This window comes from Phenylobacterium sp. (assembly GCF_035539035.1).
Taxonomy (GTDB): Bacteria; Pseudomonadota; Alphaproteobacteria; order Caulobacterales; family Caulobacteraceae; genus Phenylobacterium.
Genome location: NZ_DATLJI010000014.1, coordinates 386,447 through 441,172, shown reverse-complemented (window position 1 = coordinate 441,172; position 54,726 = coordinate 386,447). Strand labels below are relative to the sequence as shown.

At 71.0% G+C, this 54,726-nt stretch carries 56 protein-coding genes (2 of these 56 only partly in view); 29 read left to right on the top strand and 27 right to left on the bottom strand.

Annotated features, from left to right (window positions below; genetic code table 11):
- Window positions 1–73, top strand: the final stretch of a protein-coding gene (locus VM685_RS11735; RefSeq protein WP_325460331.1) for a hypothetical protein. 125 nt of this gene lie to the left of the window's left edge; 73 of the gene's 198 nt are visible here — the last part of the coding sequence; the start codon falls outside the window, past its left edge; its stop codon occupies window positions 71–73.
- 6 nt (window positions 74–79) lie between these two features.
- Here VM685_RS11735 and VM685_RS11730 read toward each other — a convergent pair whose 3' ends face one another.
- The 3 genes from VM685_RS11730 to VM685_RS11720 form a co-directional block, all read right to left on the bottom strand.
- Entirely contained in the window at window positions 80–1,462 is a 1,383-nt protein-coding gene (locus tag VM685_RS11730; RefSeq protein WP_325460330.1) for a flavin-containing monooxygenase, read from the bottom strand.
- 67 nt (window positions 1,463–1,529) lie between these two features.
- Window positions 1,530–3,407, bottom strand: coding sequence for an alkyl/aryl-sulfatase (locus VM685_RS11725; protein WP_325460329.1), 1,878 nt, complete (start codon window positions 3,405–3,407; stop codon window positions 1,530–1,532).
- 147 nt (window positions 3,408–3,554) lie between these two features.
- Window positions 3,555–4,946, bottom strand: a complete 1,392-nt coding sequence (locus VM685_RS11720) for a carotenoid oxygenase family protein (RefSeq protein WP_325460328.1) — start codon at window positions 4,944–4,946, stop codon at window positions 3,555–3,557.
- 152 nt (window positions 4,947–5,098) lie between these two features.
- Between VM685_RS11720 and VM685_RS11715 the strand changes: the two genes are divergently transcribed.
- The 4 genes from VM685_RS11715 (at window position 5,099) to VM685_RS11700 (ending at window position 11,380) form a co-directional block, all read left to right on the top strand.
- Window positions 5,099–5,698, top strand: coding sequence for a TetR/AcrR family transcriptional regulator (locus VM685_RS11715; RefSeq protein ID WP_325460327.1), 600 nt, complete (start codon window positions 5,099–5,101; stop codon window positions 5,696–5,698).
- Between the two features lie 64 nt (window positions 5,699–5,762).
- Entirely contained in the window at window positions 5,763–6,911 is a 1,149-nt protein-coding gene (locus VM685_RS11710; protein WP_325460326.1) for an epoxide hydrolase, read from the top strand.
- A 16-nt stretch (window positions 6,912–6,927) separates the two neighbouring features.
- Window positions 6,928–7,938, top strand: coding sequence for a beta-eliminating lyase-related protein (locus VM685_RS11705; RefSeq protein ID WP_325460325.1), 1,011 nt, complete (start codon window positions 6,928–6,930; stop codon window positions 7,936–7,938).
- A gap of 415 nt (window positions 7,939–8,353) precedes the next feature.
- A complete protein-coding gene (locus VM685_RS11700) occupies window positions 8,354–11,380 on the top strand; it encodes a TonB-dependent receptor domain-containing protein (RefSeq protein WP_325460324.1) in 3,027 nt (1,008 codons plus the stop codon).
- Window positions 11,381–11,490: 110 nt separating this feature from the next.
- On the opposite strand, the gene VM685_RS11695 is transcribed toward VM685_RS11700, so the two are convergent.
- Together VM685_RS11695 and VM685_RS11690 are read right to left on the bottom strand one after the other, a co-directional pair.
- On the bottom strand, window positions 11,491–12,489 hold the full coding sequence (locus VM685_RS11695) for an NAD(P)H-dependent flavin oxidoreductase (protein ID WP_414693359.1): 999 nt from the start codon (window positions 12,487–12,489) through the stop codon (window positions 11,491–11,493).
- A gap of 68 nt (window positions 12,490–12,557) precedes the next feature.
- Entirely contained in the window at window positions 12,558–13,520 is a 963-nt protein-coding gene (locus VM685_RS11690) for an acetyl-CoA carboxylase carboxyltransferase subunit alpha (RefSeq protein ID WP_325460322.1), read from the bottom strand.
- A 143-nt stretch (window positions 13,521–13,663) separates the two neighbouring features.
- Between VM685_RS11690 and VM685_RS11685 the strand changes: the two genes are divergently transcribed.
- Window positions 13,664–14,329: a DUF6766 family protein gene (locus VM685_RS11685; protein WP_325460321.1), complete on the top strand. Its 666-nt coding sequence runs from the start codon at window positions 13,664–13,666 to the stop codon at window positions 14,327–14,329.
- Window positions 14,330–14,522: 193 nt separating this feature from the next.
- The gene (locus VM685_RS11680; RefSeq protein ID WP_325460320.1) at window positions 14,523–15,293 is read left to right on the top strand and encodes a glycine zipper domain-containing protein; all 771 of its coding nucleotides are present in this window, start codon (window positions 14,523–14,525) and stop codon (window positions 15,291–15,293) included.
- A gap of 59 nt (window positions 15,294–15,352) precedes the next feature.
- Here the strand turns inward: VM685_RS11680 and VM685_RS11675 are convergent, their stop codons facing one another.
- Together VM685_RS11675 and VM685_RS11670 are read right to left on the bottom strand one after the other, a co-directional pair.
- The gene (locus VM685_RS11675) at window positions 15,353–16,267 is read right to left on the bottom strand and encodes a site-specific tyrosine recombinase XerD (protein ID WP_325460319.1); all 915 of its coding nucleotides are present in this window, start codon (window positions 16,265–16,267) and stop codon (window positions 15,353–15,355) included.
- Window positions 16,264–17,463 carry a hypothetical protein gene (locus VM685_RS11670; RefSeq protein ID WP_325460318.1) on the bottom strand — a complete coding sequence of 400 codons (1,200 nt, stop codon included), beginning with the start codon at window positions 17,461–17,463 and terminating at the stop codon, window positions 16,264–16,266. Before VM685_RS11670 ends, VM685_RS11675 begins: the two co-directional genes overlap by 4 nt.
- A gap of 67 nt (window positions 17,464–17,530) precedes the next feature.
- Between VM685_RS11670 and VM685_RS11665 the strand changes: the two genes are divergently transcribed.
- The 4 genes from VM685_RS11665 to VM685_RS11650 all read left to right on the top strand — a co-directional run bounded on the left by VM685_RS11665 (window position 17,531) and on the right by VM685_RS11650 (window position 21,092).
- Window positions 17,531–18,079 carry a shikimate kinase gene (locus VM685_RS11665; protein WP_325460385.1) on the top strand — a complete coding sequence of 183 codons (549 nt, stop codon included), beginning with the start codon at window positions 17,531–17,533 and terminating at the stop codon, window positions 18,077–18,079.
- Window positions 18,076–19,188, top strand: a complete 1,113-nt coding sequence (gene aroB / locus VM685_RS11660) for a 3-dehydroquinate synthase (protein WP_325460317.1) — start codon at window positions 18,076–18,078, stop codon at window positions 19,186–19,188. Before VM685_RS11665 ends, aroB begins: the two co-directional genes overlap by 4 nt.
- Window positions 19,189–19,208: 20 nt before the next feature.
- On the top strand, window positions 19,209–20,480 hold the full coding sequence (locus tag VM685_RS11655; RefSeq protein ID WP_325460384.1) for an HlyC/CorC family transporter: 1,272 nt from the start codon (window positions 19,209–19,211) through the stop codon (window positions 20,478–20,480).
- 234 nt (window positions 20,481–20,714) lie between these two features.
- The gene (locus VM685_RS11650; protein WP_325460316.1) at window positions 20,715–21,092 is read left to right on the top strand and encodes a response regulator; all 378 of its coding nucleotides are present in this window, start codon (window positions 20,715–20,717) and stop codon (window positions 21,090–21,092) included.
- A gap of 217 nt (window positions 21,093–21,309) precedes the next feature.
- On the opposite strand, the gene VM685_RS11645 is transcribed toward VM685_RS11650, so the two are convergent.
- From VM685_RS11645 to VM685_RS11630, 4 genes are all read right to left on the bottom strand, one after another.
- Window positions 21,310–23,574: a xanthine dehydrogenase family protein molybdopterin-binding subunit gene (locus VM685_RS11645; protein WP_325460315.1), complete on the bottom strand. Its 2,265-nt coding sequence runs from the start codon at window positions 23,572–23,574 to the stop codon at window positions 21,310–21,312.
- The gene (locus VM685_RS11640; protein WP_325460314.1) at window positions 23,571–24,521 is read right to left on the bottom strand and encodes a xanthine dehydrogenase family protein subunit M; all 951 of its coding nucleotides are present in this window, start codon (window positions 24,519–24,521) and stop codon (window positions 23,571–23,573) included. The genes VM685_RS11645 and VM685_RS11640 overlap by 4 nt, the downstream gene beginning before the upstream one ends.
- Window positions 24,518–25,024 carry a 2Fe-2S iron-sulfur cluster-binding protein gene (locus VM685_RS11635; protein WP_325460313.1) on the bottom strand — a complete coding sequence of 169 codons (507 nt, stop codon included), beginning with the start codon at window positions 25,022–25,024 and terminating at the stop codon, window positions 24,518–24,520. The genes VM685_RS11640 and VM685_RS11635 overlap by 4 nt, the downstream gene beginning before the upstream one ends.
- Window positions 25,025–25,105: 81 nt before the next feature.
- On the bottom strand, window positions 25,106–25,378 hold the full coding sequence (locus VM685_RS11630) for a BolA family protein (protein ID WP_325460312.1): 273 nt from the start codon (window positions 25,376–25,378) through the stop codon (window positions 25,106–25,108).
- 52 nt (window positions 25,379–25,430) lie between these two features.
- Between VM685_RS11630 and VM685_RS11625 the strand changes: the two genes are divergently transcribed.
- Window positions 25,431–26,084 (top strand): J domain-containing protein, encoded by a 654-nt coding sequence (locus tag VM685_RS11625; RefSeq protein ID WP_325460311.1) that lies wholly within the window; start codon window positions 25,431–25,433, stop codon window positions 26,082–26,084.
- Between the two features lie 4 nt (window positions 26,085–26,088).
- Here VM685_RS11625 and VM685_RS11620 read toward each other — a convergent pair whose 3' ends face one another.
- Both VM685_RS11620 and VM685_RS11615 read right to left on the bottom strand, forming a co-directional pair.
- Window positions 26,089–26,862 (bottom strand): sulfite exporter TauE/SafE family protein, encoded by a 774-nt coding sequence (locus tag VM685_RS11620; RefSeq protein ID WP_325460310.1) that lies wholly within the window; start codon window positions 26,860–26,862, stop codon window positions 26,089–26,091.
- Between the two features lie 3 nt (window positions 26,863–26,865).
- Window positions 26,866–27,192, bottom strand: coding sequence for a metalloregulator ArsR/SmtB family transcription factor (locus VM685_RS11615; protein ID WP_325460309.1), 327 nt, complete (start codon window positions 27,190–27,192; stop codon window positions 26,866–26,868).
- A gap of 73 nt (window positions 27,193–27,265) precedes the next feature.
- Here VM685_RS11615 and VM685_RS11610 point away from each other — a divergent pair, with 73 nt between their 5' ends.
- On the top strand, window positions 27,266–28,126 hold the full coding sequence (locus tag VM685_RS11610; protein ID WP_325460308.1) for an MBL fold metallo-hydrolase: 861 nt from the start codon (window positions 27,266–27,268) through the stop codon (window positions 28,124–28,126).
- A 3-nt stretch (window positions 28,127–28,129) separates the two neighbouring features.
- Here the strand turns inward: VM685_RS11610 and VM685_RS11605 are convergent, their stop codons facing one another.
- The 6 genes from VM685_RS11605 to VM685_RS11580 all read right to left on the bottom strand — a co-directional run bounded on the left by VM685_RS11605 (window position 28,130) and on the right by VM685_RS11580 (window position 33,702).
- Entirely contained in the window at window positions 28,130–29,524 is a 1,395-nt protein-coding gene (locus VM685_RS11605) for an alpha/beta hydrolase family protein (protein ID WP_325460307.1), read from the bottom strand.
- Between the two features lie 17 nt (window positions 29,525–29,541).
- The gene (locus VM685_RS11600) at window positions 29,542–30,474 is read right to left on the bottom strand and encodes a slipin family protein (protein ID WP_325460306.1); all 933 of its coding nucleotides are present in this window, start codon (window positions 30,472–30,474) and stop codon (window positions 29,542–29,544) included.
- Window positions 30,471–30,878, bottom strand: coding sequence for a GntR family transcriptional regulator (locus VM685_RS11595; protein WP_325460305.1), 408 nt, complete (start codon window positions 30,876–30,878; stop codon window positions 30,471–30,473). Before VM685_RS11595 ends, VM685_RS11600 begins: the two co-directional genes overlap by 4 nt.
- A gap of 63 nt (window positions 30,879–30,941) precedes the next feature.
- On the bottom strand, window positions 30,942–31,307 hold the full coding sequence (locus VM685_RS11590) for a DUF4180 domain-containing protein (protein WP_325460304.1): 366 nt from the start codon (window positions 31,305–31,307) through the stop codon (window positions 30,942–30,944).
- A 64-nt stretch (window positions 31,308–31,371) separates the two neighbouring features.
- Entirely contained in the window at window positions 31,372–32,856 is a 1,485-nt protein-coding gene (locus VM685_RS11585) for a globin-coupled sensor protein (protein ID WP_325460303.1), read from the bottom strand.
- Between the two features lie 78 nt (window positions 32,857–32,934).
- Window positions 32,935–33,702 carry a sulfite exporter TauE/SafE family protein gene (locus VM685_RS11580; RefSeq protein WP_325460302.1) on the bottom strand — a complete coding sequence of 256 codons (768 nt, stop codon included), beginning with the start codon at window positions 33,700–33,702 and terminating at the stop codon, window positions 32,935–32,937.
- A 127-nt stretch (window positions 33,703–33,829) separates the two neighbouring features.
- Here VM685_RS11580 and VM685_RS11575 point away from each other — a divergent pair, with 127 nt between their 5' ends.
- Window positions 33,830–35,137 (top strand): amidohydrolase family protein, encoded by a 1,308-nt coding sequence (locus VM685_RS11575; protein WP_325460301.1) that lies wholly within the window; start codon window positions 33,830–33,832, stop codon window positions 35,135–35,137.
- Between the two features lie 76 nt (window positions 35,138–35,213).
- Here the strand turns inward: VM685_RS11575 and VM685_RS11570 are convergent, their stop codons facing one another.
- The 3 genes from VM685_RS11570 to VM685_RS11560 all read right to left on the bottom strand — a co-directional run bounded on the left by VM685_RS11570 (window position 35,214) and on the right by VM685_RS11560 (window position 37,490).
- Window positions 35,214–35,903 carry an alternative oxidase gene (locus VM685_RS11570; RefSeq protein WP_325460300.1) on the bottom strand — a complete coding sequence of 230 codons (690 nt, stop codon included), beginning with the start codon at window positions 35,901–35,903 and terminating at the stop codon, window positions 35,214–35,216.
- A 330-nt stretch (window positions 35,904–36,233) separates the two neighbouring features.
- Window positions 36,234–36,557: a hypothetical protein gene (locus VM685_RS11565; RefSeq protein WP_325460299.1), complete on the bottom strand. Its 324-nt coding sequence runs from the start codon at window positions 36,555–36,557 to the stop codon at window positions 36,234–36,236.
- Between the two features lie 60 nt (window positions 36,558–36,617).
- Window positions 36,618–37,490: a TauD/TfdA family dioxygenase gene (locus VM685_RS11560; RefSeq protein ID WP_325460298.1), complete on the bottom strand. Its 873-nt coding sequence runs from the start codon at window positions 37,488–37,490 to the stop codon at window positions 36,618–36,620.
- Between the two features lie 86 nt (window positions 37,491–37,576).
- Here VM685_RS11560 and cobS point away from each other — a divergent pair, with 86 nt between their 5' ends.
- Complete coding sequence (cobS, locus tag VM685_RS11555) at window positions 37,577–38,578, top strand: cobaltochelatase subunit CobS (protein ID WP_325460297.1); 1,002 nt, start codon at window positions 37,577–37,579, stop codon at window positions 38,576–38,578.
- A gap of 218 nt (window positions 38,579–38,796) precedes the next feature.
- The gene (locus VM685_RS11550; protein ID WP_325460296.1) at window positions 38,797–39,981 is read left to right on the top strand and encodes a DUF3089 domain-containing protein; all 1,185 of its coding nucleotides are present in this window, start codon (window positions 38,797–38,799) and stop codon (window positions 39,979–39,981) included.
- Between the two features lie 73 nt (window positions 39,982–40,054).
- On the opposite strand, the gene VM685_RS11545 is transcribed toward VM685_RS11550, so the two are convergent.
- Window positions 40,055–40,231: a DUF1328 domain-containing protein gene (locus tag VM685_RS11545; protein WP_325460295.1), complete on the bottom strand. Its 177-nt coding sequence runs from the start codon at window positions 40,229–40,231 to the stop codon at window positions 40,055–40,057.
- A 177-nt stretch (window positions 40,232–40,408) separates the two neighbouring features.
- Between VM685_RS11545 and cobT the strand changes: the two genes are divergently transcribed.
- Both cobT and VM685_RS11535 read left to right on the top strand, forming a co-directional pair.
- A complete protein-coding gene (gene cobT, locus VM685_RS11540; RefSeq protein WP_325460294.1) occupies window positions 40,409–42,355 on the top strand; it encodes a cobaltochelatase subunit CobT in 1,947 nt (648 codons plus the stop codon).
- Window positions 42,352–43,323 carry an esterase-like activity of phytase family protein gene (locus tag VM685_RS11535; protein ID WP_325460293.1) on the top strand — a complete coding sequence of 324 codons (972 nt, stop codon included), beginning with the start codon at window positions 42,352–42,354 and terminating at the stop codon, window positions 43,321–43,323. Before cobT ends, VM685_RS11535 begins: the two co-directional genes overlap by 4 nt.
- 70 nt (window positions 43,324–43,393) lie before the next feature.
- Here VM685_RS11535 and rpmB read toward each other — a convergent pair whose 3' ends face one another.
- Window positions 43,394–43,693, bottom strand: coding sequence for a 50S ribosomal protein L28 (gene rpmB / locus VM685_RS11530; protein WP_325460292.1), 300 nt, complete (start codon window positions 43,691–43,693; stop codon window positions 43,394–43,396).
- A 289-nt stretch (window positions 43,694–43,982) separates the two neighbouring features.
- On the bottom strand, window positions 43,983–44,687 hold the full coding sequence (locus tag VM685_RS11525; RefSeq protein WP_325460291.1) for a M23 family metallopeptidase: 705 nt from the start codon (window positions 44,685–44,687) through the stop codon (window positions 43,983–43,985).
- A gap of 267 nt (window positions 44,688–44,954) precedes the next feature.
- Between VM685_RS11525 and VM685_RS11520 the strand changes: the two genes are divergently transcribed.
- From VM685_RS11520 to fdxA, 10 genes are all read left to right on the top strand, one after another.
- A complete protein-coding gene (locus tag VM685_RS11520; RefSeq protein ID WP_325460290.1) occupies window positions 44,955–45,581 on the top strand; it encodes a helix-turn-helix domain-containing protein in 627 nt (208 codons plus the stop codon).
- Complete coding sequence (locus tag VM685_RS11515; RefSeq protein ID WP_325460289.1) at window positions 45,578–46,543, top strand: HlyD family secretion protein; 966 nt, start codon at window positions 45,578–45,580, stop codon at window positions 46,541–46,543. Before VM685_RS11520 ends, VM685_RS11515 begins: the two co-directional genes overlap by 4 nt.
- On the top strand, window positions 46,540–47,457 hold the full coding sequence (locus tag VM685_RS11510) for an ABC transporter ATP-binding protein (RefSeq protein WP_325460288.1): 918 nt from the start codon (window positions 46,540–46,542) through the stop codon (window positions 47,455–47,457). Before VM685_RS11515 ends, VM685_RS11510 begins: the two co-directional genes overlap by 4 nt.
- The gene (locus VM685_RS11505) at window positions 47,454–48,587 is read left to right on the top strand and encodes an ABC transporter permease (RefSeq protein ID WP_325460287.1); all 1,134 of its coding nucleotides are present in this window, start codon (window positions 47,454–47,456) and stop codon (window positions 48,585–48,587) included. Before VM685_RS11510 ends, VM685_RS11505 begins: the two co-directional genes overlap by 4 nt.
- A 20-nt stretch (window positions 48,588–48,607) precedes the next feature.
- Window positions 48,608–49,333, top strand: a complete 726-nt coding sequence (locus tag VM685_RS11500; protein WP_325460286.1) for a glutathione S-transferase — start codon at window positions 48,608–48,610, stop codon at window positions 49,331–49,333.
- 67 nt (window positions 49,334–49,400) lie between these two features.
- Entirely contained in the window at window positions 49,401–49,805 is a 405-nt protein-coding gene (gene cdd / locus VM685_RS11495) for a cytidine deaminase (RefSeq protein WP_325460285.1), read from the top strand.
- A 172-nt stretch (window positions 49,806–49,977) separates the two neighbouring features.
- Entirely contained in the window at window positions 49,978–52,551 is a 2,574-nt protein-coding gene (locus VM685_RS11490) for a helicase-related protein (protein ID WP_325460284.1), read from the top strand.
- Window positions 52,548–52,841, top strand: coding sequence for an RNA-binding S4 domain-containing protein (locus VM685_RS11485; protein WP_325460283.1), 294 nt, complete (start codon window positions 52,548–52,550; stop codon window positions 52,839–52,841). Before VM685_RS11490 ends, VM685_RS11485 begins: the two co-directional genes overlap by 4 nt.
- Window positions 52,842–52,864: 23 nt before the next feature.
- The gene (locus tag VM685_RS11480) at window positions 52,865–53,284 is read left to right on the top strand and encodes a DUF805 domain-containing protein (RefSeq protein ID WP_325460282.1); all 420 of its coding nucleotides are present in this window, start codon (window positions 52,865–52,867) and stop codon (window positions 53,282–53,284) included.
- A 125-nt stretch (window positions 53,285–53,409) separates the two neighbouring features.
- Window positions 53,410–53,751, top strand: a complete 342-nt coding sequence (gene fdxA / locus VM685_RS11475) for a ferredoxin FdxA (protein WP_325460281.1) — start codon at window positions 53,410–53,412, stop codon at window positions 53,749–53,751.
- 179 nt (window positions 53,752–53,930) lie between these two features.
- On the opposite strand, the gene VM685_RS11470 is transcribed toward fdxA, so the two are convergent.
- Window positions 53,931–54,194, bottom strand: coding sequence for a hypothetical protein (locus tag VM685_RS11470; protein ID WP_325460391.1), 264 nt, complete (start codon window positions 54,192–54,194; stop codon window positions 53,931–53,933).
- Here VM685_RS11470 and VM685_RS11465 point away from each other — a divergent pair.
- Entirely contained in the window at window positions 54,117–54,566 is a 450-nt protein-coding gene (locus VM685_RS11465; RefSeq protein ID WP_325460383.1) for a CarD family transcriptional regulator, read from the top strand. The two genes, VM685_RS11470 and VM685_RS11465, sit on opposite strands and share 78 nt — an antisense overlap.
- A gap of 63 nt (window positions 54,567–54,629) precedes the next feature.
- Here the strand turns inward: VM685_RS11465 and VM685_RS11460 are convergent, their stop codons facing one another.
- Window positions 54,630–54,726: the end of a dicarboxylate/amino acid:cation symporter gene (locus tag VM685_RS11460; protein ID WP_325460382.1), read on the bottom strand. Its footprint extends 1,190 nt past the window's final position; only the last 97 of its 1,287 coding nucleotides appear in the window; its start codon lies off the right edge, out of view; the stop codon is at window positions 54,630–54,632.

The following is a 54,726-nucleotide window of genomic DNA, read 5'->3' as shown; positions in this document are numbered from 1 at the left end:
CCCCGCCGTGGAGCTCTGGCAGGCCACCCGGCTGGTGGACGAGATCACCTGCGAGGACGACGAGGAGGGCTGACGCCCCCTACTCCGCCGCCATCGCCGCGGCGGGCTTGGCCGCGCGGGGGGGCACCGGCAGCGCATAGCCCGCCGCCTTCGCCCGCTTCCCGCCGCGCTCGATCTCCTTCAGGAGGTCGCGGACGTAGATGTTGAAGTCCACCTGGATCGTGTGGCGGGCAGCCTTGTAGTAGGGCCCCAGGTGCAGGGCCTCGTCCTCGCGGATCACCCGCTCCATCTTCTCCGGCGGCGGCGGGCGGTAGCGGCCGACGAGGTAGGCGCCGGCAAGCTTGGCCTGCTGCTCGGCGAAGTTCACCAGGGTCGGCAGCGGCTGGGCCAGGCCCATGAAAAACAGGTTCGGCACGCCCGGCTTCATCATCCGCTTGAACAGCGGGAAGCGGTTCTCCGCGTCCGGATTGAGGGCTGGATCGGGCAGGAACGGGAAGCTGATGTTGTAGCCGGTGGCGTAGACGATGGCGTCCACCGCCTCGACGCTGCCGTCCTCGAAGCGGACCCGGTCGCCCATCAGCTCGGCGATGTTGGGCTTGAACTTCACGTCGCCGCAGCCGGCGCGGGTGAGGAACTCGCCGGAGACCGAGGGATGCGCCTCCAGCGGCTCGTGGTCCGGCTTCGGCAGGCCGTAGTCCTCCATCCGGCCGATGGCCTGCTTGATCTTCTTCCTGGCAAGCGCGAGGCCGAGCTTGCGCGGCATCCACGGCGGCATGACGGCTTTGTCGGCGACCTTGCCGTCCATGTACTTGGGCAGCACCCAGACCCCGCGCCGGGCGGCCACCCAGAGCGTCCTGGCGATCGGCCGCTGGGAGAGCTCCGAGGCGATGTCCATGGCCGAATTGCCCATGCCGACGACCACGACGTTCTTGCCGCGCATGTCCACGGGATCGAAGGGATCGCGGTAGGCGTGCGCGTGGAAATGCGGCCCGTCGAAGTGGCCGGGGTAGTCGGGGATGCGGGCGTCCCAGTGGTGGCCGTTGCAGACGAAGAGCACGTCGTAGAGCCGGGTCTCGCCCGTCGACAGGGTCACCGCCCAGTGCCCGCCGGGGGTGCGCTCGGCGCGGTCCACGCGGGTGTTGAAGGTGATCTTCGGGCGCAGGCCGAAGTGGTCCACGTAGTCGCGGAAGTACTGCAGCAGCTGGGCGTGGTGCGGGAAGTCGGGCCAGTCGGCCGGGACCGGATAGTCCTCGAAGGCGAGGCGCCACTTCGAGGTGTCGATGTGCAGGCTCTCGTAGCAGGCGGAGAGGCCGTTGGGGTTGCGGTAGTACCAGTTGCCGCCGACGTCGTCGGACATCTCGAAGCAGTCGAACGGCACGCCGAGGTCCTGCAGCCGCTTGGCCGTGGTGAAGCCGGAGCAGCCCGCGCCGATGATGCAGGCCTTCGGCAGGGCGTCCGCCATGGTTGGTCCTCCCCAGGAATCCGTTTTTCCGGGGAGGCTGCGCCCGTGACGCGGCGTCAGCGCAATCTCAGCGCCACAGGATCGGGAAATCGGGCCTGGGCGGGGTGAGCCAGCCGAACAGCCGCCGGAGCGCGTCCACGTCCCCCTGGACCGCCGCGGGCGGCGGCGCCGTCCCCTGGGACAGGGCCAGGAAGGCGGCGCGCGGCAGGGTGACCGCCAGCTTCGCGTCCGTGCCGTCCGGATCGGCCTCGTAGGTCAGCACCTGATTGCGGACGCTGACCCGGAACCGCTCCTTCCGCTCGGGGAAGGTCAGGTCGATGAGGATCTCCTGGTCGCCGACCTTCGCCGGATCCAGGCGCACGGCCATCAGGTCGAGCAGCATCGGCGTGGGCGTGGAGCGGATCAGGTCGGCGCCGGCCGCCGCGCCGCGGCTGGGGGTGATCCCCCGGCGCAGCTCCTGGGCGCCGGTCAGGTACATGTTGCGCCAGAGCGAGCTCTCCGCGGCGGCGGCCTGCTTCTCGTAGACGGCCGCCAGGAAGTCCCGCGCCGCCTGGTTCTTCGGATCGGCCATCACCACGCGGTTGGCGAGCGTCCCGGCCCAGCGGTCGTCGCCCGCGGCGAAGGCGCGGCGAGCCTCGGCGAGGACCTTGGCCGCGCCGCCCATCAGGGCGACCGTGCGGGTCGCCTCGTCCTTCGGCTCCAGCGGCGCGAGGTTCACCGGATTGGCGTCGTACCAGCCCATGTAGCGCTGGTAGACGGCGCGCGAATTGAAGCTGACCGTGCCGTAGTAGCCGCGGTTGTACCATTCATCGGCCAGCACGTCGGGCAGCGCCAGGCGGTTGGCGATCTCCGGGCCGGTGAGCCCCTCGTTCATCAGCCGCACCGTCTGGTCGTGGAGGAACTTGTAGGCGTCCCGGTGCCGGCGCAGGAAGTCGCGAATCTCGACCCCGCCGAACCGGGGCCAGGCGTGGCTGGTGATCAGCACCTCGGCGTCCGGTCCGTAGAGCCGGAGGGACTCGCTCAGGTAGTCGGCCCAGGCCTTGGCGTCGCGGACCAGGGCGCCGCGCGGGGTGAGCACATTGTGCAGGGTGGCGTTGGCGTTCTCCGCCAGGTCCAGCAGCTTCAGGTCCGGGAAGTAGAGGTTCATCTCCGCCGGGGCCTCGGTTCCGGGGGTGAGCTGAAACTGGATGCGCACGCCGTCGACGACGAGCTCCTGGCCGGTGCGGACGATCTCCACCGTGGGCGGCACGAGGGTCTGGGTCCCGGCGGCCACGCCCTGGCCGATGCCGGCGCTGACCTGCCCGTCCGGGCCCTTCGGCAGCAGGGAGCCGAACTGGTAGACGGCGCGCCGGCCCATGGCCGCCCCGGCGATGACGTTCTCGCTGACCGCGTGCTCCAGGAACCCGGCCGGGGCGATCACCTGCACGCGGCCGGCGTCCACGTCGGCCTGGGCGACCATGCCGCGCGAGCCGCCGAAGTGGTCGACGTGGCTGTGGGTGTAGATCAGCGCCGCCACCGGGCGTGCGCCCAGCTTCTCGTTGGCGAGATCGAGGGCGGCCTTCGCGGTCTCGGCCGAGGTCAGGGGATCGATGACGATCCAGCCGGTGCGTCCCGCCACGAAGGTGGCGTTGGCGAGGTCGAAGCCGCGCACCTGCCAGACGCCCTCCGCGACCTCGAACAGGCCGTGCTTCGACAGGAGCTGGGCCTGGCGCCAGAGGCTGGGGTTCACGCTGGCCGGCGCGGGGCCTTTCAGGAAGTCATAGGCCGAGAGGTCCCAGGCCAGGCCGCCGTCGGCGCGCAGGATCTTCGGATCGGCCCGCGTGCCGACGAAGCCCTGCTCGGCGAAGGCGAAGTCCTGGCGGTCCCGGAAGTCCGGCGCCGCGTGGGCGGAGACCGCCGACAAGCCCAGCGCCAGCACAGTTCCCCAGGCCGCGATCTTCCGCATCCGCTCGCCCCCCTCCGCTCGTCCCGGCGAACGCCGGGATCCAAGCCGACTCTGTAGGGCAGACGCGGAGATCGCCCAAACCCCTGCGCCTGATCCGGGTACTCAGCTTGGGTCCCGGCGTCCGCCGGGATGAGCGGGATTTTGGGCCTAGAAGCTCACCCAGTTGCCGTGGAAGCCGAAGGGCACGCGGCGGGGCATCTCGGCCGTGGCTATGGGACCCCTGGCGATCTCCTGGGCCTCGAACACCAGAAGGTCGGAGCGGTTCTCGGCCGCGCGCCAGACCACGGCGGTCACCCAGCCGTCGCCCTCGGCCGCGTCCGCGGAGCGGGGCGTGAACACGGGCTCCGAGGTGAGGTCGCCGGCCGGAAGCTCGTAGACCTGCCGGGCCCCCGTGGCGAGGTCGAGGTGGGCGATGGCGCCCAGCTTGACGGTCTGGGCGCCCGTCGGATCGGCGGCGTACCAGCCGTGGCGGTGGCGCAGGGTCTCGACCCGGGGGTCCACGCGCGGGAACTCCCCGTCGAGGTCGTCCAGCGGCTGCTCGCGGATGGCGTCGGAGCCGCCGGCCAGGTCGAAGGTCCAGCGCACCAGGCGGGCGGCGGACTTCTGGCCGGGCGAACCGTCGGCCATCGGGAACAGCGGGGCGACGTCGTAGCGCATGACGTCGGCGTAGAGGACGTCGCCCTCCTCCCAGGCGTTCAGCGGGTGGAAGACGTAGCAGGCCTCGGTGTTGAACCAGCGGATCGAGGAGACGTCGCCGTCGCGGCGCATGACGCCCACGTGGCTGCCCTTCTCCGGCTCCCAGGCGAAGGGCGGGCGGCCGCCCATCGCCCGCTCGAGGCTCGCGGTCAGCGGCAGGATCGGGAACAGGACGTGGTTCTCGGTGACCATGAAGTCGTGGACCATGCAGGCGAAGGGCGCCTGGAAGTCGTCCCGGCGGACCACCTTGCCGCTGGCGTCGGTGACGCCGTAGCTCATGCCGGCCGAGAGCGGCATGTCGCCCACGCCGTAGGCGAACCAGGCCATCTCGCCGGACTTCGGATCGATCTTCGGGTGGGCGGTCACCCGGCCGCGGTAGTCGCGGACGTAGCCCCGGCTCTCCAGGGTGTCGCGGTCCATTTCGAAGGGCTGGTGGCCCTCCTCGAGCGCCATGAGCCGGCCCGCGTGCCAGACGATGTTGGTGTTGGCGACCCCGCCCTCGTTGCCCATGGCGAGGGGGTCGGTGGTCATGGGGTTGCCGAAGGTTCCGAACAGGGAGCGGCCGTGCTCGTGCTCCAGCTCCCACTTCGGGGTGCGGGCGTAGCGGTTGCGGTAGCGGACCTTGCCGTCCGCCACGTAGAAGCCGTGCACCATGCCGTCGCCGGCGAACCAGTGGTGGTTGGGATCGCGGGGCTCGAACTGCGGATTGGGTCCGATGCGGAACAGGGCGCCGCGAAGTTCGCGCGGAATCTCCCCTTTCACGGCCAGCTCGAAGTCGTCCTCGCTGCGCACCGGCGCGAAGTTGCCCGTCAGGTACGGGTTGATGCGAACGTCACCATCCACGGCGCTTCCTCCTGCGCTTCTGGCGCGGCGTGCCCTGACCGAAAAACCGGCGGCCACTTCCGCGGAACACGCCTCTTGAAACTTACGTTGTAAATTTATTTCGTAAGGGTTAGCCCTTGGCAAGCTGTATTTTGTCCGCGTCCGGAGGCGCCATGCCCCGCATCCTGTCCGAAGCCGACGTCGCCGATTTCCGGGAGCGGCTTTGCGGGGCGGCCGAGCGGCTCTTCGCCGAGCGCGGGCCCGACGCGGTGACCATGCGCCAGCTGGCGGCGGAACTGGGTGTCTCGCCCATGACCCCCTACCGCTACTTCCAGGACAAGGACGACATCCTGGCCGCGGTGCGGACGAACGGGTTCGATCGGTTCGCTGAGACCCTGGAGCAGGCGCGCGAGCGAGCCAAGGGGGCGCGGGCCAAGGGCGCAGCGGTGGGCGAGGCCTACGTCAACTTCGCCTTCGAGCACCCGCACACCTACAAGCTGATGTTCGACCTCAACCAGCCGCACGAGGGCGAGTATCCGGAGCTGGTGCGGGCGGCGCGGCGGGCGCGCGAGACCATGACCGGCTGGGTCGAGGACCTGATCGCCGAGGGGGTGATGGCCGGCGATCCCGAGGAGATCGGCCTGATGTTCTGGTCGGCGGTGCACGGGCCGGTGGTGCTGGAACTGGCCGGCAAGCTGCCGCCCGGAACCGCCAAGCGGTTGCAGCACACCCTGGCCACCACCCTGCGCAAGGGCCTGCGGCCGGAAGCCTGACCCGCCGAGGCTTGACCGCCCTCGGGGCAGGGCGTGGAAGCTCTTCCCAAACCGGGAGGGACGCATGGCCGAGATCAAGCCGTTCAAGGTGCGCTGGGACGAGGCGCAGGTGCAGGCCGTCCTGGACCGGGTGCGCGACTATCCCTGGCCGCCGGCCCCCGAAGTTCCGGACGGGTGGGCGTACGGCTGCGACGGGGCCTATCTGAAGGACCTCTGCGACCACTGGACCCAGCGCTACGACTGGCGCGCGGCCGAGGACGACCTCAACCGCTTCCCCCAGTTCACGGCCAGGGTCGAGGACTTCGACCTCCACTTCCTGCACGTGGTGGGTGAGGCGGGCGGCAGGCGGCCCCTGATCGTCACCCACGGCTGGCCGGGGTCGCACTACGAGTTCTGGCGGGCCATCGAGCCACTCGCCTTCCCCTCGCGGTTCGGCGACGATCCGGCCGACGCCTTCGACCTGGTGATCCCCTCCCTGCCCGGCTTCGGCTTTTCCTCGAAGCCGCGCCGGCCGGTCGGCCAGCGGACGACCGCCCGGCTGTTCAACACCCTGATGACCGAGGTGCTGGGCTACAGGTCCTATCTGGCGCAGGGCGGCGACTGGGGAGCTATGGTCACCTCCTGGCTGGGCCGCGACCACGGCGGCTCGGCGCGGGCCATCCACCTGAACATGCTGGGCTTCCGGCCGCACGGCGGGCCGCAGACGCCGGACGAGGTCGCCTGGGCCCAGCGGCAGGCCGGCATGATGGACGTGATGGGCGCCTACTTCCGGCTGCAGGTCTCCAAGCCGCAGTCGATCGCCTGGATGGGGGGGGGCAATCCGGTGGGACAGGCGGCCTGGATCGCCGAGCGCTTCCACGACTGGTCGGACCTGCGCGAGAAGCCGATGGACGAGGTCTACCCGAAGGACCGGCTGCTCACGAACATCATGCTCTATGTGATGACGGACAGCTTCACGACGGGGGCCTGGTACTACCGGGGCCTGGTGGAGGAAGGCGGGGTCGCCTTCGAGCCCGGCGAGCGTTGCGAGACGCCGACGGCCTTCGCCAACTTCCCCGGCGAGCCGCTCTACGCCGCCCCGCCGAGGTCCTTCGCGGAGCGGGCTTACAACATCGTGCGCTGGAGCGAGATGCCGAGCGGCGGCCACTTCGCCGCCATGGAGGAGCCGGAACTCTTCGTCGACGAGGTGAGGGCTTGGGCGCGCGAGGTCTGACGGCTAAAGGGCGCTCATGACCGCCCGCTACGACTTCGCGTCCGACAACACCGCGCCCGCCGCGCCCGAGGCCATCGAGGCGCTGGTGGCGGCCAACACCGGCTTCACGTCCGGTTACGGGACGGACCCCGTCAGCGCGCGGGCGGCGGACCTGATCCGGGAGATGCTGGACGCCGACGCCGAGGTGCGGTTCGTGGCCTCTGGCACGGCGGCCAACGCCGTCTCGATCGCCGCCCTGGCCCGCCCCTTCGAAGCCGTGCTGGCCCACGAGCACGCCCATATCTGCACGGACGAGACCGGAGCGCCGGGCCTGTTCGGCCATGGCGTGGGGCTGATCGGCCTGCCGGGCGCGGCCGGCCGGATCGAGCCCTCGGCCCTGGAGGCGGCGCTCGCCCGGCCGGACGTCTCCTACCGCCAGTCGCCGGCGGCGCTCTCGCTGACCAACGCCACCGAGTATGGGACCGTCTACACCCACGACGAGCTGAAGGCCCTGACGGCCCCGGTGAAGGCGCTGGGCTACGGGGTCCACCTGGACGGGGCGCGGCTCGCCAACGCCGCGGCCGCGGGGTTCGACCTGAAGCTGATCAAGGACCTCGGCGTGGACCTGCTGGTGGTCGGCGGGACCAAGGCCGGCATGCCGCCGACCGAGGCGGTGGTGATCTTCGACCGCGGCCTCGCCCGCCGGTTCGACGCCCGTCTGAAACAGGCCGGGCAGCTGCCCTCCAAGGGCCGGTTCTACGCCGCCCCGTTCATCGGGATGCTGGGCTCCGGCGCCTTCGTCCGGCACGCGGCGCACGCCAACGCCATGGCCCGCAGGCTCGCCGAGCTCATGCCCTTCCCCGTCCGGCACCCGGTCGAGGCGAACGGCGTGTTCGTGGAAATGGACGACGAGAGGCTCGCGCGGCTGCACGCCTCGGGCTGGTTCGCCTACCGGTTCCTCGATGGCTCGGTCCGCTTCATGTGCTCGTGGGCGACCACGCCCGAGTCGGTTGATTCCCTGGCTGCAACCCTCCGCGACCTGGCCTGAATCCGCGCCGGCAGGCGGCGACCCTTTTCAGAAAAAGGGTCAAGTTTGCCTGTACTTGGCGTGATGTGTGGCGCCTATGGCGCACCGTTCCGGAAATGTGGAACATCGGTAACCCGCCACGTCACATTGTGGCGGCTTTTCGTTGCCCGCGTGTCAGGTGCGTGACAGCTTGCCCGCTCGCCGTTTGGGCGCGCGCGAAGCGCTGAACTTGCCTGTCCATGGCAAGGGCGCCGAGCGCCACCCGGCGGCCGAGCGACGTCGGGGCAAGCCCGGCGCGCCAACCATCCCTCTCAGGCCCGGGGGCCGCAGAATGAAAGTTGTGATGAGAAACATGCTTCGAACCGCGTTGCTCGGTTCCGCAGCGGCGGCCAGCCTTCTGGCCGCGCCGACCTTCGCCCAAGCCCAATCCTCGGAAGTGAACGTTGACGAGATCGTCGTCACCGGCTCGCGGATCCGTCGTCCGGAACTGACCTCGGTTCAGCCGCTGCAGGTCATCACCACCCAGTCGATGGAAGAGCGCGGCTTCACCAACGTCGCCGACGCCCTGAACGACCTGCCGTCCTCCGGTATCCCGGTCAGCCCGATCGGCGACCAGGGCTCCTTCGGCGTCGGCCGGAACTTCATCAACATCTTCAACCTCGGCACCAACCGGACCCTGACCCTGGTCAACGGCCGCCGCTTCGTGGGCGGCAACCCGGCCTCGATCTTCACCGGCACGGGCGCCGGCGGCCAGGTCGACCTGAACGTCATCCCCACCGGCCTCGTCGAGCGGATCGAGACCATCCAGGCGGGCGGCTCGGCCGTCTACGGCTCGGACGCCATCGCCGGCGTGATCAACGTGATCACCCGCACAGACTTCGAAGGCGTCGAGCTAGACGCCCAGTACGGCATCTCCGACGAGAACGACGCCGAGGAATGGCGCGCCCGCATCACCGTCGGCAAGCGCTTCCTCGACGACCGCCTGAGCCTGTCGGGCAGCTACGAGTACAACGAGACCTCGACCCTGGGCTTCGTGGACCGGCAACGGACCGCCGAGCAGCTGACGTTCGCCTCCAACCCGGCCAACACCGGCGGCGCGGACAACATCCCGGGCTCGATCATCATCTTCAACCGCCGCATCCCCGAGGTCACCCTCGGCGGCCTGCCCTTCCGTCCCAATGCGGCCGGCACGGGCGTCGCGGGGGTTGGCCAGAACCAGATCCTCACGATCGTGGACGCCAGCGGCAACCGCGTCCCGGCCCAGTTCGGCCCGGGCGGCGTGCTGGTGCCGTACAACTTCGGCACGCTCTACCAGACCTCGGTCGCTTCGGGCGGCGATGGCCTGAACCTGGCCGAGCTGTCGTCGCTGTCGTCGCCGGTGGAACGCCACGTGGCGACCGCCTTCGGCCGCTATGAGGTGACCGACAACATCCGGGTGAACGCCGAGTTCTTCTACTCGAAGTTCAACGCGGTCGAGCCGTTCAACCAGCCGATCTACAACGCCCCGCTGTTCGGCGGGAACTCGTCGGCCCTGCGGATGTCGACGGCCAACCCGTTCCTGCCCGCGGCCACCCGCGCGGCGATCCTGGCCCAGCCCACCGCGACCACGGCGGACCCGGCGAACCCCGGCGAGCGGCTGTTCTTCCTGTCGCGCGCCTCGGTCGACATCGGCAACAACCAGACCTCCGCCGAAGGCGAGACCTTCCGCGGCGTGCTGGCGGTCGACGGCGACCTGAACTTCCTCGACCGGGACTTCAACTGGAGCCTGTCGTACACCCACGGCCAGGCGGACGGGAGCTTCCAGAGCCCGAACATCGTCCAGACCCGCTTCGAGCAGGCCATCGACGTCACGCGTGACGCCAGCGGCGCCATCGTGTGCCGCAGCGCCGCCGCCCGCGCCGACGGCTGCGCCCCGCTGAACATGTTCGGCTTCGGCTCCCCGAGCCAGGCCGCGCTGGACTACATCGGCGTGCAGTTCGAGTCCGAGTACAAGATCCTGCAGACCGTCTACGAAGGTAACTTCGGCGGCGACCTGTTCCAGCTTCCGGCCGGGATGTGGAGCTTCGCGGCGGGCTTCGAGGCCCGCTACGAGAAGTCGGACTTCAACCCGAACGCGCCCCAGGAAGCCGGCGTCGGCCGCTCGGCCGCCATCACGGCCCTGACCGGCAAGTTCGACACCAAGGAGTTCTACGGCGAAACCCTGGTGCCGGTGTTCGGCGGTGACTTCACCTTCCCGGGCCTGCACCGCCTGGAGCTGGAAGGCGCCTACCGGAAGGTCGACCACAGCCAGGCCGGCAAGGACAAGGCGTGGAGCTACGGCGCCCGCTGGTATCCGATCTCCGACCTTATGTTCCGCGCGCAGAAGAGCCGCTCGTTCCGCGCCCCGGCGATCACCGAGCTGTTCCTGCCGACGGCGACCAGCTTCATGACCGCCACGGACCCCTGCGACTTCCGCAACATCAACAGCGGTCCGAACCCGGCCACCCGCCGCGCCAACTGCCAGGCGGCGTTCCAGGCGCTCGGCCTGCCGGCCAACTTCAACCTCACCTCGAACGTCCAGGCGGCGACGGTGCAGGGCTCGCAGTCGGGCAACCCCGACCTCGAGAACGAGATCGGCAAGCAGTGGACCGTGGGCTTCGTCTATCAGCCCTCGTTCCTGCCGGGCCTCGCGGTCAACTTCGACTGGGTGAACATCGAGCTCAACGACGCGATCTCGAACTTCAACCTGACCTCGATCCTGCAGGTCTGCTACGACTCGCCGAACCCGCCGGCTGACGCCTGCGGCCGCTTCGTGCGGGGCAACTCCACGACCGATCCGGTCCGCGGCCAGGGCCAGATCATCACCCGTGGCGAGCCGACCGGCACGGGCGCGACCTCCGACGGTCCGAGCACCGGCTTCATCAACGCCGGCTACACCAACTTCGAGGGCTTCACCGCCGGCGTCGACTATCGTGTCGACCTCGCCGACTGGCTGGGCGGCGCCTTCGGCGGCTGGCTGGGCGGCGATCCGGGCTCGCTCGAGTGGAACTTCGACCTCTACCACGTGGAGCGTCAGGAGACCTCGGTCACCGGCCTGGGCTTCGACCTGAACCGCGACCACGGCGAGATCGGCAACGCCAAGTGGCGCTACAAGCTCGAGACCAACTATGATCGCGGTCCGCTGTCGGTGAACTGGACGGTGAACTGGATCGACGAGTCGCGGTTCAACAACGACTTCACGTTCGAGACCCGCTACCCGCTGAAGGTCGACAGCTACTTCCTGCACGACCTGGGGATCACCTACGACCTGGCCGACATGGCCGAGGGCTGGGGCATCGGCATGGACAACCTCCGCGCCCGCGTGGTGGTCCGAAACGTGTTCGACGAAGAGCCGCCGCTGGGCGCCACCAACGCGACGGCCGCCTACGGCACCTACGACTTCATCGGCCGCTACTACGTGGTGGGCCTCACCGCCCGCTTCTAAGGCGCGAACCGCCCGGGCCTTCGGGTCCGGGCGGGACCCCGCTGAAGCTGAAAACAGAAGAGCCGCCGGGTCGCCCCGGCGGCTCTTTTTCGTTCGGCGATGCGGCGCGGCTAGGCCGGCTGCAGCGTCCTGGCCGCCAGCATTCCGGCCAGCCGGCCCTGGATGATCTCCTCGGCCTCGCGGACGATCCGGTGAATCAGCTCGGCGCAGGTCGGGATGTCGTGGATCAGCCCCTGGACCTGGCCGGCCGACCAGATGCCGTAGTCGGGATCGCCGGCCTCGTAGACCACCTTGCCGCGGGCGCCGGCCACCAGGTCCTTCACGTCCTCAAACTTGGCGCCGCCGCGGCGCTCGATGGCGACCACCTCGTCGCTCACCGCGTTCTTCGCCACCCGGGCGGTGTTGTGCATGGTCCGGAAGATCAGGTTGGTCTGCCGCTCGTCGTTGGCGACGATCTGCTCCTTCACCTTCTGGTGGATCGGGCTCTCCACGGTGGCCATGAAGCGGGTGCCCATGTTGATCCCCTCGGCGCCCAGCGCGAGCGCCGCGACGAGGCCGCGGGCGTCGCCGAAGCCGCCCGAGGCGATCATCGGGATCTTCACCTTGTCGGCCGCGGCCGGGATCAGGATCAGGCCGCCCACGTCGTCCTCGCCCGGGTGCCCGGCGCATTCCAGGCCGTCGATGGAGATGGCGTCGACGCCCATCCGCTCGGCCGAGAGCGCGTGGCGGACCGCGGTGCACTTGTGGATCACCTTGATCCCGTGCGCCTTGAAGTGGTCGACGTGCTCCTGGGGCTTGTAGCCCGCCGTCTCGACGATCTTCACCCCGCCGTCGATGATCGCCTGCCGGTACTCGGCGTAGGGCGGCGGCGTGATCGCCGGCAGGATGGTCAGGTTTACGCCGAACGGCTTGTCGGTGAGCTTGCGGCAGCGGTCGATCTCGCGCCGCAGGTCGTCAGGCGTGGGCTGGGTGAGCGCCGTGATGAAGCCCAGGCCGCCGGCGTTGGCCACGGCCGCCACCAACTCGGCGCGGCCGACCCACTGCATGCCGCCCTGGACGATGGGATGTTCGATACCGAAGGTCTCGGTGAACCGCGTCTTCAGCGCCATGCGGCGTTCCTCCAAACAGCTGTTTGGACGAACTCAACAGCCAGACGCTACGTCAGGCAACCCCGCGCTTACTGAACGCCGGCGCGGCCGATGGCGTAGAACCGCTCGGCCCGGCGCTTGCGAAGCTCGTCGGGCGAGAGGCCGTCCATGGCCTTCAGTTCCTCCTCGAGAGCCTCGCCCACGGCCAGCATGGCGGCCTCGGGATCGGAGTGGGCGCCGCCGGTGGGCTCGGGGATGATCCGGTCCACGATCCTCATGGCCAGCAGGTCCTCGGCGGTGATCTTCATGGCCTTGGCCGCCTCGGCCGCGGTGCGCCCGCCCCGCCAGAGGATCGAGTTCGCCCCCTCCGGCGAGATCACGGAATAGATGGCGTGTTCGAGGATCAGAACGCGGCTGGTGGCGGCGATGGCGATCGCGCCCCCGGACATCCCCTCGCCTGTGATCACGGTGACGTTCGGCGTGCCCAGCGACAGGCACTTCTCCGTGGACCGGGCGATGGCCTCGGCCACCCCGCGCTCCTCGCTGGAGACGCCCGGATATGCGCCGGCCGAGTCGACCAGGGTGATCACCGGCATCGAGAACCGCTCGGCCAGCTCCATCAGGCGGATCGCCTTGCGATAGCCGTCCGGCCGGCCCATGCCGAAGTTGTGCTTCACCCGGGTGACCGTGTCGCGGCCCTTCTCGTGGCCGATGATCACCACGGGACGGCCACGGAAGCGGCCGAGCCCCCCCACGATGGCCTGGTCGTCGGCGAAGCCGCGGTCGCCGCGCAGCTCCTGGAACTCCTCGATCAGGGCCGCGACATAGTCGGTGAAGTGCGGCCGGTCCGGATGCCGGGCGACCTGGGTCTTCTGCCAGGCGTCGAGATTGGCGTAGGCCTCGCGGCGAAGCTCCTGGGCGCGGGCGCGCAGGGCCTCGATCTCAGCATCGAAGGCGCCCGGTCCGGCGCTTTCGGACAGCTTCGACAGCTCCTCGATCTTGGCTTCGAGGTCGGCGATCGGGCGCTCGAACTCGAGGTAGTGGGCGACCATTCGAGGGGGCGGCTCCCTGCCGGACGAAAGAGGCGGCGGAAATTAGGCGGGTTCACCCGCGCCCACAAGTACAGCCTCGCCTGGCAGGCGCATGTAAAGCCTGGCGAAGGGAACCTGGGCCGTCATGGCGGCTTCCAGCAGCTATGAAGACATGGCTCCGCGACAACGGATTGACCATCGCCCTGGTCCTGCTCTTCCTGGGCAGCCTCCTGGGCCACATGGTTTCGGGCTTCTCCCATGAGAACGAGGAGCGGCTCCAGCACGGCCAGGTCCTGATCTCCTTTGGCGAGTTCCTGAGGGGCGGCGCCTTCCTCTCCACGCTCTTCGAGAACTGGGAGAGCGAGTTCCTGCAGATGTGGACCTACGTCACCCTGACGGCCTATCTGTTCCAGCGCGGCTCTCCCGAGAGCAAGGACCCGGACGCGCCGGCCGCGCAGGACCGCGATCCGAAGCTCGACGAGAACAATCCCGACGCGCCGGGCCCCGTGCGGGCCGGCGGGATGGCGCGGGCGCTCTACGCCCACTCCCTGGGCCTGGCGCTCATGATCCTGTTCCTGGCCTCCTTCGTCCTGCACTGGGTGAACAGCCTGCGGCAGGCGTCGGAGGAGGCGCTCGAGCACAACCAGCCCCCGCCGGAACTCCTGGCCTACCTGGGCGACGCGCGGTTCTGGTTCGAGTCCTTCCAGAACTGGCAGAGCGAGTTCCTGTCCACCGCCGTCCTGGTGGTCCTGGCCATCTTCCTGCGCGAGCGCGGCTCGCCCGAAAGCAAGGCGGTCGGCGCCCCTCACGCCAGGACGGGCACGGACTAGTTCACGAAGCCGTCAGCGCCCTGGGGAACCGAGGTGCAACTTCCTGTCCCCGCACGTCGTTTGTTAGCCCGAGGTCGCCAGGCCCATGTCTTCACGGGGGGCTGGAGGCGTACCCGGCGCGCCTTTGACTGATGCGCGGACCCCTGCCTTGACACAGCACCGCGCTCGAGGAGAAGAACGGAGCAAGAGATTCATGAACGCCCCCCTGAAGATCGGGATGGCCTCGGCGCTGGTTCTGGCGACGGCTTCGCCTGTCGCTGCGCAGTACTACCGGCCGACCCCCGAATACCAGCGCGCCCAGTCGGAGTACGAGGCGCAACGCTACCAGTACGAGAACAGCCGCGAGGCCTATCGCGAAGCCCGCCAGGACTACAACCAAGCCCGCCGCGACTATGAGCGCCGCCTGGCCGCCTGGGACCGCGAACGGGCGCGCTATGACGCCCGCTACGGCTACGGCGCCTACGCCCGCATGTACGCCCGCCCGGTGTGGGACGAGGCCTACTGGGCCAACAACCGCTACGGCGCGCCGTCGGCGGGCTACTACGCCCCCTCGGCGGGCTACTACGGCTCGAACGCCAGCGCGACCGGCGTCCGCTGCAACAACAACTCCACCGTCACCGCCGGCGTGCTCGGCGCCCTGGCCGGCGCGGTCCTGGGCTCGAACGTGGCGGCGCGCAACGCCCGCACCGAGGGCGCGGTGCTCGGCGCCCTGGTGGGCGGCGGGGTCGGCGCGGCCGTGGGCCGGGCCAACGACCGCTACAAGTGCGACAGCCGCGGCCCGTACTTCACCTACAACGAGACCATCCCCTACCGGGAAGCCTCGGCCTACCGCTCGCCGCAGTACAGCTACTACACGCGCCAGCGCTGCCGCCTCGCGCCGGCTCCGATCGACGATCGTGGCCAGGACTATCGCTACGTCCGGGTGTGCCCGGACGGCGACGGCCGCTACCGCATCACCGGCTAAGCGCGCCGCACAGGTCAACCTTGGAAGCCGCCCCTCGGGCGGCTTCTCTTTTTTGGGCCTCAACCCTTCTTCGCCAGGGGGTGCTTGGTGGCCATGACCTGGGCCAGGCGGTCGCCGGCCACGTGGGTGTAGATCTGGGTGGTGGCGATGTCGGCGTGGCCGAGCAGCTTCTGCACCACGCGCAGGTCCGCCCCGCCCTCCAGCAGGTGGGTGGCGAAGGCGTGGCGCAGAACGTGCGGGCTGACCCGGGCCGGGTCGATGCCGGCGTCGGCGGCGGCCTCGTCCAGCAGCTGGGCGAACCGGCGGGGCGTGAGGCGGCCGCCCTTGCCGCGGGACGGGAAGAGCCAGGGGTTGGCCTTGTCCTTCGGCGGCAGGAACTGGGGCCGGACCTCCAGATAGGCCTTCACCGCCGCGCGGGCGGTCTCGTTCAGCGGCGCAAGCCGCTCCTTGCCGCCCTTGCCCTTCACGATCAGGTAGGCCGGGTCGCGGGCCAGCGCCGCCAGCGTCAGGCCGGTGAGCTCGGAGATCCGCAGGCCGGAGGCATAGGCCAGCTCCACCATGCAGCCCAACCGGAGCCCCTGGGCGCCGTCGCGGGCCGACGCGGCGGCGATCAGCCGGTCCATCTCCTCGCGGCTCAGCACCTTGGGGAGGCTGCGGCCCTTCTTCGGCGCCTCCACCCGTCGGGAGGGGTCGTCCGCCCGCCAGGTCTCGCCCAGGACGAAGCGGTAGAACTGCCGCACGGCCGCACGGCGGCGCGCCGCGGTGGCGGGCGACAGGCCGCGGGCGCCGAGGGCGGCGAAATAGGCTTCCACATCCTCCGCGGACGCCGAGGCGAGATCGCGTCCGCGCGCCGCCAGGAACCCCGCCGCGTCGGCCAGGTCGCGCGTGTAGGCGGTGAGCGTGTTCTTCGCCGCCGCGCGCTCCACGGCCATCATCTCCAGGAAGGCCTCGGCCCAGGCCGCGCCCTGGCTCATTTCAGCGCCGCCAGCCCCTCGAGGACGAAGGCCCGGGCGTCGGCCTCCAGGCCCGCCTCGGCGAGCGCGCGGGCGATGCGGGCCCGGTCGGCTGCGCCGGGCCCCGCGGACCCGGAGTCGGCGGCCGTCCAGAGCGCCAGCAGGGCGGTCTCGCCGGGAAGCTGGCGGCGGGCGGCGTCGTGCAGGGCGAGGCTGCGGGCCGCGGGCGCCTTGCCCTCGGCCAGGGTGAAGCCGGCGAGCCGGGTGCGGTCGGCGGGGCTGAGCTGAGGCTTCAGGGCCGCCAGCAGGATCGCCTGCGACTGCAGCCGCGTACGGGTCTTGGCGTCGGCCTCCGCCGCGGCGGCGATGAGGGCGGTGACGCCGCCGTCGGGGACGGGCTGGCCCGCGGCGACCACGGCGGCGAGTTCGGCGACGCCGCCGCCCAGGGTGGCGAGGTCCCAGGTGGGCGGCGCCGGAGCCCCGCCGGCTTGGGCGGCCGCCACCGCCGGCGAGGCGGCCGCCTTGGTCATGTCGAGGCCGAGGCTGCGGGACAGGGCGTAGTCGAGACCATTGCGCAGGGAGGCCGCGCCGGGCGCGCCGGCGCCCAGCTTCGCCGCCATCAGCCGGCCGTAGGCGGCGTCGCGGGCCTGGGCCTGGGCCAGATCAAAGGTGAGCTGGGCCTGGGCGGTCTGGCCGGCCGCCGCCTGGCAGAAGGCGCGGAGCCGCAGCCAGTAGGTCTCGTCGCGGCCGGTGGCGAGCCCCTCGGCCAGCGCGCAGGCCCGCGCGTCGTCGCCGGCCAGGAGCGCGCTCTCGGCCGCGGCGCGGGCGAGCTCGGCGTTGCGCTCCAGACCTGCGGCGCGCCCGAGGATAGCGGAGGCGGCCTCGACGTCGCCCATGGCCAGCAGGGCCTGGGCGCGCAGGCCGAGCAGGGCTGGATCGGCCGCGCCGTCGGGCCCGGGCGCGCCGGTCGCCAGCACCCGGCGGGCCAGCTGGGCCGCGGCAGGCGACAGGGGCTTGGCCGCCAGCAGCGGCAGGACGGCGCGCAGGGTCTCCGTCGAGGTTCCCCGCCAGAGGGTGGGCGGCAGGCCGGTGTCCCGGCCGGCCACGGAGAAGGCGTCGGGCGCCGCCAGCGGCGCCACCTCCACCGGCTGGGCGTGGCCGGGCGAGGCGGCGAGGAGGCCGGCGACGAGCGCCAATGCCAGGGAAATGCGGACCATGCGCAGAGCATACTGAACCGCCGGAGTTGGCGCGAGGCCGCGCGGTCGTGTAAGCGTGGCGACCTCCATGGACCGCTTCGACCCGCTGCGCCGCCGCACCATCGTCCTCGTCGGCCTGATGGGCGTGGGGAAATCGAGTGTCGGGCGCCGGCTCGCCAACGCCCTGGACCTGCCGTTCCGCGACACCGACGCCGAGGTGGAGGCCGCCGCCGGACGGTCGATCTCCGACATCTTCGCCGAACTGGGCGAAGCCGCCTTCCGCGAGGGGGAGCGGCGGGTCATCGCCCGCCTCCTGGAACAGCCGCCGATGGTCCTGGCCACCGGCGGGGGGGCGTTCATGAATGCGGACACCCGGGCGCTGATCAAGTCGAAGGCCGTCTCCGTCTGGCTGAAGGCCGACCTGGACGTCCTGGCCCGCCGGGTCGGGCGCAAGGACACCCGGCCGCTGCTGGCCGGCAAGGACCCGCTCGAGGTGCTGAAGGCCCAGGCGGAGGTCCGCTATCCGGCCTACGCCGAGGCCGATGTGACGGTCGAGACCGGCGACACCGCCCACCACATCACCGTCGACCAGGTGATCCGCGCGCTCAGCGCCTTTCTGGAGACGCAGGACCGATGACGCGGACCGTTCCCGTCGGCCTCGGCGATCGCGCCTATGAGGTGGTCATCGGACCCGGCCTGCTGGACGAGGCGGGGCAGCGCATCCTGCCGTTCCTGAAGAACCGCCGCGTCGCGGTCGTCAGCGACGAGACGGTGTGGGGCCTGCATGGGCAGCGGCTCTCGGGCGTGCTCGACCGCTCCGGCATCGACGTCTCGCCGCTGATCGTGCCGCCCGGCGAGCAGACCAAGAGCTTCGAGGGGCTGGCCGACGTCTGCGACCGCCTGCTGGCGCTGGAGCTGGACCGCGCAGACCTGGTGGTGGCTTTCGGCGGCGGCGTGGTGGGCGACCTCGCGGGCTTCGCGGCCGCCGTCTACAAGCGCGGCATCGACTTCGTGCAGATCCCCACGACACTGCTTGCCCAGGTAGATTCGTCCGTGGGGGGCAAGACCGCCATCGACACGCCGCGCGGCAAGAACCTGGTGGGCGCCTTCCACCAGCCCAGGCTGGTGCTGGCCGACCTGGACGTCCTGGCCACCCTTCCCGACCGCGAGATGCGGGCGGGCTACGCCGAGATCATCAAGTACGGCCTGCTGGGCGACTTCGGCTTCTTCGAGTGGCTGGAGGCGAACGGCCGGCAGGTGCTGGCGCGCGAGCCGCAGGCCCTGCTGCACGCCGTCGCCCGCTCCGTGGAGATGAAGGCCGAGATCGTCGCCGAGGACGAGACCGAGCGCGGTCGCCGGGCCCTGCTGAACCTTGGCCACACCTTCGGCCACGCCCTGGAATCGGAGACCGGCTACGGCGAGGCCCTGCTGCACGGCGAGGCCGTGGCGGCGGGCATGGCGCTGGCGTTCCGCTTCTCCGCCGCCCAGGGCCTCTGCGACGCGCAGGACGCCACCCGCGCCCAGGCCGCCATCGCCGCGGCCGGCCTGCCGACCCGGCTCGCGGATATCCCCGGCTATCCGTTCGCCGCCGAGCGGCTGGTTCGCCACATGGCGCAGGACAAGAAGGCCGAGTCCGGCAAGCTGACCTTCATCCTCGCCCGCCGGCTCGGTGAGGCCTTTGTCGCCAAGGACGTGGACGGCTACGCCGTGCGCGACTTCCTGCTGGCCGAGGGCGCAAGGTCGTGAACGCCGTCGTCGCCAAGCTGATGGCGCTCGCGCCGACGCTGATCCTGCTGCTGTCGGCGTCCGGCCTGATCTCGGCCGCCGAGACCTCCATGACCGCCGCCTCGCGGGCGCGGATGCACCAGCTGGAGCGCGAAGGCGACCGGGCGGCGCGCCGGGTGAACCGGCTGATCGCCAACCAGGAAAAGATGATCGGGGCGATCCTGATCTCGAACAACGTCATCAACATCTTCGCCTCGGCGCTGACGACGGCGGTCCTGACCTCAGTCTTCCCGCAGGGCTCGGTGATGGGCCCGCTGGTGGCCACTGTGGTGATGACCGTGCTGGTGGTGGTGTTCTCCGAGATCCTGCCCAAGACCATCGCCATCGCCCGGGCCGACGACGTCGCCCGCTGGCTGTCGATCCCGACGTTCTGGATCGTGCGGCTGTTCGGCCCGCTGGCCGACGGCGCCCAGTGGATCGTGCGCCAGACGCTCCGGCCCTTCGGCATCAGGCTCGACATGGGCATCGACGTCCTGGCCGCGCACGAGGAGATCCGCGGCGCGGTGGAGTACCACCACTCCGAGGGCCTGGTGGAGACCCGCGACCGCTGGATGCTGGGCGGGGTGCTGGACCTGGGCGAGATGGACGTCGGCGAGGTGATGGTCCACCGCAAGGCGATCTCGATGATCGACGCCGACCTGCCGCCGCGCGAGATCCTGGCCGCGGCCCTGGAGGCCGCCCACACCCGCCTGCCGCTCTACCGCGACGAGCCGGAGAACATCGTGGGCGTGCTGCACGCCAAGGACCTGCTGCAGGCCATCGCCGAGGCGGACGGCAAGATCGACGAGCTCGACGTCAAGGGGATCATGCGGCCGGCCTGGTTCATCCCCGAGACCACGACGCTGAAGGACCAGCTCGCCGCCTTCCTGAAGCGGCAGAGCCACTTCGCCCTGGTGGTGGACGAGTACGGGACGCTCGAGGGGCTGATCACGCTCGAGGACATCCTCGAGGAGATCGTGGGCGAGATCGAGGACGAGCACGACGTGGTGGTGCCGGGCGTGCGGCCGGGGCCCGACGGCTCGGTGATCGTCGACGGCTCGGTGACCATCCGCGACCTCAACCGGGCGATGAACTGGATGCTGCCCGACGAAGAGGCGGTGACCGTCGCCGGGCTGCTGATCCACGAGGCCCAGCGGATCCCCGACGTGGGCCAGGTCTTCGCCTTCCACCGGCACGAGTTCCGCGTGGTGGAGCGCAAGGGCAACCAGATCACCGTCCTGCAGGTCTCCGCCCCCGAGGTTCCGGCGGACTAATGTGGTTCTCGTGCGTTGAGGTCTGGCGGAGCCCTGCGGCGCCGCTTGATGGCGACGTGGGATCGGGGGGAAAGTCAGCGTGCGTTCACCTATGACCGCGTCTAAGGATGGACCGAACCTGGCGCCGGAGCGGACTGAATCGGGCGGGGCGAGCGGCGGGGTCGCGCTTGACGACCGGCCCGCACGCCTGCTTTGCCGCTTCGGATCGCCGATGTGCGCGTTGGAGCCTGAGGAATGACGGATACTGCGAAGCTGGACGGCCTGCGCGTCTTGGTGGTCGAGGACGAGATGATGGTCTCGATGCTCATCGAGGACATGCTCGGCGACCTCGGCTGCACGGTCGTGGGACCGGCCTCGCGGCTCGACGAGGCCATCGAGCTGGCCAAGGCGGCGGAGCTGGACTGCGCGGTGCTCGACGTGAACCTGGGCGGCCAGCCGATCTTCCCGCTGGCGGACCTGCTGCGCGAGCGCGGGGCGCCGTTCGCCTTCGCCACCGGCTACGGCGACGCGGGCCTGCGCGATGTCGACAAGGGTTCGCCCGTCCTGCAGAAGCCGTTCCGCGAGGGCGACCTGGCCCGGGTGCTGGGCGAGCTGCGCGCGGCCGTCGGCTGACGCCTCCGGCTAGAGGTAGCCGAAGGCGCGGCCCGCGCCGTCGATCATGGCGATGCTGACCGAGCCCACCAGGGCGGCCAGCGACAGCAAGAGTTTCATGTTCCCGTCTCCTCGATAGGTCCAAGCTTCACAGCAAGGACGCGGGAGATAGGCTGTGCCCGACGTCACGGTAGTGGCGATTTGCGCATAACAGCTCTGCGCATTTGGAAACGACGCGTCAGCGCCCCTGGGCCAGGAGCCCCGCCAGCAGCTTGTCCGGGGTGATGGGATAGTCCCGCACCCGCACCCCGCAGGCGTTGTAGATGGCGTTGGCCACCGCCGCGCCCGCGCCCGAGATGCCGAGCTCGCCGACACCCTTGATGCCCATGGGATTGGCCTTGTCGTCCACCTCGTCGAGCATGATGGCGTCCAGTTCGCCGACGTCCGCCTGCACGGGCACGAGGTACTGGGCGAGGTCCTGGTTGATGAGCGAGCCGTAGCGCGGGTCGACGGCGTTGCCCTCGGTGAGCGCCGCGCCGACGCCCCAGATCATGCCGCCGGTCAGCTGGCTGCGGGCCGTCTTCCAGTTGAGGATGCGGCCGGCCGCGAAGACCCCGAGCATGCGCCGCACCCGCGTCTCGCCGGTGACGGTGTCGACGCCGACCTCGCAGAAGTGGGCGCCGTAGGTGTGCTGGCTCCAGTTGCGGGCGTCGGCGGCCGGGCGGATCTCGCCCTCGACGGTGAGGCCCTGCGGCGCGGCGCGGGCGATGAGGGTGGCGAGCCGCTCCGAGCGGTTGCCGATGGCCACCACGCCGTCCTCGAAGGTGACCTCCTCGACCGGGCCGCCGTTCAGCGGCGAGGCGGGATCGGCCGCGGCCAGTTCGGCGATGGCCTTGCGCAGGTTCATGCCGGCCGCCAGCGCGGCGGAGCCCGCCGTCGCCGCCCCGAACTGGCCGCCGGATCCGGGCGCCGGCGGCAGCTCGGAGTCGCCGATCTCGACGCGCACGTCCTTCAGCGGCACGCCCAGCGTCTCGGCGGCGATCTGGGCCAGCACCGTGTAGGTGCCGGTGCCGATGTCGGTCATGCCCTGGCGCACGGTGATGACGCCGTCCGCATCCACCGAGAAGCTGCACTTGGCCGGCAGCAGGAAGTTGCCGCGGATGGCCGCGGCCATGCCCATGCCCACCAGCCAACGGCCGTCGCGCACCCGGCCGGGCGTCGGGATCCGGCGGTCCCAGCCGAACATCTGGGCGCCCTCCTTCAGGCAGCGGACCAGCTGGCGGATGGAGAAGGGCTTGCCGGTCTCGGGGTCGACCTCCGGCTCGTTGAGGATGCGCAGTTCCACCGGGTCGAGGCCAAGCCGTTCCGCGAGTTCGTCCATGGCCACTTCGAGGCTCAGCATGCCGACAGCCTCGCCGGGCGCGCGCATGGGGCCGGCGAGCGGCAGGTCGAGCTGGACGAGCCGGTGGCCGGTCAGCCGGTTCGGCGCCGCATAGAGGCTGCGGGCGAAGTTGGAGGCGTGCTCGGTGAAGTGGCCCTCGCGGTGGCAGTGGGTCACGGTCATCAGCGACATGGCGGTGAGCCGCCCGTCCGGCGTGGCGCCCAGCCGGACGCGCTGGACGGTGGCCGGGCGGTGCACCGTGCCGTGCATCATCTGCTGGCGGCTGAAGGCGACCTTCACCGGCCGGCCGAGGGCGCGGGCGCCGAGGGCCGCCAGGGTCAGCTCGTCGTAGGTCTGGCCCTTCCCCCCGAAGCCGCCGCCGATGTAGCGGGTCATCAGGCGCACGTCGTCGCGGCCGATCTTCAGCGTCTCGGCGAGGCCGTGCTGGGCGGGCTTCACCATCTGGACGGAGGTGTGCACGACGCACTTCTCGCCCTCCCACCAGGCGGTCGTGGCGCAGGGCTCCATCTGGCAGTGGTTCTGCAGCGGCGTGGTCCAGGTGGCGTCCAGCTTCACCGGGGCCGCGTCGAAGGCGGCCTCGAAGTCCCCGACCCGCACGTCCTCCTCGCCCGGCGGATCGCCGGCCTCGTCGAGGTGGGCGTGGAAATCCACCGCGGCCGGATCCTCCGCATAGGCGAGGCGCACCAGGCGCGCGGCGGCGGTGGCGTTCTCCAGGGTGTCGGCCAGGACGAAGGCCACCGGCTGGCCGTAGTAGGCGACGCGGTCGTTCTCCAGGGCCGGGCGCGCCGTGGCCGTGGAGCGGGGATGGACCTTTGTCCCGCGCGCCCCCTGCTCTGGCGCGTTCCGGTGGGTCCAGACGAGGTGGACGCCGGGCGCGGCCTCCGCCTCGGCGGTGTCCACGCCGGTGATCCGGCCGCGCGCGATCGTCGCCGGGACCATGACGCCGTAGGCCGGCGGCGCGGGCGGCTCGACCTCATAGGCGTAGGGGGCCGTGCCGGTGACCTTCAGCGGGCCCTCATAGCGGTCCACCGCCTTGCCGATCAGGCCGGAGCGGTTCTCGGAGACGGGGTTGGGCAGGGCCCAGTCGGCGACCGAACTCATCTGGCCTTCCCCCTCGCCTCGTCGATGGCGGCCGCGCCGAGGCGGGCCGTCAGCGTGATCTTGAAACCGTTGCGGCCGTTGTCGCTGGCCTGCGCGAGCTCCGCGGAGATCGCCTCCTCGGCCGTCGCCCCGCCGGCCAGGGCGGCCTCGGCGTCGGCCGCGCGCCAGGGCTTGTGGGCGACCATGCCAAGGGCCACCCGGCCGCCCGCCACCGCGACGCTGGCCAGGCCGCCGGCGTAGGAGGCCCGGTCGCGGGCCTTGCGATAGACCTGCCCGCCCTGCGGCGGCGACGGCAGGACCACGGCGGTGATCAGCTCGCCAGGGACCAGGTGGGTCTCGAGGTGTGGCGTCTCACCGGGCAGGCGGTGCAGCTCGTCGACGATGAAGCGCCGGACGTCGCCCGAGGGCGAGAGCGTCTCGACCCGGGCGTCGAGGGCCACCAGCGCCACGGCCATGTCGGACGGGTGGGTGGCGATGCAGGCATGGCTGGCGCCCAGGATCGCGGAGTTGCGGTTCAGGCCTTCCAGCGCCCCGCAGCCGGAGCCGGGCTCGCGTTTGTTGCAGGGCTTGGCGGTGTCGTAGAAGTAGGCGCAGCGGGTGCGCTGCAGGAGGTTGCCGCCGACGCTGGCCTTGTTGCGCAGCTGCGGCGAGCCGCCGGCGACGATGGCCTCGGCGAGCACCGGATAGCGGGCGCGGACGCGGGCGTCGGCCGCCACCTGGCTGTTGGTGGCCATGGCGCCGATGCGCAGCCCGCCGTCGGGCGTGTCCTCGATCCGTGCGAGGGGGAGCCGCGACACGTCGATCAGGTGCGCGGGCTGCTCGATCTCCAGCTTCATCAGGTCCAAGAGGTTGGTGCCGCCGGCGATGAAACGGGCGTCCGGCGTCTCCGCCGCGGCCTTCACCGCCGCCGCGGGATCCGTCGCGCGTTCGTAGGTGAAGGGCCTCAAGCGAGCTCCTCCGCAGCGCTGCGGATCGCCTCGACGATCTGCGGATAGGCCGAGCAGCGGCAGATGTTGCCGCTCATCCGCTCGCGAATCTCGTCGCCGGTGAGCGAGGGCGGGGCAGCCACGTCGGCGGCCGCCTGGCTGGGCCAGCCGGCCTCCACCTCGGAGAGCATGCCGAGCGCCGAGCAGATCTGCCCCGGCGTGCAGTAGCCGCACTGGAAGGCGTCCTCCTCAAGGAAGGCCTTCTGGAGGGGATGCAGCCGCTCGGGCGTTCCGATCCCCTCGATGGTCGTGACCTCGTCGCCGTCGTGCATCACCGCCAGCGAGAGGCAGGAATTGATCCGCACCCCGTTCACCAGGACCGTGCAGGCGCCGCACTGGCCATGGTCGCAGCCCTTCTTGGAGCCGGTGAGCCGCAGGTGTTCGCGAAGGGCGTCGAGGAGGGTGGTGCGCGGGTCGACGTCGAGCGACCGCGCCTCCCCGTTGACGGTGATCGTGGTCCGCAAGCGCGAGGCCCTCCCGCATTGTCGTCGGCCGCCCTTCCTTGCGAATGGGGCGGCTCTTCAAACGTATGTTTAGTCTAGCGCCTAGGCTTCGCCGGGCGCCAGCGCCTTGACGGTCAGCGCGTGGACCGGGCCGGCCAACTCCTCGGCGAGCGCCTTGTAGACCATCCGCTGGCGGGCGACCTTCGGCGCGCCGGCGAAGGCCTGGGCCTCGATGGTCACGTTGAAGTGGCTCTCGCCGCCCGGACGCGCGCCCGCGTGGCCGTGGTGGCGGGCGGAATCGTCCTCGATCTCCAGCCGGGTGGGCTGGAACGTGGCCGTAAGCTTGCTGTGGATGGCTTCGAGGATAGCGCCCATCGGCTCCGTCTTCAATTCTTGAAGGGGAATATCTTCCCCCCATACTTGGTCCATGCCCGGCGCGTTTCAATACAAGCCCAAGTTCCTCGACATCCGCGTGCGTCCCCCCTCCGACGAGGAGGACGCGCGGGCCGAGGACGTGAACGCGCTCAAGCCGGGCGAGCGGGCCTGCGACCACCCCGGCTGCCGGCTGGCGGCCACCGCGCGGGCGCCCAAATCACGGGACATGCTCAACGAGCACTACTGGTTCTGCCAGCCGCATGCGGCCGAGTACAATCGCAACTGGAACTTCTTCGCCGGCATGAGCGAGGGCGAGGTGCGCCGCCGCCAGCACGAGGAGCTGTTCACCGGCGGGCGTCCTACCTGGGAGATGAAGGCGGGCCGGATGTCGCGCGAGGCGGCGGCCTTCGCGGCGAAGTTCGGGCAGGGCCAGGGTTACCGCGATCCGTTCAACATGTTCGGCGGGGCGGCCGGACCCCGCCCAGCGCCGGAGCCGGAGGACCGCCGGATCGGCAAGATCGAGCGCAGCGCGCTGGCCGACCTCGACCTCGACGTCAACGCCGACGGAGCGAAGATCCGCAGCCGCTACACCGAGCTGGTGCGCCGCCTGCACCCGGACGCCAACGGTGGCGACCGGTCCGGCGAGCACAAGCTGCAGCGGGTGATCAAGGCCTACCAGTCGCTGCGCAAGGCCGGGATGGTCTGACGCCTCAGGCGAGCGCCCGCCAGGCCACGTAGGCGGCGGTCGCCACCACCATCAGGGCGAAGCCGCGGCGGGCCACGTCCGCCCGGCCGGCGAGGGCCCGGGCCGCGGGCGATCCGGCCAGGGCGCCGAGCGCGCCGCCGGCCACCAGGGCCGCGAACACCGGCCAGTCCACCAGACCCGAGGCCGCGTAGCTGACGCTCGTCGCCGCGCCGAAGAGGGTGACCGAAACCAGCGAAGACGCGGCGGCGTGGGCGAGCGTCATCCCCGTGGCCGCCATGAGGCCCGGGACGATCAGGAAGCCGCCGCCGATGCCGAAGAAGCCGGCCGCGAAGCCGGTGGCCAGGCCCACCGGCGCCAGCCGCGTGGTCAGCCCCCGCGTGAGATGCACCTGAGGATCGCCCGCGGACTTGCGGGGGAGCAGCATGGAGAGGCCGACCAGCGCCATGGCGAGGGCGAACCAGGCGAGCAGCCGCTCGCCGTCCATCTGCTTGGCCAGGTGCGCGCCCAGCAGCGACCCGGCGAGGCCGGCCGTCCCGAACACCAGGGCGCAGGGCCACTTCACCCGGCCCGCGCGGGCCTGGGTGGCGAGGCCCATGGCGGCATTGACGGCCACCGCCGCCGCCGAGGTGCCGATCGCCACGTGCGGATCGCGCACGCCCACCAGGTAGATCAGCAGCGGGGTCGCCAGCACCGAGCCGCCGCCGCCGAACACGGTGAGCAGCAGGCCCACGAGAGCGCCGCTGAGCGCCGCCGAGCCGAGGGTCCAGGCGAGGTCCATGGATCAGGTTCCCGTGTCTGTGGGACAGAAGATCTCGGCCAGCGTCGCCAGCACCTTCACGGCGGCGGGGGCGGCGACCCGGTAGCGGACGGTCTGGCCCTCACGGCGCGTGGCCACCACCTCCTCCTCGCGCAGCACGGCGAGGTGCTGGGAGAGCGCCGACTGGGAGAGGCCGACCAGGGGCTGGAGCTCGCCCACTGACCGCTCGCCGTCGGCCAGGCGGCAGAGGATCATCAGACGGCGTTCGTTGCCGAGCGTGCGCAGCAGCCGGGCGGCCTGCGCGGCGCTCGCGTCGAGGCGGGCGATGTCCAGGGTCGCGAGATCGAACATGACGCGGATATATGCATTGTTTCTAATTTAGCAACTTCTTATATAAGCCGGGACGCCATAAGGAGGCTCCCCGATGCAACCCCGCGTTCAGGCATTTTTCGACCTCGCCACCTCGACGGCCAGCTACCTGGTCTCCGATCCGGCGACGGGGCAGGCGGCGATCATCGACCCGGTGCTCGACTTCGAGCCTAAGGCCGCGAAGCTCTCGACGGCCTCCGCGGACGCGCTGTTGCAGGCGATCGCCGACCAAGGCCTGACGCTAGCCTATGTGCTGGAGACCCACGCCCACGCCGACCACCTTTCGGCCGCCGACTACATCCGCGGCAGCACCGGCGCCAAGGTGGTCATCGGCGCGCACATCCGCGAGGTGCAGAAGACCTTCATCCCGGTGTTCGAGGCCGACGACGTCGCCGCGGACGGGGCGGTGTTCGACGTCCTGCTGGACGAGGGCGACACGCTCGCGCTCGGCGAGCTGACGGTGCGCGTGCTGCACACGCCGGGCCACACCCCGGCCTGCGTGACCTACCTGATCGGCGAGGCCGCATTCGTGGGCGACACCCTGTTCATGCCCGACTACGGCACGGCGCGGGCGGACTTCCCCGGCGGCGACGCGGCCACCCTCTACCGTTCGATCCAGAAGATCCTGGCCCTGCCGCCGGAGACGCGGGTGTTCGTGGGCCACGACTACCTGCCGGCCGGCCGCGAGGAGTTCCGCTGGGAGACCACGGTGGCCGAGGAGCGCGCCCGCAACGTCCACGTCCACGAGGGTGTCGGCGAGGCGGAGTTCGTGGCCATGCGGCAGGCCCGCGACGCCACCCTCGCCGCCCCGACCCTGATCCTGCCGTCCCTGCAGGTGAACATCCGCGCCGGCGCCCTGCCCCCGGCCACGTCGGCCGGCAACGTCTTCCTCAGGCTGCCGGTGAGGGCCGCCTGACCCCTACCTGGCGCGGGTCCGCGCCACGATCCAGTCGCCGACCACCTTCAGGGCCGCGGGGTCGAAGGTCTCCTCGATGCGCCCGTATTCCATGGGCGAGCCGGTGGTCGCGGTCTGGAAGAGGTGGTTGAGGCCGGGCAGCTCCATGACCGTGACGTCGCGATTGCCCTTCAGCGCCTCCCGGATCGCCGGCAGGTTCTGGTCTGGCAGGACCTGCAGGTCCTTCTCGCCGTTCACGGCCAGGACCGGCTGGCGCACGTGGGACAGCGCGGGCCGCGGATCGTAGCCGATGATCCACTTGTACCAGGGCGTCGCCATCAGGCCGGCCTGCATGGCCGCGGCCTCCGCGGGGAGGCCCAGGGCCCCGGTCAGCATGGAGGTCACCTCCCGCTTCACCGCCTGGAAGTCCGAGCCGGCCAGCACCGCGGCGTCGGCCCTGGCGAGGACGGCCTGGGCCGCGGCTATCCGCTCCGGCGGCGCGCCGCCGACGCCGTAGACGGCCTTGCGCTGGGCCGCCAGCAGCTCGCCGAGCGGCACGCCGGGCCCGGCCAGCAGAACCACGTAGGCGATCTTCGGGTCCTCGCCGGCGACCAGGGGCGCCACCACCCCGCCTTCGCTGTGGCCGATCAGGCCGACCTTGCCCGCATCGATCTCCGGACGGGCGCGCAGGAAGGCCACCGCGGCGCGGGCGTCGGCGACGAATTCGGCCGCCGCGGCGGTCGCCAGGTTCCCCGTGGACTTCGCGAAGCCCCGGTCGTCGTAGCGGAGCACGGCGATCCCCTGGCGGGTCAGGTGGTCGGCGAGCACCAGGAAGGGCTTGTGGCCGGCCAGCGTCTCGTCACGGTCCTGCGGGCCGGAGCCGCTGATCAGCACGGCGGCCGGAAACGGTCCCGGTCCCTGGGGCAGGGTCAGCGTGCCGGCGAGCCGCGCGCCGCCTAGGCTGTCGAAGGCCACCTCCTCCTCGCGGTAGGGATAGGGCTTGGAGGGGACCTGGGGTCGGTTGCGGACGAGCGGCGGGACCGGCCCCTTCTCGAGCACCAGCGGCAGGGGCTGGATCTGGGTCCAGGTTCCCGACCAGGCGCCACGCGCCGCGTCCCAGGTCCCCTCGTAGCGGCCGCGGACGCTGGGGGCGGTGAAGGCGAGCCTGTTCCCCTCCATGCGGAGCTCGGCCAGCGGGATCTTCATCGGGCCCTGGTCCGGGCTGGTGAGGTGGCCCGTCAGCCCGTTCGGCCCGGTCTCGATCACCACCCCGATGCGCAGCTCGGCGCCCATGGCGCTGAGCACGCCGTGCCATTCGCCGGCCGCCTCCTGGGCTCGGGCCGCCTGGGCCAGCACCAGGACCATGGCCGCCAGGGCCCCGGCGAGGCCCAGCACCCAACGCGTCACGCCTACGCCCATGACCGTCTCCTTCCCTGTCAGCCGTTGGTGGCGGGCGCCGACGCGGCGCCTTGCGCGGCGAGGCCCGCCTGGGCGAGGGCCAGCACCCCGCCGGGGTTCATCGCGTCGACCATGGCGGTGGGCAGCAGGATGGTCGCGCCGCCCTCCTTGGTGGTCTCGTAGATGATGTTCATGGCGCGCAGCTGCAGGGCGGCGGGGGAGCGGCCGTAGATCTCGGCGGCCTCCACGAACTTGATCGCCACCTCCTGCTCGGCCTGGCCCAGGGCGACGCGGGCAAGCCGCTCGCGTTCCGCCTGCGCCTGCCGGCTCATGGCGTCCTGCAGGGCGGCGGGCACGCCGATGTCGCGGATCTCCACCGACAGGACGGAGATGCCCCAGTCGGCGGTCTTGCGGCCGATCACCTCGCGCAGCAGCTCGTCGCCCTGCTTCCGCTCGGCGAGCAGGGTGGCCAGCATGGAGGCGCCGACCAGCTCCCGCAGGGAGGTCTCAGCCACCTGGGCGATAGCCCGGCGATAGTCCTGGATCTCCAGGGCGGCGCGCTCGGTGTCGTGCACCTGCCAGAAGATCACCGCGTCGATGTTGACCGGCACCGTGTCCTTGGAGAGCGCCTGCTGGGCGTTGAACTCGGTGGTCTGGATGCGCTGGTCGATCCAGTAGGCCACCTGGTCGACCACCGGGATGATCAGGAACAGGCCCGGCCCCTCCACCTTCCGGAAGCGGCCGAGGCGCAGGACGATCGCCCGCTCCCACTGACTGGCCATCTGCAGGGCCAGCAGGATCAGCAGCGCCAGCACCAGCAGGACGGCGCCGGCCACCTTCAGGACCGCCCCGTCCTGGGCGAGGGCGATCCCGGCGACGGTCAATGTGAGCGCGGAGAGCACGGCGGCGGGACCGTTCACCCGGGCCGTCTTCGACGAACCGGCCGAGGCGGCGAGGAGCGCGACGTTCATGGGACTTCCTCCTTGGCGGCGGCGAGCGCCGCGATGCGTTCGATGAGCAGCCCGGGCTCGACGCCCAGGGCGGCGGCCTGGGCGAGGGTCTGCCGGGCGAGATTGTCGGCCGCCTCGTCGCGGGCGCGGCCCTCCAGGGGCGCGGGCGGCTCGGCCACGAAGCTGCCGCGGCCGCGGACCAGGGAAAGCGCGCCGAGGCGCTCCAGCTCGTCGTAGGCGCGGCGCACGGTGTTGAGGTCGATGCGGAACGCCACCGCCACCTGGCGCATGGTGGGCATCTGGTCGCCGGGCTTCAGCACGCCCGCGCCCATGGCCCGCAGGAACTGCTCGCGCAGCTGCACATAGATCGGGACGCCGGTGTCCTCGACCCGCAACGTGCTCAGCACCTGCTCCTGTGTATGCATACACTCATACAATCTGAGCAAAGCTTGGCCGTCAACGGAAATCGCGACCGGCGTTCTGCGGGATCAGGCGGAGAGCTTGGCTTCCAGCGCCGCCAGGTCGTCCACGAACCAGACCGAGCGTCCACGATTGGACTCGCGCACGAAGTCGCGGAGCGCGTCGCTGCGGGCGACGGCGGCGGAGACGTCGCCAACGATGGCGACCCGCACGCCGTAGTTGACGAACTTCTGCAGCACCTCGCCCGCCAGCCGGGTCTTCAGGTCGAAGAAGGCGGAGGGCAGGCGCTCCACCGGGATGGCGAGGATCTCCGCCCGCGCGCCGAGGACCTCCCCCAGCAGGTCGGACGCCTCGCGGTCGCCGGCGAGCAGAGGTCCGTCGGCGGCGCAGACGAGAACCGTCGCGCCGTCGATCTCAACAATCCTGTCCGTCATGGCCGCCTCCGCTGCGCACGCGGCACCATGGCCGGCGCGGGGGCGATCGGGAAGGCCGGCGCCCCTAGGCCGCGGCGCGATGAGCCTGGGCGGGCGCGCCGACGGTGAAGGCGCCGAGCAGTTGGCCCAGGTCGCCGGTCTGGCTCCTGAGCGCGTGGGTTGCGGCGGTGGTCTGCTCGACCATGGCCGCGTTCTGCTGGGTCATCTGGTCCATCTGGTTCACGGCCAGGTTCACCTCGTGCAGGCCGGTGGACTGTTCCTGCGCCGAGGCGGCGATCTCGGTCATCAGGGTGTCGATCTCGGCCACCTGGGTGACGATCTCCTGCAGGGCCTCGCCGGTCTGGCCGACCAGGCCCACCCCCTGCGCCACCTGCGAGCTGGAGGCCGAGATCAGCGCCTTGATCTCCTTGGCCGCGTCGGCGGAGCGCTGGGCGAGCGCGCGGACCTCGGAGGCCACCACGGCGAAGCCCTTGCCGGCGTCGCCGGCGCGCGCGGCTTCCACCCCGGCGTTCAGCGCCAGCAAGTTGGTCTGGAAGGCGATCTCGTCGATCACCCCGATGATCTGGGTTATCTGGCGCGAGGACTCCTCGATCTCGCCCATGGCCTCGACCGCCTGGCCGACCACCTCGCCGGAGCGTTCGGCCTGGGCCTTGGCGGCGGCGACGACGTCGCTGGCCTGCCGGGCCCCCTCGGCGGTGCGCCGCACGGTGGCGGTGATCTCTTCCAGCGCGGCGGCGGTCTGCTCCAGGCTGGCGGCCTGCTGCTCGGTGCGGCGCGCCAGGTCGTCGGCGGCGGCGCCGATCTCGTCGGCGCCGCCGGCCACGGACTCGGTGGAGGCCGAGACGGCTGAGATGGCCTCCTCCAACGCCGCCACGGCGCTGTTGAAGTCGGCCTTCAGGACCTCGAACTCGGGAGGCATCTGGCGGTCCAGGCGCGCGCCGAGGTCGCCTCCGGCCAGACGTGCCAGCGCATCACCGAGCGCGGCCACCACGGCGGCCTGGGCCTGTTCGGTGGCGCGGCGCTCGGTCTCCAGCCGCTCGCGCTCGGCGTCCAGGGTCTCGAGGTAGACGGAGATGGCGAAGTCCATGTCCAGCATGGCGGCTTTCAGCAGCGCGCCCACGGCCGCGGCGGCCTCGTCCGCCCCGCCCTTGCGACCCAGCACGCCCTTCGGCCACATCTGGCGGATCACCGCTCCGGTGAGCGCCTCGCAGATCAGGGCGTAGCCGCCGATGTACCAGCGCGGCTCCAGACCGAGCCGCGCGTGCGCCTGGCCGATGGTGCGGACATTGCCGACATAGGTGTCGTCGAACCTGCCGTCGAGGATGCTCGACCAGTGGGACTGCTGGCGACCGCTGGCCACGTCGATGTGGGCGTCGTCGTTGAAGAAGGCGCGGGTGTGCGGGGTGGCCCTGACCTTGGCGTAGAAGTCGCCGAGCGCGCGGGGCAGCTCGGCCTGGACCAGGGGCTTCAGGGCTCGCAGCGTCTCGGCGGCCTTGGGGTCCAGGCCGATGAACTCAAGCCGCTGATTAACCTGATAATCATGAGCCATGAAAACAATCCCCTACAAACATTATGGGAATTGATCGTCTCGGCTTTAAAGCGCGATTAACAACGCCGAACAGTCGCCTCAGAAGAGGACGATCGCCTGCCAGCCGGCGAGCGCGACCACCACCAGGCCGACGATCCAGGTCAGGAGGCGATGGGGCAGCACCTTGGTCATCCAGCCGGCGATGGGGGCCGCGGCAACCCCGCCGATGATCAGGCCGGCGAGCGACCAGAGAAGCCCGCGCAAGCCGGCGGTCTGCCAGTGGCCGGTGAGCAGCGAGCCCAGGAAGGCGGCCGAGGTGGCGGCGGCGACGAACAGCTCCGCGGCGTTGGTGGTGCCGATCGCCTTGCGCGGGTCGGCGCCGGCGCCCAGCAGGGTCGAGGTGACCACCGGGCCCCAGCCGCCGCCGCCCACCGCGTCGAAGAAGCCGCCGGCCAGGCCCAGGGGCAAGGGCGAGCGCCAGGAGAAGACCCGCGGCCGCGTCCCCTTCCAGGCGCGCCAGAGGATGACCAGGCCCATCAGGGCGAGCCAGGCCACCACGTAGGGCTTGATCGCGTCGCCGCTGACGGAGGTCAGCACATAGGCGCCGAACACGCCGCCCACGACGCCGCCCAGGGTGAGCAGCCGCAGCAGGCGCCAGTCGATGTTGCGGTAGAAGAGGTGCGAGAGCCCGGAGGCGGCGCCGGTGAAGACCTTGGCCGCGTGCACGCTGGCCGAGGCGTTGGCCGGGCTCACCCCGACGCTGAGGAGGACGGTGGTGGACACCACGCCATAGGCCATGCCGAGCGCGCCATCGACGAGCTGGGCGGCGAAGCCGACGGCGGCGAAGAGCCAGAAATCCGGTGTCACGGACCGCGCACTAGCCTATGGCGGAGGTCGCGCACATCCAGTTCCTCTAATGCCGCCAACAGGCGGACGCCGCCTTGTAGGTTGGCGGCGCTTCGGGCGACAGTCCAGGCGGGTTGGAGACCAGGGCATGGGATTTAGGACTCTCTTGGCCGGCGTGGCGCTCGCGCTTGGCCTGGCGGGCGGCGCAAGCGGCGCGGAACCCGGGCGGATCCTGCTGGCGCCGGACGGCGTCTGGACGCCGGGCGACGCCCGGCCGAAGCCGGGGCTGGCAGTGCTGGTGGAGGGCGGCAGGATCGTCGCCGTCGGGCCGCGCGCCCAGCTGCAGGCGAAAGGCGGCGGCGCGGGCGCGGAGGTCGTCGAGCTCCCCGGGACGACCCTGATCCCGGGCCTGATGGACCTCCACTCCCACCTGCTGCTGCACCCCTACAACGAAACGCTCTGGGACGATCAGGTGCTGAAGGAGGCCCCGGCCTATCGCACCCTGCGCGCCGGCCGCGACGCCGGCCGGACGCTGAGGTCCGGCTTCACCACCCTGCGCGACCTGGGCACCGAGGGGGCCGGCGAGGCCGACGTGGCCCTGAAGCAGGCGATCGACGGTGGGATCATCGACGGGCCGCGGCTGGTGGTCACCACCCGCGCCATCGTCGCCCGCGGGGCCTATGCGCCGCGGAAGGGATTCCGGCCGGACCTGACCCTGCCGCAGGGCGCGCAGGAGGCCAGCGGGACGGAGGGCGTGGCCGACGCCGTCCGCGACCAGGCCGCGCTCGGGGCCGACTGGATCAAGGTCTACGCCGACTATGGCGTCGGCCCGGGGGGCGCGACGCGGCCCGCCTTCAGCCAGCGGGAACTCGACGCCCTGGTGGCCGCGGCGCGCGACCTCGGCCGGCCGGTGGCGGCCCACGCCAACAGCGACGAAGGCGCCCGGCGCGCGGTGCTGGCCGGCGTGAACACCATCGAGCACGGCGCGGAGATCTCCGAGCCGACCCTGCGGCTGATGAAGCAGAAGGGGGTGGCGCTGTTCCCGACGCTGGCCACCACCGAGGCCTATTCGCAGTACTTCCAGGGCTACCGGCCGGGACAGTCCCCGCCGACCGCGGACATGGCGCAGGCCGAGAAGACGTTCCGCCTGGCGCACAGGCTCGGCGTGACGATCGGCGTCGGCAGCGACGTGGGCGTCTTCCCGCACGGCGAGAGCTGGCGGGAGCTGGACTGGATGGTTCGCTACGGCATGACTCCCGTCCAGGCGCTCGAGGCCGCGACGGCGGTGAACGCGAAGGTGCTGGGATGGGATGACCGGCTGGGCGCGGTGAAGGCCGGCTACCTCGCCGACCTCGTCGCGGTGCGGGGCGACCCCACCCAAGGGATCGCCGCGCTGAAGGACGTGGTCCTGGTGATGAAGGACGGCCGGATCCGTCGCCGCCCCTCCGGACCCTAGGCCGGCCCGCGCCCCACGAAAAAGGGCGGGACCGAAGTCCCGCCCTCCATCGGCCGTAGCTGACTGGCGTGGCCGATCAGGCCGCCGCCTTCCAGTTCGGCTCGAGCACCACGTGCGGGGGGCACGGGGCGACCTCGGTCTGCGGCAGGCCTGCGATCTCGTTGGCGAAGCCGTGGTTCACGTCGCGGTGGTGGGCCTCGTCGGCGCGGACCACCAGCACCACGTCACGCAGTGTGGCGTCGGCCGGCAGGTCCCAGTAGCGGCGGGCGATCGCCGGGGCGGCGACGTTCTCGCTGCGGCCCTCGTCGATCTCGGCGAGGTAGTGGGTGTAGCTGATCACCGCCTCTTCCTCGAAGTAGCCGACCACCCGGTGCGCGGTCTTGGAGGAGATCAGGTAGAGGCCGAAGAAGAACAGGTAGAAGACCCACTGGGCGGCCACGACCACGAAGCGCTCGAAGGCCGTCGGCTTGGCCACCTCGATGAAGGTCATCAGGTGCATGCGCTCGTTCTCGGCCTCGTCCATCAGGGTCTTGATCCAACCCTTGTCGTCTTCCATGCGGCGCAGGCACTTGAGGTGGTTGAGGGTGGCGCCGACCATGCCCGGCACGGCGGCGACGGTCTCCAGAACCACGGCGCGGTGGCCGTAGCGCTTGGCGAAGAAGGTGTCGGCGCAGAAGCGCAGGGCCTTCACGAATCCGAAGGCGACGCGGTCGGAGAGGCCCTTGGGGGCGTGGTGGACGGACAGGTCGACGAGGGGGGCGGTCATCACGCTACTCACTTCTGATCTGACTGGCGTTGCGGAGGCCGCGGTTCGTCGCGGCGATGACCGGCTAGATAGAGGCCGCCCCGGGCCGGGGATATTCGGGTCGTCCCCTTACGGAATTTCACGTAGGCGCCGCTGCGGGTCCGTAGAAACCCCTAGGGGTGGCTCCCGAATTTCCCGCGCCCGCCGGCCGCGGCATGTCTCAGGCACAGACACAGGAGCCCGACATGACCGGCCAAGACCTCTTCCTGATCCTCGTGGTGGCGTCCTACGCCGTGTTCGGCGTGACCCTCTTCGGCGTGTCCACCTGGCAGCGCCTGGGCCGCTAGGCCGTCAGTTGTTGGCGGTCCGGTAGCGGACGGCGAACAGGCGGCAGGCGTCGGGGTAGCCCTGCATCGTGCTGCCGCTGATGGTGCGCCGGAAACCCATCTCGACGCGCAGCTCGCAGAAGTAGGGCTTCTGGTCGTCGGCGACGTACTGGCGGCGCCAGACGTAGGTCCGCTTCCCCTCGAGGACCAGGAACTCCGCCCAGGGACCATAGAGCCCGACCGCGGTGTCCAGCTCCTCGCCGGTGAGGGCGCTTCCGCCGCTCACCTCGCCGGTCGTCTGGCAGCCGGTGACCGCGACGAGCGCGGCGATGCCCAGTACGCGCAGCATGGAAATCTCCCCGCGGCCATATAGCCACGTTCGGCGAGGCGCGTCACGCGCGGCCGCGCCCTAGACCGGGGTGTCGCCGGCCACGGTGGTGCGGTGCATGACCCGCAGGTGGCCGTCGTAGCCGCCCTCGGCCAGGTGCATGGTGCAGCGGTTGTCCCACATCAGCAGCATGTTCGGCGCCCAGCGGTGGCGGTAGACGAACTCGTCCTGGACCATGTGGGCGAACAGGAAGCCCAGCACCGCCTGGCTCTCCTTCGGCGTCAGGCCCTCGACGGCCACGGTGTAGACCGGGCTCACGAACAGCGACTTGCGGCCCGTCACCGGATGGGTGCGCACCAGGGGATGGGTGAGCGTCTCGTCGGCCTCCTCCGAGACGATGATCTGCATGGTCCGCTTCTCGGTCTCCCGCGCGAAGACCCCCTTGGTCCCGTAGGCGCGGCCCGCGGAGTGCACCGCCCTGAGCGGCGCCAGCATGGCCTGCATGGCCGGCGACAGCGCCTCGAAGGCGCGGGCGCAGTCGCAGAACAGGGTGTCGCCGCCCACCGGCGGGACGACCTCCGAATGCAGCAGGGTGGCGGCCGGCGGCTGGGCCTGGAAGCTCCAGTCGGAATGCCAGCCGGCGCCGAAGTTGGTCGCCTTCTCGTCGGGCTCGCGGCGCAGCTCCAGCACATTGGGGTGGCCGGGCATGGGCTTGATGAAGGGGTCCGCCCCGAACGGCCCGATCTGCAGGGTGAAGGCCTCGAGCTGCTCCAGGGTGAGCGGCTGGTCGGGGAAGGCCACGACGGCGTGCTTCGCCCAGGCGGCTTTCACCTGCGCCAGCTGGTCCCTATCTAGGGGGCGGGAGAGGTCGACTCCCGTGATCTCGGCGCCGAAGCCCGAGGGCTGAGGCCGCACCTCGATGGTGCGATGCGCGCTTTCCGCTTCCTTGAGCATGGCCGGCCTCCCTGGCGCACGTGCACGCCGCCTGCATTGAACACCCGTTTGCTTCCGCTCCGGCAAGACTGTAATCGAACCCCGCCATGGCCGCTTTCGACTCCACCGAAGACAAGCTCGTCTCCCTGGTCCCCGACCGGACCGTCTCCTCGCGCGACACGTTCGGCGTGGACTTCGACATGCAGGTTCCCGCCTTCAGCGAGCGCGACCCGCACGTCCCGGACGTGGACGAGGCCTACAAGTTCGATCCGGAGACCACCCGGGCGATCCTCGCGGGCTTCTCGTTCGACCGTCGGGTGATGGTCCAGGGCTATCACGGCACCGGCAAGTCGACCCACATCGAGCAGGTGGCGGCGCGGCTGAACTGGCCGATGATCCGGGTGAACCTGGACAGCCACATCAGCCGGATCGACCTGGTCGGCAAGGACGCCATCGTCCTGAAGGAAGGCAAGCAGGTCACCGAATTCCGCGAGGGCATCCTGCCCTGGGCGATCCAGCGGCCGATCGCGCTCGTGTTCGACGAGTACGACGCCGGCCGGCCGGACGTGATGTTCGTGATCCAGCGCGTGCTGGAGGCCTCGGGCAAGCTGACCCTGCTCGACCAGAACCGGGTGATCCGCTCGAACCCCTATTTCCGGCTGTTCTCCACGACCAACACCATCGGCCTGGGCGACACCACCGGCCTCTATCACGGCACCCAGCAGATCAACCAGGCGCAGATGGACCGCTGGTCCATCGTCACCACGCTCAACTACCTCAGCCACGAGGTGGAGGCCGAGATCGTGCTGGCCAAGGCGCCCGGCTACCAAAACCCCGAGGGCCGCCGGACCATCAACGCCATGGTCCGCGTCGCCGACATGACCCGTAACGCCTTCATGAACGGGGACATCTCCACCGTCATGAGCCCGCGCACGGTGATCACCTGGGCCCAGAACGCCGAGATCTTCGGCGGCGACATCGCGCTCGCCTTCCGTATGACCTTCCTGAACAAGTGCGACGAGCTGGAGCGCGGCACCGTCGCCGAGTTCTTCCAGCGCGCCTTCGGCCAGGACCTGCCGGAAAGCACGGCGCGGGTGCGGGTGGCGTAAGAGCCGCCAGTCCCGCGGCGCGCCCGCCGCTCATCCCGGCGAAAGCCGGGACCCAAGCTGAGCCAGACGATGGGCCCTGCGGCGCAAACCGCGGGGCTCTTCTGTTGTGGAGAGCCGCATGGATCCCGGCGTTCGCCGGGAAGAGCGGAGAGGGGTGGACGGTCGTCCTTCCCCGGGCGATCATCAAACCCATTCTTCGAACAATATTGCTGGGGGAAATGATGATCAGGATGACGTTGGCGGCGGTTGCGCTCGCTGCAGGGTTCGGCGTGGGCGCCGCGGGCGCGCAGACGACGGCTACGCAGAAGAACGACTATTCGGACAAGGCCAACTGGCTGTGCATTCCGGGGAAGGCGAACGACGCCTGCGCGATCGACCTGACCACCACGGTGGTGAAGGCGGACGGCTCCACCTCGGTCGAGCGTTTCAAGGCCGACCCGAAGGCGCCAATCGACTGCTTCTACGTCTATCCGACGGTCTCCACCGATCCCGGCGTGGTCTCCGACATGACCGCCAACGCCGAGGAGCTGAACGTGGTGAAGCAGCAGCTCGCCCGCTTCGGCTCCAAGTGCCGGATCTTCGCCCCGCTCTACCGGCAGGTGACGCTGACGGCGCTGCGGGCCGGCATCGCCGGAACGCCCCTGCCCGGCTCCATGGACCCGGCCGTGCGCCAGGTGGGCCTGAACGACGTGGTCGACGCCTGGAACTGGTACCTGGCCAACGAGAACAAGGGCCGCGGCGTGGTGCTGATCGGCCACTCGCAGGGCTCCGGCGTGCTGCAGCGGATGATCCCGGCCGAGATCGAGGGCAAGCCGGTGCAGAAGCAGCTGGTTTCGGCCCTGATCCTGGGTTCCAACCTGCCGGTGGAAGCCGGCAAGGACACCGGCGCCTTCAAGACTATCCCGCTTTGCAGGTCGGCGAACCAGACCGGCTGCGCCATCTCCTACGTCACCTTCCGCGACAACGTCCCGCCGCCGGCCATCAGCCGGTTCGGCAAGGTCCCCACGGCGGGGATGGAGGCGGCCTGCACCAATCCGGCGGCGCTGGCCGGCGGCAAGGGTGAGCTGAAGGCCTATCACAGCAACGGCATGGCCATCGCCTCGTCGTCGGTCGCTCCGCCCACCTGGGTGAAGGGCAAGCCGCAGCCGTCGACGCCGTTCGTGGCGACGCCCGGGCTGCTCACGGGCCAGTGCGTCTCGAAGGACGGCTTCAACTACCTGGAGGTCCACGTGAACGCGGATCCGGCGGACCCGCGCACCGACGATATCTCCGGCGACGTAGTCAACGCCGGCCAGGTGATGAAGGACTGGGGCTTGCACCTGATCGACGTGAACGTCGCCATGGGCAACCTGGTGGACGTCGTGGGCGAGCAGTCCAAGGCCTATCTGGCGAAGGCGAGGTAGCCGGAGCCGCATAAGAAAACGCCCGCTCTCCGTGGGGAGGGCGGGCGCCTTTTTCTTCGGCGTTCGCGGTCCGCTAACGGGTCATCTTTCGTCCGGCCATCAGGCCCATGACGAGGAAGACCAGGAAGCCCACCACGAACAGGAAGAACAGGATCTTGGCGATACCGGCCGACGCGCCCGCAATACCCCCGAACCCGAGGGCGCCGGCGACCAGCGCGACGATCGCAAAGATCAGAGCCCACTTCAGCATGGCGCTCTCCTATGACTGCGAGCCCTTGTTCGGCTCGGGGACGCAAACGCGGCCTTGGGCCGGGCGTTCCGAAGGTGTCGGAGTCGTGACGTGAACGGAACGATTGCGCGGCGGCGCGGATTCACCGCGCAACTTCCTTGTTTCGCGCCGCGTCAGCCCTGATCTAAGACGACAGACATGGCGAAGAACCCCGAAAGCCCCCTGGAGCCGTTCAAGCGGGCCCTGGCGCACGCCGCACGATCGCTCGCCGAGACGCCGGACCTGGAGATCGTCTATTCCGGCGAAGGACCGCAGCTTTCGGGCAAGCGGGCGGTGCTGCCGCATCCGCCGCGCGACCTGACGCCCGGCGACGCGGCCCGCATCCGGGGCCTGGCCGACCAGATGGCCCTGCGCATCGCCCACCACGACGCCGCCGCCCACGCCAAGACCCGGCCCGCCTCGGCCATGGGCCAGCCGATCTACGACGGCATCGAGCAGGCGCGCATCGAGGCGATCGGCAGCAATGCCATGGGCGGCGTGCGCGAGAACCTGAAGGCGGTGATGGACCAGGCCTGGGCCAAGCGCAGCTTCAACCAGGTGGAGGCCCTGGCCAATCCGCCGATGGCCGAGGTGGTGTCGCTGATGGTCCGCGAGCGGCTGACCGGCGAGAAGCCGCCGCCCATGGCCCAGCCGCTGGTCAACATGTTCCGCGAGGAGGTCGAGGCCAAGGCCGGCGCCGACCTGGACCGGCTGGCCGGCGTGATCGACGACCAGAAGGCCTTCGCCAAGGTGGCGCGCGCCATCCTGCGCGACCTGAAGATGGGCGACGACCTGTCCGATGCGCCGGAACAGCCTGAGCAGGACGACGACTCCCAGGAGGGCGAACCGGAGTCCAGCGAGGACCAAGACGAGGGCGACGGCGAGGCCCAGTCCCCGCAGCAGACGGCCATGGACGAGTCCGAGGCGACCCACCGCGAGAGCGAGGACGCTGACAGCCAGATGATGCAGGCGGAGGAGGACCCCGACGCCGAGGACACCGACGAGCCGCCGGACATGGGCGAGGGCGAGCAGCCCGCCCGGCCGGACTTCAAGGGCGATCCCAAGGTCCCGACCTACAAGGTCTTCACCACCGCCCACGACGAGATCGTGGCGGCCGAGGAGCTCTGCGACAGCGAGGAGCTGACCCGGCTGCGCGCCTATCTCGACCAGCAGCTCGCCAGCCTGTCGAACGTCGTCTCGCGACTGGCCAACCGCCTCCAGAGGAAGTTGCTGGCCCAGCAGAACCGCTCCTGGACCTTCGACCTGGAGGAGGGCCTGCTGGACGTGGCGCGCCTCACCCGGGTGATCACCGACCCCACCGCGCCCCTCTCCTTCAAGGAGGAGGACGACACCGAGTTCCGCGACACGGTGGTGACCATCCTGATCGACAACTCCGGCTCCATGCGGGGCCGGCCGATCATGGTGGCGGCGGTCTGCGCCGACATCCTGGCCCGCACGCTGGAGCGCTGCGGCGTGAAGACCGAGATCCTCGGCTTCACGACCCGCGCCTGGAAGGGCGGCCAGTCGCGTGAGGACTGGCTGAAGGCCGGCAAGCCCGCCCAGCCGGGCCGGCTGAACGACCTGCGCCACATCATCTACAAGGCCGCCGACGCGCCCTGGCGGCGAGCCCGGCGCAACCTCGGCCTGATGATGCGCGAGGGGCTGCTGAAGGAGAACATCGACGGCGAGGCCCTGATGTGGGCCCACCAGCGCCTGATCGGCCGGCCCGAGCAGCGGCGGATCCTGATGGTGATCTCCGACGGCGCGCCGGTGGACGACTCGACGCTGTCGGTGAACTCCGGCCATTACCTGGAGCGCCACCTGCGCGAGGTGATCTCCGAGATCGAGGCCAAGAGCCCGGTGCAGCTGATCGCCATCGGCATCGGCCACGACGTGACCCGCTACTATCGCCGGGCCGTGACCATCGTCGACGTGGAGCAACTGGCCGGCGCGATCACCGACCAGCTGGCGGAGCTGTTCGACGAGGAGCCCCGGCGGCTCACGCGGCGCACGGCGGGCCTGCTGCAGCCGCCGCCGAACACCCAGGGGCCTTCCGGCGCACCGCGGCGCTCCACCTTCAAGGAAGTGCGGAGATCCGTGGCGTGAGGCGGGCCGGGGGGCTCGTCCTCGCGCTCCTCCTCGCCGCCTGTGCGCCCGTCGCGCCGCTGCCCGACGCGCCCCTGCCCGGCGGCCCCGGCGTCGCCCTCGAGGCGCGCCCCGTCACCCAGGGGCCGGCGGACTGGCGGCCAGCGAAGGACGGCTTCACCTGGGCAGGCGGGCTCGAGCTCACGTCCCAGGCCACCTCCCGCCTGCACGGCCTGTCGGACCTCGAGGTCCGCCCCGACGGGCGGCTGGTGGCGGTCAGCGACGAGGGCGACCTGCTTACGGCGAGGTTGGTGCTCGACCGGGCCGGGCGGCTGGCCGGCGTCGCGGACGCCGAGCTGAGGCCGCTCCTGGCGCTCGACGGGCGTCCCATCGAGGGCAAGCAGTGGGGCGACTCGGAGGGGCTGGCCCTGCTGCCGTCAGGCGACATGCTGGTCAGCTTCGAGCTGCGCCACCGGATCTGGCTCTATCCGGCCGCGGGCGGCGCCCCGCGGGAGGTGGCGTCTCCTCAGGCGGCCCTGCCCGCCAACGGCGGCCTGGAGGCTCTGTCGGCCGATCCCGAACGGGGGGCGGACGCCTACGTCACCGCCAGCGAGAACGACGGCGAGACCTGGACCTGCCGGCTTACCGCGCCGTGCATCGCGGGCCCGCGGATCGACAAGCCGCCGGAGTTCGGGGTGGTGGCGGTGCGCACCCTGCCCGGCGGCCGAACGGCCTGGCTGCTGCGGGCGTTCAACCCGCTGATCGGCAACCGGATCGAGCTGCGGATCGTCGACCGCGGCGGCGCGGTGGTCGGCCGGCGCCTGATCCAGCGGCCGGCGACGGTCGACAATTTCGAGGGACTGGCCGCCACGCCCCGGCGGGACGGTTCGGTGCGCTTCTACCTGGTCAGCGACGACAACTTCCAGCCGATCCAGCGCACCCTGCTGGTCGCTCTGGACTGGCGGCCCCCGACAACGCCCCGCCCGTAGGGCTACCGCCCAACGCAAAAGGGCCGCCCCGGAGGGCGGCCCTTTCGGAACGACACTCTGTTGTCGCGGCTCAGGCCGCCGGGGCCTGCTCGGCGAGCTTGGCCTTCACCTGGCGCTTGATCTTCAGGGCGCGCGGGGAGAGCTCCTCGTCCTTCGCCTTGATCAGGAAGGCGTCGAGGCCGCCCCGGAAGTCCAGGGTGCGCAGCGCGGCGTTGGTGATGCGCAGGCGGAAGGACTGGCCGAGCGCGTCCGACTGCAGGGTCGCGGGCGACAGCGCCGGCAGGAAGCGGCGCTTGGACTTGATGTTCGAGTGGCTCACGTTGTGGCCGACCATCGGGCCGACACCGGTGAGTTCGCAGCGACGCGACATAGCGAGGTAACCTTCGCGTGGAAATGGGATCGGCGGACAAAGCTGTCCGCGCGAGGAGCGGGCGATATAGAGGAAGGCCCCCTTGCGCGTCAACCCGCAGCGGCGCCGAAAACGCCCGCCAGGACCGGAGGGACCGAGGCCGAACGGCAAAGCTCGTTGTGGCCCAAAGCGACTCAAATACAATGGGTTGTAGGGAACAAAGGCCGAATCGCCGCGAGTCAGCGATTCGGTCATGATTCGTTTCGCCCGCGTTCTTCAGGTTCCAGCTTCGCCGTTAATCCGCCCGCCGTCAGTCGGCGGCGGCGACCTCGGTGAGCGGCTCGTGGCGCGCGACCAAGACCTCGGTGGCGTCGATGCGCCGGCCCTTGTCCATCAGCTCCAGGTGCACGTGGTCGGTCATGCCGCCCGGGTACTTGTCCTGAAGGCTGCGGACCTTGCCGATGGCGCGGCCCACGGCGACCGTGTCGCCCACCGCCACGCTCGGGCTGATGTAGAAGACTCGGGCCGCGTAGCGCAGCGCCGGATTGGTGATCTCCACGAACCGCAGGTCGTCGTCGCCTGAATAGGCGAAGCCGATCTTGGTCACATAGCCGGAGATCGGGGCGACCACCGTCTGGCCGGCGTCGGCGACGAAGTCCACGCCCTCGTGGCTGCGCGAACCACCATCGCGGGAGGCGCCGTATTCGCCGTAGCCGTAGGCGTCGTGGCCGCGGGTCTCCTGGCCGGTGGGATTGGCGAAGTCGGGCTGGCCGTCGCCGTCCACGTCGGCGCCGTCCCACACGAGCCGGGTGGCTTCGGCGGCCGGGAAGATGGAGCCGCGCAGGTCGAGATCCTGGACCGCCTCGGCCACCGAGCCGGGAGCGGAGGACAGGCGGGCGCCGTGCGCGCCGGGGCTCGCCAGGGCCGCGGTTCCGGCCAGCAGGGCCGTGAACGCGATCGCCTGGGCAAATCGCTCCTTCGCCGACTCAGCGGCGCGCAGACGCATGCGCAGCATGTGGGTTCACCCTTCTCTCGATGTGACGCGGGCCGCGCCGGACATGTCGCCGGCTTCGGGGCTCACGGGGATGCCTGGTTTTTCTCGTGCGGCGCTTCAGGCCGCGGGTCCGTCGAGGGACGCCCTGACATCTGCCCGGGCATCAGGGCGGAATATGGGCGCCCATTCCCGAACTGCGATGCGACATCGGGCCGCCCCGCCGAACGCCGGTTGCCAAGCTGCGGCGGCAGGAGTAAATAACTGACCGGTCAGTTATATGGAGGCGAGATGCTCCCCGCCGGCGCGCCCAAGTTCCGCCGCCGCAAGGCCGACCGGCCTGGCGAGATCGTCGAGGCCGCCATGGCGGTGTTCGCCGAGAAGGGGTTCGCGGCCGCACGGCTGGACGAGATCGCCGCCCGCGCCGGGGTCTCGAAGGGGGCGGTCTACCTCTACTTCGAGACCAAGGAGGACATCTTCCGGGCCGTGGTGGAGCAGGCGATCGCTCCCAACGTGGCCACGGCCAGGACGCTGCTCGCCGCCCACCCAGGTCCCTTCCGCGACCTGGTCCGGACGCTCGCGGGGCTGGTGGCCGGCCTGGTCGACACCACGCCGATCGGCGGCGTGGCCAAGATGGTCATCGGCGAGGCGCGCAACTTCCCGGAGCTCGCCCGCATCTGGCACGACCAGCTGGTGACCCACATGCTGGGCGGCTTCGCCGCCGCCGTGGCGGCCGCCCAGGCGCGCGGCGAGGTCCGCCCCGGCGACCCGCGCATCTACGCCCTGCAGCTCATCGCGCCGCTCCTGGTCGGCGTCATCTGGCGCGAGACCTTCGTGCCCGTAGGCGCCCCCGGCTTCGACATTCCCGCGCTGCTCGACCAGCACGTGGAGACCTACCTGAGGGGGATCGCCCCATGAACCGCCAACGCATCCTGGTGGCCGTGCTGGCGCTGACGGCCATCGCCATCGTCGCCGCCCTGATCCTCCGCCCCCGCTTCACCCGCGCCGAGACGCTCACCGGCTACATCGAGGGCGAGCCGCTCTACCTGGCCGCGCCGGTCGCGGGGACTGTGAAGGCCATGCACGTGGTCCGCGGCCAGGCGGTGAAGGCCGGCCAGCCGCTGTTCGTGGTCGACCCCGCCCAGCCCCGGGCGCTCGCCGAACAGGCCGCCGCCGACGTCGCCGCGGCCCAGGCCCAGGCGCAGGACGCCCGCAAGGGCCAGCGGCCGGTCGAGCTCGCCATCTACGAGGCCAACATCGCCGCCGCCGAGGCGGCCGCCCGGGAGGCCAACGCCAACCTGCGCCGGGTCGAGACCCTGGCCCGACAGGGCATCTACGCGCAGGCGCGGCTCGATGACGCCCGGGCCGCCGCCCAGGCCGCCAACGCCCAGGTCCGCGCGGCCCGCCGGCAGCGCGACGCCGCCACCCTGGGCGCCCGCGAGGATCAGGTGCGGGCTGTCGACGCGCGCGTGCGGCAGGCCCAGGCGGGACTTTCCGGGGCGTCGGCGCGGCTCGCCGACGTCGCCCCTGCCGCGCCGGCCGACGCGCGGGTGGAGGAGGTCTTCTTCCAGCAGGGCGAATGGGCGCCGGCCAACCAGCCGGTGCTGTCGCTGCTGCCGGATGCGCGGGTCAAGGTGCGGTTCTTCGTGCCGCAGGAGACCCTGGCGGCCTACCGGCCCGGCCGCACGGTGCGCTTCACCTGCGACGGCTGCCCTGGGGACCTCACCGCCACCATCGCCTATGTGAGCCCGCGACCGGAGTTCACCCCGCCGGTGATCTACAGCCGCGACGCCCGCGACCGGCTCGTCTACCTCGTGGAGGCCCGCCCCTCGACACGCCTCAACCCGGGCCAGCCGGTGGACGTGGAGCCCCTGCGGTGACGCTCGCCATCGACGTCCACGGGCTCAACAAGAGCTTCGGCGACAAGCACGTCGTCCAGGACGTCGACATGGCCGTGGCGCAGGGGCGGATCTGCGGCTTCCTGGGGCCGAACGGCTCGGGCAAGACCACCACCTTGCGGATGCTCTGCGGCCTGCTCACGCCGGACTCCGGCTCGGGCACGGCGCTGGGCTTCGACATCATCCGCGAGGCCGACGAGATCAAGCGGCGCACCGGCTACATGACCCAGAGGTTCTCGCTCTACGAGGACCTGACCATCGCCGAGAACCTGATGTTCACGGCCCGGGTCTACGACCTCGACCGCCGCCGCGAGCGGGTGGACCGGGCGCTGGAGCGGCTGGGCCTGACGGAGCGGCGCAACCAGCTCGCCGGCACGCTCTCCGGGGGCTGGAAGCAGCGGCTGGCGCTGGCCACCGCCACCCTGCACGAGCCCCGGCTCCTGCTGCTGGACGAGCCCACCGCCGGCGTCGATCCCAAGGCCCGGCGGACCTTCTGGGACGAGATCCACGCGCTCTCGGAAGAGGGCCTGACCGTGCTGGTCTCCACCCACTACATGGACGAGGCCGAGCGCTGCCACGAGATCGCCTACATCTCGTACGGCCGGCTGATCGCCAGGGGCACGGCCGACGAGGTGGTGGCCGGCTCCGGCCTCTTCACCTTCCACGGCGAGGGCCCTGACGCGGGCAAGGCCGCGCGCGAACTCGCCGCAAGGCCCGGGGTGGAGAGCGTCGCGCCGTTCGGGGCCGCCCTGCACGTGAGCGGGGTCGACCGGGCCGCGCTGGAAGCCGCGATCGCCCCGCTGCGCAAGCCGCCCTGGGTGTGGAGCGAGGTGGAGCCGACCCTGGAGGATGTCTTCATCCACCTGATGGGCCAGGCGCAGGACAACTTCCGATGAAGGGGTTCTCGGCCAACCGCGTCCTGGCCGTGATGGCCAAGGAGTTCAAGCAGCTCACCCGCGACCGGCTGACCTACGCCATGATGCTGGCCATCCCGGTCGTCCAGCTCATGCTGTTCGGCTACGCCATCAACACCCAGCCGAGGCACCTGCCGACCGCCGTCCTGGTGCAGGAGGACAGCGTCTTCGCCCGCTCGGTGGTCGGCGCGCTGCAGAACTCGGCCTACTTCGACCTGGTCGCCCAGGCCCGCTCCACCGAGGACCTGGACCGGATGCTGCGCCAGGGCGAGATCACCTTCGCGGTGACCATCCCGGGCGACTTCACCCGCCGCGTGGCGCGTGGCGACGAGGCCCAGATCCTGATCGAGGCGGACGCCACCGACCCCACCGCCACCGGGGGCGCGGTGGCCGCCGCCGCCGCCCTGCCCACCCAGGCGTTGGCGCACGACCTGAAGGGAGCGCTGGGGCCACGACTGCAGGGCAAGCCGCCGTTCGAGGTGGTGGTGCACAACCGCTACAATCCGGAGGCCATCACCGCCTACAACATCGTGCCGGGGCTGCTGGGCGTGATCCTCTCGATGACGCTCGTCATGATGACGGCGCTGAGCGTCACCCGCGAGGCCGAGCGGGGTACGATGGAGAGCCTGCTCGCCACGCCCCTGCAGCCGCTGGAGGTGATGATCGGCAAGCTCGCCCCCTACGTCCTGGTGGGCATGATCCAGACGCTGGTCATCCTGCTGCTCGCCCGCTTCATCTTCGGGGTGCCGATGCAGGGCGCGCCACCGACCCTGGAGATCGGGATCACCCTATTCATCGTGGGCTCGCTGGCCCTGGGGTTCCTGATCTCGACAGTGGCGCGCTCCCAGCTACAGGCCATGCAGATGAGCGTCTTCTACATCCTGCCCTCGATCCTGCTGTCCGGCTTCATGTTCCCGTTCCGCGGCATGCCCGAATGGGCCCAGGCGATCGGCCAGGTGATCCCGGTCACCCATTTCCTGCGGGTGGTGCGCGGCGTCCTGCTGAAGGGCCAGGGCTTCGGCGACCTGTGGCCGGAGCTGGCGGCCCTGCTCGCCTTCGTCTGCGTGGTCACCGCGCTCGCCATCGCGCGTTACCGGCGCACGCTGGACTAGACGCAGCGAGGGAGGCCCGCATGGCCTACGAGCTCTACTACTGGCCGACCATCCAGGGACGCGGCGAGTTCGTGCGGCTCGCGCTGGAGCAGGCCGGCGCGGACTATGTGGACGTCGGCCGGGACGGCGCGCGGGGCATGCGCGCCCTGCTGGAGGGGCTGGAGGACGAGGGCGCGGTCCGCCCGCCGTTCGCGCCGCCGTACCTGAAGGACGGCGAGGTGGTGGTCGGCCAGACGGCGGCGATCCTGCTCTACCTCGGCCCGCGCCTCGGGCTCGCCCCGGACGACGAGCCGGGGCGGCTCTGGACCCACCAGATCCAGCTCACCCTCGCAGACCTGGTGGCCGAGGCGCACGACACCCACCACCCGATCAGCGTGGACCTCTACTACGAGGACCAGAAGCCGGAGGCGGCCCGCCGCGCCCAGGCCTTCCGGCGCGAGCGGATCCCGAAGTTCCTGGGCTGGCTGGAAACCGTCCTGGCGCGCAATCCGGCCGGCTCCGGCTGGCTGGTGGGGGACAGGGTCACCTACGCCGACCTCTCCGCCTTCCAGGTGGTGGAGGGACTGCGCTACGCCTTCCCGCAGGCCACGGCGGCGGCGCTCGGCTCGTCGCCTGGGCTGGCCGACCTGGCGGAGCGGGTGCGGGCCCTGCCGCGGATCGCCGCCTACCTGGCGAGCGACCGGCGCATTCCCTTCAATGAGGAAGGGATCTTCCGCCGCTATCCCGAGCTCGACGAGCCATCGTGAGTGGACGGGCCGGCCGCGTGCGCTAGTCTCCGTCGTCCCTCGAACGTCCAGGGACGCGCCCGCCCCCATGAACGCCCCATCTGCTCCGTCCGTCGCCGACGAGCTGCGCCGCCTCCTTCCCCATGCCCATGCCCCCTATTCCGGCGTGCACGTGGCCTGCGTGGTGGAGGGCGCCGACGGGCGGCTGCACCCCGGGGTCAATGTGGAGAACGCCGCCTATCCGCAGGGCGTCTGCGCCGAGGCCAGCGCCATCTCCGACATGGTGACGAAGGGCGGCAGGGCGATCGCCCGGGTCTATGTGGCCTCCAGCCTGCCGGGCCTGATCTGGCCGTGCGGCGGGTGCCGGCAGAAGATCTTCGAGTTCGCGCAGGCCGGCTGCGAGGTGGTCTCGCTTGCCGCCGACGGCGCGACCGACAGCCGCACCATCGAGGAGCTGCTGCCCCTGGGCTTCCGGCTCGACCCCCAGCGCTAGCCTTTTGATAGCTGCGGGAACGCAAGGAACCGCTCGCGCGTCCTCTTCCACGGCGCAGGTGTTTGCGTAGGAGTTCGAAGGCGTTGCCCGGTCGCGAGGCGTTCCCTGCCCTGCCGTCGCCCCGTCAAAGGCGTCGCTTGTCCGACTCCCCGCCCAACCCCATTTTCAGACCATGAGCGACCGTCCCTCTGGCGCGGCTCCGCCGCGGCTGGTCGCGGTGCTTGGCCCCACCAACACCGGCAAGACCCACCTCGCGGTGGAGCGCATGCTGGGTCACGCCTCGGGCATGATCGGGCTGCCGCTGCGCCTGCTGGCCCGCGAGATCTACGACCGGATCGTCAAGCTGCGCGGGGCCCGGTCCGTCGCCCTGATCACCGGCGAGGAGAAGATCATCCCGCCCCGTCCGCACTATTTCGTGTGCACGGTCGAGGCCATGCCGCTCTCCCGCGAGGTGGAGTTCCTGGCGGTGGACGAGATCCAGCTCTGCGCCGACCCGGAGCGCGGCCACGTGTTCACCCACCGCCTGCTGCACGCCCGCGGCACGTGCGAGACCATGCTGCTGGGCGCGGCGACCATGGCGCCGTTGGTCCGCCGGCTGCTGCCCCACGCGGAGATCGTGGGCCGCGACCGGTTCTCCAACCTGACCTACGCGGGCTCCAAGAAGCTGACGCGCCTGCCGAGGCGCTCGGCCGTGGTCGCCTTCTCGGCCGACCAGGTCTACGCGATCGCCGAGCTGATCCGCCGCCAGCGCGGCGGGGCCGCCGTGGTCATGGGCTCGCTCAGCCCGCGCACCCGCAACGCCCAGGTCGAGCTCTACCAGTCCGGCGAGGTCGACTTCCTGGTGGCCACCGACGCGATCGGCATGGGCCTGAACATGGACGTCGACCATGTGGCCTTCGCGGGCCTGCGCAAGTTCGACGGCAAGCGCACCCGCTGGCTCTATCCGCAGGAGATCGGCCAGATCGCCGGCCGCGCCGGCCGCTACATGCGCGATGGGACGTTCGGGGTGACCGGCGAGGCCGAGGAGCTGGATCCCGAGATCGTCGAGGCCGTCGAGCACCACCAGTTCGAGCCCGTGGCGGGCGCGGAGTGGCGCAACCACAGGCTGGACTTCGACAGCCTGCCCGCCCTCACCCGCTCGCTGGCCAAGCTGCCGGAGCGCGAGGGGCTGAAGCTGTCGGCCGAGGCGCTGGACGAGACCACCCTGCGTCGCCTGGCCGAGGATCCCGACGTCGCCGAGCGGGCTCGCGGACGCGGCACGGTGCTGCGCCTGTGGGACGTCTGCCAGACGCCGGACTTCCGGAAGGTCGCGCTCGACGAGCACGTGGGCCTGGTGAAGGACTTCTTCTTCCAGCTCACCGGCAAGGGCGGGCGGATGAGCGACGACTGGATCGCCCGCCAGTATGCCCACCTCGACCGCACCGACGGCGAAATCGACGCGCTGGCCGCGCGGCTGGCCAGCGTCCGGACGCTCGCCTACGTCGCCAACCGGCCCGACTGGCTGAAGGACCCGGCCTCCTGGCAGGGCCAGACCCGGCAGCTCGAGGACCGGCTCTCCGACACCCTGCACGAGAAGCTGATGGCCCGGTTCGTGGACCGGCGGACCAGCGCGCTGATGCGGGGCCTGCGGGTGCGCGAGGACATGCTGGCCGGCGTCGCCGCCGACGGGGCGGTCACTGTCGAGGGCCACTACGTCGGCAAGCTCACGGGCGTGCAGTTCGAGGCCGCCCAGGGCGCGACCCTGCTGGAGGAGAAGGCGCTCAGGGCCGCGGCCACCCATGCCGTGGGGCCGGAGATCGCCCGGCGCCTGGGCCAGCTCGCCGCCGAGCCCGACGAGGCCTTCGCCCTGACGCCCGACGGCATGCTGCTTTGGCGCGGCGAGGCGGCGGGGGCGATCAGCGGCGGCCAGCCATTCAGCCCGCGCGTACGGCTCTTCGGCGACCTCGGTCCCGACGCGGGCCGGCAGCGGGCGGCGCGGCGGCTGGAGGCCTTCGCGGCCGGCGAGGCGGGCCGGCGTCTCGGCGCGCTGCGCCGGCTGGAGGCCGCCATCGCCGACGGCCGGATCAAGGGCCTGGCCCGCGGCATCGCCTACCGCCTGGTGGAGAACGGCGGGGTCCTCGACCGCGGCGCGGTGCGCCAGGAGGCCCGCCAGCTCAGCCCGGTGGAGCGGCGTGCGCTGCGCGGCCTCGGCGTCAAGCTCGGCGCCTTCTCGATCTTCATGCCGGCGCTCCTGAAGCCCCACGCCCGCGCGCTCGCCCAGGCCTATGCGGCGCGCGAGACGCCGGACTGGAAGCCGGCCGAAGGGCTGGTCCGCCTGCCGCAGCCGACGCCGCCCGCCCGCACCCTCTCGGCCTACGGCCTGCGCGCGGTGCGCGAGCGCGGCGTGCCGGTGGAGCAGCTGGAGCGGCTGGACGAGCTGCTGCGCGAGGGGCCGAAGCTCGGCGGCGGCGCCGTTCTCACCGACCAGGCGCGCGACGAGCTCGGCTGGAGCGAGGGCGAGGCCAAGGACATCCTGCGCGGCCTGGGCTTCGCGCCGGTCAACAAGCCGAAGGACGGGCAGCCCATCGCCTGGCGGCGTCGAGGCGACCGCCAGCCGGCCGCTCCCGCCGACGCCGTGCGGCCGCACTCGCCGTTCGCGGCGCTCGCGGCCCTCAAGGCCCAGCCCGCGCCGCCGCCCGCACCCGAGGCGCAGCGGCGGCCCCGCCGCCGTCGCAAGCCTCGTGCGGTCCGGAGCGCGACGGCATGAGCGAGGACGCCTGCCGCATCGACGTCTGGCTGTGGCGCGCGCGCTTCTTCAAGACGCGATCCCTCTCCGCGAAGTTCGTTGACGAGGGCCGCGTGCGCCTCACCCGCTCCGGGCAACCCGAGGTGCGCCTCGACAAGTCCTCCCGCTCCGTGAAGCCCGGCGACCGGCTGGTGTTCGCCGTGGGCGGCCGCCTGATCGCCGTGCAGGTGGAGGGCCTGGGCGAGCGCCGCGGCCCGCCGGCGGAGGCGCGCACGCTCTACTCGTCACTGGACGTGGCCAAGAGTTCCTAATACGTTCCCCGGCGGAGGCACGTATGACCGATCCCATTCAGCAGGCGAGCCGTACGCAGAGACCCAAGAGCTGGCTGGCTGGCCGCGCCAACCGGAAGGAGTACTGGCTCTCTGTCGGCATCCTCTTGGCGGTTGCCTTCGCTGCGGGAATGCTTGGCTTGGAGTACGGCAGCGGCGTCCTCGGTGGCGTGCTGATGGTGTCTTGGATCCGGCGGTTTCACGATCTCGGCCGAACGGGCTGGTGGGCCCCGGCCATCCTCTTCTGCCAGGCTGTCGCCGGGGTCCTGGCCTTCGCGCTCGGGGGTGAGATCGCGCTGGCCCTCGTGTCCCTCCCGGCCGCCCTCGTTCCGCTGGTCTGGATAGGAGTCGTCCGTGGCCAGCCGGTCGAGAACCGCTTCGGTCCCCCGCCCGGCGGGGCCAAGGTGGCGGAGACCTTCAGCTAGGCGCCCCTATCCGCGCTTCCAGAATTCCTAGGCGTGGGATGGGCCCTGGCGGCATTGACTTTGCGCCGCCGGGCTCCGAAAACCCGCCCGCCTTCACCATCGGCCCCGGAGTTCTCTGTTCCGCCATGACCTACATCGTGATGGATCCCTGCATCAAATGTAAGTTCATGGACTGCGTGGAGGTCTGTCCGGTCGACTGCTTCTACGAGGGCGAGAACTTCCTGGCGATCAATCCGGACGAGTGCATCGACTGCGGCGTCTGCGAGCCGGAGTGCCCGGTGGACGCCATCAAGCCCGACACCGAGGACGATCCGGATGGCAAGTGGCTGCGGATCAACTCCGAGTATTCGCGCGTCTGGCCCAACATCACGGTGAAGGGCACGCCGCCCGCGGACGCCGAGGAATGGGAGCGGGTGACCGGCAAGCTGGAGAAGTACTTCTCCGAAAAGCCGGGCCGCGGCTCCTGAAGCTGGGCCGGACCTGACGGCCCCTACGGCTGCGCCGCCGGCGCAAGCCTTTCATTCGGCTTGTTTTTGTGTTATCGTCATCAAAGACGAGGCGATGAGGCTCTGCCCCTGCCCGTCTTCCTGAAGAACAGCCGTCCCGGCGGACATCCCGGGAAGAGGCGAAGGGTGTCTTAAGAGGTCTACTTTTCCGTCCAGCCGATGAAGCCGCCGCCGTACTCGCGCGGAGCGTGGCCTTTTCGCTTGGTCGGATGCCGCCACGTCAAGGCGTCGACAGGGTCGAACAGGTTTTCGAAAGAGGGTTCGCGATGAGCAAGAACGGTCATGATTTCTCGGTTGGCGATCACGTCGTCTACCCGGCCCATGGCGTGGGTCAGGTGCAGGGGATCGAAACCCAGGAAGTCGCCGGTCTGAAGCTTGAGGTCTACGTCATCACCTTCGACCACGAGAAGATGACGCTTCGCGTTCCCACGGCCAAGGCGAAGACCGCGGGCCTGCGCCCGCTGGCCGAGACCAATGTGGTCTCCCAGGCGCTGACCACGCTGAAGGGCCGCGCGCGGGTGAAGCGGACCATGTGGTCGCGCCGCGCGCAGGAATACGAAGCCAAGATCAATTCCGGCGACCTGATCTCGATCGCCGAGGTCGTCCGCGACCTGCACCGCGCCGAGAACCAGCCCGAGCAGTCCTACTCCGAGCGTCAGCTCTACGAGAGCGCGCTCGACCGGATGGCCCGCGAGGTCGCCGCCATCGAGCGGATCGACCGCGAGGCGGCCATCGGCATCCTCAACAAGTCGCTGGTGAAGGCGGTCGCCGCCTAAAGCCGGCCGACACACCCGACCCGAGACGCCCGCCGGAAACGGCGGGCGTTTTCGTTTGGCGGCTCAGTCCTCCTCGGCGTTGGCGAGGACGGGCTTCAGGGTTTCGTCCGGCCCCCGGGCGAGTTGCTCGCGCAGCACCTCGCGGTCGAGGTCGCCCTCC

Excerpts from the sequence above, each read along its gene's own strand:
- VM685_RS11730 (WP_325460330.1), bottom strand. The coding sequence starts at position 1,462 with ATGGCGGACGCCCTGCCGAAGGCCTGCATCATCGGCGCGGGCTGCTCC.
- VM685_RS11725 (WP_325460329.1), bottom strand. The coding sequence starts at position 3,407 with ATGCGGAAGATCGCGGCCTGGGGAACTGTGCTGGCGCTGGGCTTGTCG.
- VM685_RS11715 (WP_325460327.1), top strand. The coding sequence starts at position 5,099 with ATGCCCCGCATCCTGTCCGAAGCCGACGTCGCCGATTTCCGGGAGCGG.
- VM685_RS11710 (WP_325460326.1), top strand. The coding sequence starts at position 5,763 with ATGGCCGAGATCAAGCCGTTCAAGGTGCGCTGGGACGAGGCGCAGGTG.
- VM685_RS11705 (WP_325460325.1), top strand. The coding sequence starts at position 6,928 with ATGACCGCCCGCTACGACTTCGCGTCCGACAACACCGCGCCCGCCGCG.
- VM685_RS11695 (WP_414693359.1), bottom strand. The coding sequence starts at position 12,489 with ATGGCGCTGAAGACGCGGTTCACCGAGACCTTCGGTATCGAACATCCC.
- VM685_RS11690 (WP_325460322.1), bottom strand. The coding sequence starts at position 13,520 with ATGGTCGCCCACTACCTCGAGTTCGAGCGCCCGATCGCCGACCTCGAA.
- VM685_RS11685 (WP_325460321.1), top strand. The coding sequence starts at position 13,664 with ATGAAGACATGGCTCCGCGACAACGGATTGACCATCGCCCTGGTCCTG.
- VM685_RS11680 (WP_325460320.1), top strand. The coding sequence starts at position 14,523 with ATGAACGCCCCCCTGAAGATCGGGATGGCCTCGGCGCTGGTTCTGGCG.
- VM685_RS11675 (WP_325460319.1), bottom strand. The coding sequence starts at position 16,267 with ATGAGCCAGGGCGCGGCCTGGGCCGAGGCCTTCCTGGAGATGATGGCC.
- VM685_RS11670 (WP_325460318.1), bottom strand. The coding sequence starts at position 17,463 with ATGGTCCGCATTTCCCTGGCATTGGCGCTCGTCGCCGGCCTCCTCGCC.
- VM685_RS11665 (WP_325460385.1), top strand. The coding sequence starts at position 17,531 with ATGGACCGCTTCGACCCGCTGCGCCGCCGCACCATCGTCCTCGTCGGC.
- aroB (WP_325460317.1), top strand. The coding sequence starts at position 18,076 with ATGACGCGGACCGTTCCCGTCGGCCTCGGCGATCGCGCCTATGAGGTG.
- VM685_RS11655 (WP_325460384.1), top strand. The coding sequence starts at position 19,209 with ATGGCGCTCGCGCCGACGCTGATCCTGCTGCTGTCGGCGTCCGGCCTG.
- VM685_RS11650 (WP_325460316.1), top strand. The coding sequence starts at position 20,715 with ATGACGGATACTGCGAAGCTGGACGGCCTGCGCGTCTTGGTGGTCGAG.
- VM685_RS11645 (WP_325460315.1), bottom strand. The coding sequence starts at position 23,574 with ATGAGTTCGGTCGCCGACTGGGCCCTGCCCAACCCCGTCTCCGAGAAC.
- VM685_RS11630 (WP_325460312.1), bottom strand. The coding sequence starts at position 25,378 with ATGGGCGCTATCCTCGAAGCCATCCACAGCAAGCTTACGGCCACGTTC.
- VM685_RS11625 (WP_325460311.1), top strand. The coding sequence starts at position 25,431 with ATGCCCGGCGCGTTTCAATACAAGCCCAAGTTCCTCGACATCCGCGTG.
- VM685_RS11620 (WP_325460310.1), bottom strand. The coding sequence starts at position 26,862 with ATGGACCTCGCCTGGACCCTCGGCTCGGCGGCGCTCAGCGGCGCTCTC.
- VM685_RS11615 (WP_325460309.1), bottom strand. The coding sequence starts at position 27,192 with ATGTTCGATCTCGCGACCCTGGACATCGCCCGCCTCGACGCGAGCGCC.
- VM685_RS11610 (WP_325460308.1), top strand. The coding sequence starts at position 27,266 with ATGCAACCCCGCGTTCAGGCATTTTTCGACCTCGCCACCTCGACGGCC.
- VM685_RS11605 (WP_325460307.1), bottom strand. The coding sequence starts at position 29,524 with ATGGGCGTAGGCGTGACGCGTTGGGTGCTGGGCCTCGCCGGGGCCCTG.
- VM685_RS11600 (WP_325460306.1), bottom strand. The coding sequence starts at position 30,474 with ATGAACGTCGCGCTCCTCGCCGCCTCGGCCGGTTCGTCGAAGACGGCC.
- VM685_RS11595 (WP_325460305.1), bottom strand. The coding sequence starts at position 30,878 with ATGCATACACAGGAGCAGGTGCTGAGCACGTTGCGGGTCGAGGACACC.
- VM685_RS11590 (WP_325460304.1), bottom strand. The coding sequence starts at position 31,307 with ATGACGGACAGGATTGTTGAGATCGACGGCGCGACGGTTCTCGTCTGC.
- VM685_RS11585 (WP_325460303.1), bottom strand. The coding sequence starts at position 32,856 with ATGGCTCATGATTATCAGGTTAATCAGCGGCTTGAGTTCATCGGCCTG.
- VM685_RS11575 (WP_325460301.1), top strand. The coding sequence starts at position 33,830 with ATGGGATTTAGGACTCTCTTGGCCGGCGTGGCGCTCGCGCTTGGCCTG.
- VM685_RS11570 (WP_325460300.1), bottom strand. The coding sequence starts at position 35,903 with ATGACCGCCCCCCTCGTCGACCTGTCCGTCCACCACGCCCCCAAGGGC.
- VM685_RS11565 (WP_325460299.1), bottom strand. The coding sequence starts at position 36,557 with ATGCTGCGCGTACTGGGCATCGCCGCGCTCGTCGCGGTCACCGGCTGC.
- VM685_RS11560 (WP_325460298.1), bottom strand. The coding sequence starts at position 37,490 with ATGCTCAAGGAAGCGGAAAGCGCGCATCGCACCATCGAGGTGCGGCCT.
- cobS (WP_325460297.1), top strand. The coding sequence starts at position 37,577 with ATGGCCGCTTTCGACTCCACCGAAGACAAGCTCGTCTCCCTGGTCCCC.
- VM685_RS11550 (WP_325460296.1), top strand. The coding sequence starts at position 38,797 with ATGATGATCAGGATGACGTTGGCGGCGGTTGCGCTCGCTGCAGGGTTC.
- VM685_RS11545 (WP_325460295.1), bottom strand. The coding sequence starts at position 40,231 with ATGCTGAAGTGGGCTCTGATCTTTGCGATCGTCGCGCTGGTCGCCGGC.
- cobT (WP_325460294.1), top strand. The coding sequence starts at position 40,409 with ATGGCGAAGAACCCCGAAAGCCCCCTGGAGCCGTTCAAGCGGGCCCTG.
- rpmB (WP_325460292.1), bottom strand. The coding sequence starts at position 43,693 with ATGTCGCGTCGCTGCGAACTCACCGGTGTCGGCCCGATGGTCGGCCAC.
- VM685_RS11525 (WP_325460291.1), bottom strand. The coding sequence starts at position 44,687 with ATGCTGCGCATGCGTCTGCGCGCCGCTGAGTCGGCGAAGGAGCGATTT.
- VM685_RS11520 (WP_325460290.1), top strand. The coding sequence starts at position 44,955 with ATGCTCCCCGCCGGCGCGCCCAAGTTCCGCCGCCGCAAGGCCGACCGG.
- VM685_RS11515 (WP_325460289.1), top strand. The coding sequence starts at position 45,578 with ATGAACCGCCAACGCATCCTGGTGGCCGTGCTGGCGCTGACGGCCATC.
- VM685_RS11505 (WP_325460287.1), top strand. The coding sequence starts at position 47,454 with ATGAAGGGGTTCTCGGCCAACCGCGTCCTGGCCGTGATGGCCAAGGAG.
- VM685_RS11500 (WP_325460286.1), top strand. The coding sequence starts at position 48,608 with ATGGCCTACGAGCTCTACTACTGGCCGACCATCCAGGGACGCGGCGAG.
- cdd (WP_325460285.1), top strand. The coding sequence starts at position 49,401 with ATGAACGCCCCATCTGCTCCGTCCGTCGCCGACGAGCTGCGCCGCCTC.
- VM685_RS11490 (WP_325460284.1), top strand. The coding sequence starts at position 49,978 with ATGAGCGACCGTCCCTCTGGCGCGGCTCCGCCGCGGCTGGTCGCGGTG.
- VM685_RS11485 (WP_325460283.1), top strand. The coding sequence starts at position 52,548 with ATGAGCGAGGACGCCTGCCGCATCGACGTCTGGCTGTGGCGCGCGCGC.
- VM685_RS11480 (WP_325460282.1), top strand. The coding sequence starts at position 52,865 with ATGACCGATCCCATTCAGCAGGCGAGCCGTACGCAGAGACCCAAGAGC.
- fdxA (WP_325460281.1), top strand. The coding sequence starts at position 53,410 with ATGACCTACATCGTGATGGATCCCTGCATCAAATGTAAGTTCATGGAC.